We start from the raw sequence: 57,671 nt of genomic DNA on the forward strand, positions 1-57,671 counted from the left end.
GCCTCGCGGCTTACCAAACCTAACCAAACTCCGAATACCGTGGAGCACAGCCCGGCAGACAGACGGTGGGTGCTAAGGTCCATCGTCGAGAGGGAAACAGCCCAGACCGCCAGCTAAGGTCCCCAAATCACGGCTAAGTGGGAAAGGATGTGGGAAGGCCATGACAACCAGGAGGTTGGCTTAGAAGCAGCCATCCTTTAAAGAAAGCGTAATAGCTCACTGGTCTAGTTAAGCCGGCCTGCGCCGAAAATGTATCGGGGCTCAAGCCGTGTACCGAAGCTGCGGATGTGATCTTTAGATCACGTGGTAGCGGAGCGTTCCGTAAGCCTGCGAAGGGTCCCCGCGAGGGTGCCTGGAGGTATCGGAAGTGAGAATGCTGACATGAGTAGCGACAAACAGTGTGAGAAACACTGTCGCCGAAAGTCCAAGGGTTCCTGCGCAAGGTTAATCCACGCAGGGTGAGCCGGCCCCTAAGGCGAGGCCGAAAGGCGTAGTCGATGGGAACCACGTTAATATTCGTGGGCCAGCGGGTGTGTGACGAATGGGAAAGCGTGTCGGGCCTTATCGGATTGGCCCGGCTGGGGACCCGTTCCAGGAAACAGCCCCCGCATCAGACCGTACCCCAAACCGACACAGGTGGACTGGTAGAGTATACCCAGGCGCTTGAGAGAATGGTGTTGAAGGAACTCGGCAAATTGCCCTCGTAACTTCGGAAGAAGAGGGCCCCGTTGTGGCGCAAGCCATGGCGGGGGGCACAGACCAGGGGGTGGCGACTGTTTACTAAAAACACAGGGCTCTGCGAAGCCGTACAAGGCGACGTATAGGGTCTGACGCCTGCCCGGTGCCGGAAGGTTAAGAGGAGGGGTTCACGCTCCGAATTGAAGCCCCGGTAAACGGCGGCCGTAACTATAACGGTCCTAAGGTAGCGAAATTCCTTGTCGGGTAAGTTCCGACCTGCACGAATGGCGTAACGACTTCCCCGCTGTCTCCAACACCAACTCAGCGAAATTGAACTCTCCGTGAAGATGCGGAGTACCCGCGGTCAGACGGAAAGACCCCGTGCACCTTTACTACAGCTTTGCAGTGGTGCTAGGGATCTCATGTGTAGGATAGGTGGGAGGCTAGGAAGCCCGGGCGCCAGCTCGGGTGGAGCCATCCTTGAAATACCACCCTTGAGGTCTCTGGCATCTAACCGCGCTCCGTTCATCCGGAGCCGGGACCCTGCATGGCGGGTAGTTTGACTGGGGCGGTCGCCTCCCAAAGTGTAACGGAGGCGCGCGATGGTGGGCTCAGAGCGGTCGGAAATCGCTCGACGAGTGCAATGGCATAAGCCCGCCTGACTGCAAGACAGACAAGTCGAGCAGAGACGAAAGTCGGCCATAGTGATCCGGTGGTTCCATGTGGACGGGCCATCGCTCAACGGATAAAAGGTACGCCGGGGATAACAGGCTGATGACTCCCAAGAGTCCATATCGACGGAGTCGTTTGGCACCTCGATGTCGGCTCATCACATCCTGGGGCTGGAGCAGGTCCCAAGGGTTCGGCTGTTCGCCGATTAAAGTGGTACGTGAGCTGGGTTTAGAACGTCGTGAGACAGTTCGGTCCCTATCTGCCGTGGGTGTCGGAGTTTTGCGAGGATCTGTCCCTAGTACGAGAGGACCGGGATGGACATACCTCTGGTGCACCGGTTGTCACGCCAGTGGCATGGCCGGGTAGCTAAGTATGGACGGGATAACCGCTGAAAGCATCTAAGCGGGAAACCCACCTCTAAACCAGAACTCCCTTGAGAGCCGTGACAGACCATCACGTCGATAGGAGGCATGTGGACGGGCGGCAACGCCTGAAGCTGAGCCTTACTAATCGCTCGATCGGCTTGATCCTTCCCAGCAGGCGGCCCGCGCGCAGCGGCAAGCCCTGGGCGCACGAGCCAACACCGCAAAGAACAAGAGCAAACGTCCTCGCTCAACGAAACCTCTGCCGTCCCTGTCCGGATGGTTCGCGTGTGCCTTGGTGACCTGGTGGTCATGGCGGGGCTCCCAACACCCGATCCCATTCCGAACTCGGCCGTGAAACGCCTCAGCGCCGATGGTACTGCGTCTTAAGACGTGGGAGAGTAGGTCGCCGCCAGGTCACCACGGCACACGCCACGCTATCCAAGGACGTGGACGCAGAAGGCTTCCAGCACACTTGACAATCGTCGTCGCACTGCCGGTTCCCAGCAGCCCAACACCCGCGGGGTGGAGCAGCCCGGTAGCTCGTCAGGCTCATAACCTGAAGGTCGCAGGTTCAAATCCTGCCCCCGCAACCAAATCCAAGCCCCTGAAAGCATTCAGCTTTCAGGGGCTTTCTACTTTCTCAGGTAGCTCCTTTCTGAACGCCTCCGGAATCAAATCGGAATCATTTGGGCGGAAATTCCCGCGCGCTTTGGCGTAGGGCTCTGGCGTAGAGTGCCGCAGCGTGGACGGGGAAATCCGCTTCGGAGAGGGGAGAGCGGCGGGTCTGTTTCAGCGACTCGCCAGCCAGTCACGCAGCTTCGACTGGCGCCGGCCCTCGTTGGAGGTCCGCACCGCGAGCGCCAGCGCCCGCTTCTACCCGACCAGTACCACCGGTCTTCAGCAAGAACGGTGAGCCGCCTCCTTTCGGGCATTCCAAGACGGACATGGGGACTTACGCTTGGCGCGGCGCCTCTTCAATCGCCTTGATGGCGTGTACCGCTGAATGCCCGTGATCGGGATGGGTCGACCAGGCTCGAAGGAGCGGGATATCGCTCGCGTTGCCGAAGCGGCCCAGGTTCGCCAGCGCCTTCTCGATTACGTCATCGACGCGGAAGAACTCGAAATACCCCGTTTGACGTGTGGGACGTTCGAGCGCTGCACGGTAGATGGCAGCAATCTCGTCCGGAAAGTCCTGGCCGAATGATGTGACGATCGGCCCCGATCCCGGAAGGAATTTCGCGCTTTCGGAGAACATGAGGTCGGGGCGGAAGAATTCCCCAACCACCGCCGCTGCTACCCCAGTTTCATGCAGCAATAGCACTGCAAGCGAACCTGCACAGTTATGCCTCCGCTCCTCTCGGGAAAGATCTTCTCGGTTCAGCCAATAGAAAATCGCACCACAGGCCAAGAGCGCATGATCAGCGGAGGATGTGGCTTCAGCAGAATGATCCGGCAACGGACAGCGCAAGCGCGCCAGTGCCGCATATGCTATTTCGAAGCCATGAATGGCATCACCTGACATGACTTCCTTCTTTGGGGGCAGGGCTGTCCAGCGCGCCAAGATGGGACCGACTGCAGGGTCAGCATACGATGCCACCTCCGCGATCAGGGGAGGTGTGAACATTGAGTTGCCTTCAGCACCCTGCGCGGCCATGAGGAGTAACGACTTCCGGTCGTCGCTCGACAAATCGTTCCATGCCTCGCAATACGCACCATCATAAGGATGGTCGAATTGTGCGTTCCACAGTCCATCTGCAACATGCCACATTACGGGATTGTTTGGTTCCGCCAATGCCGAGCTGATCTGAGCCTTGACGTTGGCGATATGTTCAGCCTGATCGTCATCCAGCGCGCCGAGCAACTTCAGCGCATCAATCATACCCGTTGAATCGAACCCGCCATTGGTGGGCATCAAGTCTTCGATGACCGCGATCAACGCGCGACGCTCGTCTTCGTTGAGCGCGTGGGCGCTCATGCCCGCCGCATGCATCAGTCCTAGCCGCAAATGATGTGCCGCTCTTTGCCAGAGGCGGTTGAGGATGTTTGGCAATACGGTTCCGAGCGAGTGAACATCGCGGTCGGAATACTTGTTCAACTCGACCAGTAAACCGACTTGGCCCGGGCTCAGGGTTTCAGAACGCAAGCGCCCAAGCAGGTTCGCGCGCGCCGCTACCTTCGGCCCATTATAGAGGTGACCGCTATGAAGAGGGCTGCTGATCTGGCTGAGAGCGATCTGAGGTTCTCCGCACCATGTGTAACTCACTGCATAGAGGCCGCTGCGCAGGGCTACCTTCTTTTCTCTCGCTTCACCAAGCAATCTGTTATGTTCTTCGTCGAGCCGTTCATCCATTTTGCCGATCAGGCTCAACACGTCATCAAGGCGCCGTCCCGCCACAAGTTCGTGTGGGATCGCCGCAAGCACTGCCCGATCCTGTGCCGTCCAGTTCTGCAGGGTCTCCGGTTTTGCCTGGACGCCCCAATGGAACTCCTCCGAGAGCTCAAACCGGACCGTTTCAACCTCTTGATCGATCCGGGCCAGCACATCGTCGCAGCGCATATTCGCCCAGAGCTGCGCGTCAGGTCCGCACTGACCGGCAAGGCAGGCTCGAATGACCCGTGCATCCGAAAGATTGGAGAGCACCCTGCGCCGAAAGCTATCGTCGTCGATCGCTCCCAGGACGAATGGCTTAATCTCGAGATGCTGCGGCAGGCGCAACGCGGCGACCACTGCATCGGGATCGTCGCCCGCACGCCGGATGATGGCTTCGGCGGCAAATATGTTTAGGAACATCTCGTGACTGAAGCTCACCCGGTCAACGCGCGTGTCCAGGATGTTCGCGCTCTGAAGCGCTTTTAGCAGGACGCCCGATACGCCCTCGCGATCCAACAACCGGTCAAGCTCCCGAACCGACAGGCTGAAACTTATGCGCTCCGTCATCATCCTGGCGATCCGCGATAAGACTCGGATGCCGTCAGAGGCGGCTGTACCGAGCCGCTCGCGCACATATGCATCGAAAAGGCCGTACTTACTCATTCCGGCCGGCAGGTGCTGCCCGAGCTGCCCGATCATACGGGCTTCGAGGCCGCTCCCCACACTGCCGAGCAGTTCCGAGAACGCATCGACGGACGCGCGACCGGCGGCCTGCTGAGCAATTGCCCGCTTCGTTCTCATGTCCGGCACCTGCACGGCGTAGGTGCGCGCGGGCAAAAGGTCATTGCGTTCAAGCGCTATCCTGCTCGATATCACTGCGGTCGCGTCATAACGCCATACCGCCGCTGCGATGCTTCGTGTGAGGCGCTGCCGCTCTGATGGCGTACACTCGTTGTACCCATCTATCACGAGTACGAGAGCCCGACCCAACAGCCGCATAGCGGATATTACCGCCGCCGCCGATCGCGCGTTGAGCAGCGCCACCTGGCGATTGACCACATCGCGCAAGTTTCCCTCGAAGTCCTTTGCCGGGATGACGATCGGCACGTCCCCGTGGCCTAATGCAGCGAGGGCGATTGTATAGGATAGAAGACTCTTTCCGCAGCCTGACTCTCCCGTCAGCAAGGCATTGCCGTTCCGCGCCGCTTGTTCCCGCACAGTATCCGAGGAAAGCGTTTCGCCATCACATACGCACGACAGCTGGATCATCGCCGAAGCGGGCGGTCCATAAGTGCGCGCAAACGCCTCGGCGTAAGCCGTGAGCAGCCGCTCGGCATCAAGCAACTTAGGGCTCAAGGCTGCATCGATTGAAGGGACAGCAATAAAGCGATGATGAGTCGCAAAGGTACGCCACCGGTCTATGGACCAGCCGCGGCGTTTCACGGAAGCAATTCGATCCGGTAAATCATCAAGACCGCCCACAGAAACCTTGAAGTCGCCCGTCGGGATTTCTGAGGCAGCCGGAATAGCCGGGACAAATATCAGAGCGGAATCGGGATATGGAGTATCTATTCCGGCAAACGCCACCATTGCATCCCGAAGCGCCAGCTTTTCATCCAGGGCCTGGACATAGGCGTTGGGAATATCTTTCCACCGGCCAGACGTGAGACGGACCTGCCAGTCGCCGTTCTCGCTCCCGCGCACGGCCGACGAGAGTGCCTTCGATTCGACGACCAAGACGCCTTGGTTGAGACCGATCACGAGATCAATCTGCCGACCGCCGAGATTCACATTGGCCAGGACAACCGCCGGGATGTCTTGTGCTGAAAGGAACTCAACGGCGCGTGCCAGGGTAGCTCGTTCGGATGCGTGCTCTATGGGCGCACCAATGAATATATTGATGGAGGCCAATCTGGGCTCCGGAATGCCATGGGGGCTTAAGGTTTGGTCCGATTATGCACCAAGGGCCGGTGTGGCACCCACCAGAGATTTTAGGTTGCTCGTCCGTCCATTCCACGTCGCCGATGAGTGGAAATTATGGTGCGCTCGGGGCATGGTCTTGTCGTCTACTGTGACCGGCTGTTCGCCATGGGGGGCGAGGGCGGCATCCTGGCCGGCGGCGTGCCGCGTCAGGCCAAGGTGTTCGGGCAGATGGAGAGCTACGACCCGGTGACCGACACCTGGCAGCACCACGCGCCGATGCCGACCCCGCGCCATGCAGTGGCGGCCACCGCCATCGGCGACTGGATCTTCGTGGCCGGCGACGGCGCGGTGCTCGGTGGCGCGGTGCAGTCCGCCGTGCATGAGACCTTCACGCTCGCCTGACCGGCCACAACAGATCGGCTTACGCGAGTTGGCGTGGCGCTGGAGGCGACTGGAGTTGTATTCCCGGAGGCCATGGTGCAGTCTGCTGGACACGGTGAACATCCCGAACACGCGGTGATGTCCTGCATCGGCAAGCGTCCGCGCCGTATCCCGTTCACCGACAGTCATAGGGTCACCTTGGGTTCCGTTCCATGCCGTCCACGCCCGATCCGGTTGCTCTGCTGAATGCCTGGCTGGCGCTGGAGGCGTTGCAGCCACAGACATTCCCGGAGCAGGACGACCTGATCAGCGACGAGCCGCCGCGCCGGAAGCGTGGGGAGCCCCGCAAGACGCCGCCCCGCCTGCTGCTGCCGTTCGACGTCAGCTCCGGCCAGATGCCCTGGGACAGCCCGGTGGGTGACCGGGTGGGGTTGAAGCTCTCCGACGAGGAGACCATCCGCTGGTATCTGCCGGTGGCCTTTGCCAAGGTGAAGCCGGCGGTCGAGTTGCTGGTCAGGAACGTCGAGCCGGATGGTCCGGAGCGGGAGCAGGCGTCGGGGGTCGCCGTGCTGGCGTTGGCTTCCTTCGACGAACGGGGCTTCCCGTCGTCCAAGGTGCTGCTGTCCAGTTTCGGCTGGGCCTGCGGAGAGGTTCTGGCCGGCCGGATATCCGGCTTGCACCGCTATCTGGACGTCCAGGACGACCTGTGCCGGGAGATCGGTGACGCGCTGATCGAACGCGCCGAGGACGGCTGCCAGATTCCGACGACCAGGCGCGGGTTCGTCCTCGGTATGACCGCGCTGGAGCGGTGCCTGAACCTGCCGAAGGAGGTGCTCGAGCGGCCGCGGGTCGCCATCCGTGTCATCGGGGACGGCGAGAAGGAGCCGGTCGACATCATCAACAGCTTCTTACTCCGCGACCTGCACCGCATCCGCACCGTCGTGCAGGCCGGTGGAGGCGGGCCGATGCTGAAAACCTATCTCGGGAACCGGCCGCCGCCGCACCGCCGCGACGTGCTGGCCGACAAGGCGCTGCTGGAGGATCTGCTGGCGCCGCGCCGGCTGCCCTTGGCCCGCTGGCCGGCTCCCAAGCCCGCCAAGCTGGTGACGTTGCAGCAGGCGGCGGTGAACGCCGCCATGCGCGATCTGGCGGATGGCGGGATGCTCTCCATCAACGGGCCGCCCGGCACGGGCAAGACGACGCTGCTGCGCGACGTCGCCGCCGCCGTGATCCTCGACCGGGCCGACGCGCTGCTCGGGTTCGAAGACCCGGCATCCGCCTTTTCGCCTGCGGACCTGGTCGCCGAAGGTGGCCGCCGGCAAACGCTCTACAGGCTGGACGCCCGGTTGCGGGGGCGTGGCATCGTGGTCGCCTCCTCGAACAACGCCGCCGTGCGGAACGTCAGCGCCGAATTGCCTCTCGCCGGAACGGTGGCTCCGGATGTCGCCGTGCGCCATTTTCCTGGCACCGCCGATGCCGTTCACGGCAAGGCGGGAAGCTGCTGGGGGCTCATCGCCGCGGTGCTCGGCAACATGGCCAACCGCACGGAATTCGTCGAGGACGCCTGGTGGCATCCGGATTGGGGGTTGGAAAAGTATCTCGCCGCGGTGACCGGGCGGGTGAAGCGCGACCGTGCGGGCGATCCGCCCCCGACGATCGTCGAGGTCGAAGCGCCGCCGCGGAACAAGGCGGCGGCCATGGAGCGCTGGCGCCAGGCTTGCCTTGACTACCGGGAGAAGCGGGCGTCGGCCGCCGGTATGCAGGCGTTGCGCGAGCAGATCCGCACGGCGCTGTGGACGGCGGCCTCGGTCCAGCAGGCCATGGACGATGCCCATGCGGCGCACCGTGCCGCGGCCGAGGATGCGGACAAGGCACGGGAAACCCGCCGCGCTGCGGAACTGGCGCTGGCGCAGCTCGACGCCGCCGTCGCCGATGCGCGCCGTCTGCTCGACGGCAACACCGCCCTTCAGCCGGTTCCTGTTTTTCGCTGGCTGGGCCTGGATGCCCGCTGGCGGCAACGGCAGGAGGAGGCGATGGACCTCCTGCGGCGCATGCTGGCCGACCAGGAGGCGGCCCGAACCGAACTGTCTGCCGCTGGGACCCGGATGGAGACGGCGGACGCACGAGCAAGAACGGCCGAGGCCGTACTGACGGCCAGCCGGGAACGATGGGCGCAGTTGCGTGACCTGGAGGCCCGGTGTCCGGAGGTCTGCGCGGGCACCCAACTCGGGCCGTCGTTCTGGAGTGGTTCCCACAAAGCCATTCACACCGCTAGCGCCTGGGCGGACCCCGATTTCACCGCGGCGCGGGATGAGATGTTCGCCGCCGCGATGCGGCTGCACCGCGCGTTCATCGACGCCGCCGCCGGGCCGATGAAGTCGAACCTCGGGCTGATGATGGATCACCTCAAGGGCAAGCGCACGCCGTCCGGCGCCGATGCCCATCTTGGCGATCTGTGGGACAGCTTCTTCCTGATGGTCCCGCTCGTGTCGACGACCTTCGCCTCGTTCGACCGGCTGATGGACGGGGTGGGTGAGGGAGCGATTGGCTGGCTCATCGTCGACGAAGCCGGTCAGGCGACACCGCAGGCGGCGGTTGGCGCCGTGTGGCGGTCGCAACGCGCGCTCATCATCGGCGATCCGCTGCAGATCGAACCGGTGTCGAAGGTTCCCACGGGTCTCGTCCGGGCAATCTGCGCCAGCTACGGGGCGCACCCCGACCTATGGGCGCCGCCGCGGGCGTCGGCGCAGACCCTCGCCGACGCCGTCAGTCCGCTGATGGCCCGCATGGGCGCGGGCGCCGACGTCCGGGAGATCGGTTTTCCGCTTCTCGTGCACCGCCGCTGCCAGGACCCGATGTTCTCGATCTCGAACGAGATCGCCTATGGCGGATTGATGGTGCATGCGGCGGGGGATCCGGCGTCCCCCGTCGCCGACGCCCTGTCGCCGTGGCTTGCCGGCAGCGCCTGGATCGACGTCCGGTCCAACGCCGAGAAATGGAGCAAGGCGGAAGGCGAGGCGGTCGTCGATCTCCTGCGGAAGCTGGGCGTCCGGGGCATATGGAAGCCCAGCCTGTACATCATCTCCCCCTTCCGGGCTGTGGCGGACAAGCTCAGGAGCTTCGTGCTCAAGAGCGGCGTCCTCGACGAGCTGGGCATCGAGGGAAAGAAGCCGAAGGAGGATTGGGGAAGAGCGCACATCGGGACGGTCCACACCTTCCAGGGCAAGGAGGCGGAGGCCGTGCTGCTGGTCCTGGGAGCCTCGGCGGAGACCAGCCGCGGATCGCGGAACTGGGCAGGCGGGACGCCGAACATCCTGAATGTCGCCGCCACGCGAGCGAAAAAGGCGATGTATCTCGTCGGCTCTCACGCTGCCTGGGTCAACACCGGGGTGTTCGCCGTCGCGGCCGCAGCACTCCCCGTCGTGTCTTGGCCGTTCGACCTGCGTGAACCTCCCGGTGAAGGCGATGAGCTGCCCTTTGAATTGGAAGACGTTGTCGACGAGAAGGAAGGCACCTTGTCATTGGTGGAATGATGTGCTCGCCCGCGGCCGACGCAGAGGTGTGCCGGTGATGGGAATGCGGCATGGTGGCCGCACCTGCTGTCGGGAGGTGGAAATCACCCTTGCAGAGATTGGATCAGCATTCCCCAGAACAACTCCGCGGCACCTTTGGCGGTGAGCTTTGCATCGTGGTTGGCTCCCACGTACGAAGCCCGTCCCATCGGTCTGAAGTGGAGGCTCTGGCTGCTTGCGTCCACCGAGACGCTTTCGTTCCAGGAGTTGTCGCTACCGGTGTCGTTGTGGGCGAAGAGGATGTCGCCGCCGAACCTTCCGCCGATGCCGCCCAGCCAGATCCGGCAGGCGGACATGCGCTTACCGCTTCGAAAGATGGTCGCCAAGAAATGGTTGGCGTCGATGCGGCGGAACGACGTTTGTGAATCGGTGTGGGGTCCTGACGCCGATCGGCACAGAAACGCGTTGATAATAATGGAAACTGTGGGGTGCCAGCTGCGCGCTGTTTCACAAGCTATTTCCGTTTCGCGACCATCGCCACCTGCCAGAACGCTGCCGTTGCGCGAAAATAGCGTGCAAGGTCATCGTCTGAGATACGCATGGTATGCACTCGCAGCCCGGATCCAAAATACCGGTCTTTAAGACCGCAATCGACATGGCTCCAGAACTCAGGTCTGGTCTCGGAAAGCTTAATCGCCGAATTCCCATCGCCATGACGGGCAACATTCACCACGTTCCAAAGCTCTTGCAGGTCTGCCCCTTCAGGGAGCGCATTCAGGTCAAGAGATTTGATTTCACGCAGTAGAATAGTCAATTTCTCAAAATTGGACTTCTCAATAACATACCTTTGTTGTTTTGCTGTGGCTGCAAGCCAGAAGCGTAGTTGGCGCTCAAACGTCGCTCCCATGATGAGCGCAAATGATAGGCGAGCTTCATAGCAGAGCGCATTGTGTGAATTGTCCGTGGCGATCTGAGTAATGAACTTATGGGGGCCACCGACTTCTTCTCGTGGCATTGGTTTCAGCTCTGCAAGCGCTGGGGCGACCACCCGATCAAAAAAACACTTCCCCTCATGAAGGAAAATCAATGCCTGACTATCCCGCCTTGATCTCATTCGTATTCCATGTCCCGGTACCCGCCTCCGCCGTGAGCGGGGCGTCGTGCAGGCTCCGGTTTCGGCCCGACGTCCGCCGCTCATATCTGTGCCGTTACCCCTAGGACCGCTTCGCTGGCGAGAACCGCATCGCACCTTTAAGGGCGATGAACATTTCATCGGCCAACGACAGCGCCGCGTCGATCGTCAGATGATCGATCTGTCCGACGAATGCCGATCCCTCAAACATCGCCTTATTGGGAGCGGCCAAGCGCTGGAAGGTCTTGTACATCCCGTCCAGCAGCGCATTACTGGCTTCTGTTGCAACGACATCGTCGTGACGAGTGTCGGTCGAGATGCAATCCCAATCGATCCGCGCGTATTTTCGGCGGGGTGTGACGTAGACATATGGAATGTCTCGCCGCTGGCATTCGCGAAACCACAAATCCATGGCGGGGATATCGCCGTCGCGGAATATGCGCCACAACCCCTTGGGAAGCTTCGGCGATCGGACGATGGCCGGCAGGACGCCGCCATCGACCATATACCCAAGCCCTGCGAGTCGGGCGAGGAACCGGCTGTCATCGACCCGTGCGACCTCTGGCCAGCGCGGATCGCATTCCCGTATCGCGGCAACCAGGGCCATGTGGGTATGGTACCCGCATCCTGCGGCAAGCGCCTCCGACAGGTGGGAAGACCTCACCCCTTCACAGCGCTGCCGTAGGGACTGCTTCACGAACTCAAGATTCAGCTGGGTAAGAGCAAGAGCCGCCATCCGATCATTCCTTCATTCGGTCGATGTCCGCCGATTACGCATCGACCTTGGGGAAGGTCATGACGAGGGGGAAGCACATGCAGTCCTCTTTAACCCGGCGGCAGGTCAGGCGAGACGGCCACGGTCACGATAGCTGCCAGCAACTATGTATGCAATGGCCATTTGCTCAACTTTCCTAAGGCGCGTTTGTGGCGCGTAGCTGCATTGTCCGGATGTCGTTCCAATGGCGTCTGGAAACATTCGCTCAATTGTGTGCTGATCACTCGACAGTGAACCACGCCGGGTTTGCCAAAGGCCCCGACTTTTATGGACTGATCTGGAAAGGAAGGCGAGGCGCATGCAGTCTTCCCGTGGCAGACCATGCTGCGAGCCTGGGGATCTCGGTTTCGATCAACCGCAAGAATCGTTGGTTGCGCGCCCCGCAACCAGATCCAAATCCCTAAAAAACAGTTTTTATGGACTGTCCATATCCGGAATCGCTTACCGGGGTAGGGCGCGCAGCAGCGCCGCTATCAGCGGCACGTCGACCATTGAGGTCTCGTCCACCACCAGCAGGTCGCGCTCCAGCGGGGCCTCGGCGCCGCGCCGGAAACCGCCGTTGGCCGGGTCGGTCTCGAGCAGCCGGTGGACGGTCCTGGCCTCCAGGCCGGTGGTCTCCGATAGCCGCTTGGCCGCCGGTCCGGTCGGGGCGCACAGCGCCACGCGCACGCCCTTGGCGGTGAGGATCGTCATGATCGAGCGGATAAGCGTGGTCTTACCGACGCCGGGGCCGCCGGTCCCCACCAGAACCTTGGAGGCCAGCGCCCTGGTCACCGCCTCCTTTTGGCTGGCCGCCAGGACGATGCCGAGCTTCCCCTCCGCCCAGGGGATGGCCTTGCCGGCGTCTATCGCCCCCCAAGGAGGGTTCGCCGTCGGCCAGGGCTGTCAGCCGGTCGGCGATCTCGCGCTCGGCGTGCCACAGGTGCATCAGGAAGATGCAGCGCCGCTCCTTCACCGTGTCGGCGACCACGCTGCCCTCCGCGATCTCCAGCCGCACGGCCTCGGCCAGCGTCGGCTGCGGGATGTCCAGCAGATCTCCGGCCAGCGTCAGCAGCTCGTCCTCGGACAGGCCGCAGTGGCCGTTGGACACCGCCTCCAGCAGGGCATAGGAGACGCCGCCCGCGCCCGAATCATCGAGTCCTTGGGGATGCCCAGGCGCTCGGCGATGGCGTCGGCGGTGCGGAAGCTGATGCCGCGGATGTCGCGGGCCAGCCGGTAGGGATTCTCGGTCACCAGCGGGATGGCGTCGGCGCCGTAGGTCTTGAAGATGCGCACGGCGCGCGACGTGCCGACACCGTGGCTCTGCAGGAAGACCATGATCTCCCGCACGATCTTCTGCTCGGCCCAAGCGCGGGTGAACCGCGCCCCTGGGACGCAGGACATGGGCGTCATCACTGAACGCCAGGATGCCCTTGACCGGTTCCTTGACGACCTTGCGGCGTTCGCTGCGCTCTGCCAGTTCATGCTCACACAACGCGGTCAGGAAGCGCGCCGCTTCCCATCTCCCATGGTCGACCCGGTCGGCGAAGCCCGGCCAGAGCCGGCTGATCGTCGGTAGGCGCAGGGAGGACATCGTAGATGTGCACCTTCGCCCCTGTCGCGCCAGCAGCGAGAACTGCACGAGGTTTCAATCCACGCTTCCACACGGGAGGCGACATGTTTCGCGGTCGAGAGAGACCCATTTCGCGAGGATATCGAGCGCGGCTCCCCATAAAATCCGGCCTGATCCACTTGATCATTCGCATCAGATTAGAGCGTCGCCACCTACGTCGGTCCGACTTGCCCTGATCTTCTCGTCCAGTTTTTCCGGACGCAGCACATAAGTTAGGATTTCGAGGGAGCGCGGGCCAAATAGGTATTTTTGGGTGACGGGTTCTAGGGAGGACATTTGATCCACGATTACCGTCTGACCATTCAGATATGACACCAAGTCAGCTGTCTGGAACGTCGGTCCCTTCCAGAAGCTGATCTGCTCGTCTCCGATGCCGATGTAGCCGCGGAGAACAACATTGATGAACTCATGGGCGTGCCGCACTGGATGGCCGCTCATCTTGGCGCCGTGGAAAACACGGTTGGCGATGACGATGCCGGTATGGATCGCGGTGGTGGGTTGCACGTTCCAGCCAAGCTTTTTGAACAGGGCTTTCTGGTTGGCGATCGCCTGGAATGTCGTATTGCGGAGCGTCAGTTGGTGGTCCGCCTTCTCAATATGCTCGAAACTGTTCCGCATTTCGTGAGCGTTACAGGGGAGGTAGGCGTTCTTGCATTCGAACAGGAACAAGGTGTCATCCCGCCAAGCGACGATATCGGTCTCCACCTCTTTGCCGCTGATTCTGATTTTGGCCTCAACTTCGACCTTGAACCCCGCCTCCGCGAGAGCGTCGGCCACCGCTTTCTGCATCGGGTCGATGGTTCCCGCGACCAGATCGGTCCGCAGCTTGTTGGCGGTGACGATGTTACGGACTAGATTCGAAGCGGCCACGAGGTGCGGTGCAATGACGACATGATCGCCTATAACGATGATGGGTGTGTATTGCAGATCCACGAAGGTGCGGTTTTCGCCCAAGGTCAGATAGTCGACCAACTCCTTGGTCTTCTCATAATCGTGGAAGATCAAGTTGAGCTGGTTGACGATTTCATCGCGCGGCATGATGAACACCGTCGAACGATAGGTCAGCAATAATCTCTCGGGATCGGTAAAACCCTCAAGTCTCTTCTGATAGATGCAGCTAAGAAAGCGAAAATACCGCTGCATTTTGAAAATATCCTCGGAGGAGATCCGGTCGGATATTTTATAGGTTGGCGCCGTTTCCTTATTGTCGAAATTGTCGACATCCAGCGCTAGGAGGTTTTCGATCTCATCTCTGAAGCGCTGGTGGGTGGAGAACAGGTCGAAGATTTGGGGGGGCGGTCGGAAGGCGGAGTGTCAATCTCTTGATCGGCTTGTCGACAATTGTGACAACCTGTTCGAGTGTCCCCGTGCGACACCCTTGATTGACAAATTCTTTGATGGAAACCGGTGCATCAAGCTCCTCCAGCATTTTCAAGCGCTTGAGGAGCTGGAACTGGGACTGGATGTAGCCGAGGCGTACCGATTTCTCGATGTCCGGGTCAATGGATGACACAGTGACAGAAGTTCCACTCAAGACGGCATGGTACGGAAGATTGTCGATGGTGGCCTCGGCCTCCCGAAATTTGTTGATCTTGGCTGCCACGACCAGCAGTCGATAATAGGGGAGATCGGTCGTCTTGATTAATTTTTCGTCGACAAGATTGCAGGTCTCCGCTGTAAGCTTGAACATCTCCCGATACATTGACAACACCAGGGATGCCGCCTCGCTAAAATCCTCGGCGGAGTAGTGCTGCGGCTCCTCCGAGTCTATTTCGGGGTGATGAACCCAGCCGAAATAGAAGACGTTGTTCACCAGAACGAGGATCGTCTTGATCACCTCGTCCTTGCGGAGCTGCAGGAAATCAGCAAGGTCATCATGCAACTTGCGAACATTTGGCGCCAGCCGGGTCAGTGCCTGGACCGACTCGAGATAGGCGAAGCGATCCGGATGAAGGGTCAGCAGGGGCCGAATCTGAAGGATCGCCGTGGCGATGTGGCCGACGAGGGAGCCTTGGTACGCATAGCGCGAAGCGCGGAACAGCCCGACGCGGCGAATCTCCGCGATGGTGAACTCTGCGTCGGTGATAACGAGAGCCAGCGCGGTGGCCATGGCCTCGCGCCGCTGGTTCTTCACGAGATAGTTGCCGAGATCCTTGAGGTGCCGCTTCAGCTCTCTGTCGAATTCCTTCTGAGAGCCTTGGGGGCGTATCGGCCGCTTGCCCGCCGTCAGCGCCTGCGCAGCGGCCACAATCGCCGCCTTGGTCTTCTTTGCGAGTAACCACCCGATAAGTTTGTCAATGGTCATTGCGTTCCCTTATGAACCACCCACGAAGCTAACGCGCGAGAAACATTCTCGCTACTATAACGAGATTATCATCGAAATCTGGACGCAGGAGAGAGATTTTAATCTGCGCTGTATGTATGCTCTCGGCTGACATAATCTTTATCAATAATGCCGTATAAGGGTGCTTCACGGTCGGTCTGCATGTTTAAGGAGCGGTTCGGTCGGCTGCGGGCGCGGAAGGTCATACCGTACCTGTTGCTGACGGTAAGGTACTGACAATCAATGACGCTTTCGGCGAAGGGTTAGAAAATGCATGAAGTCGGGTTTGTGTACGTGCTGACGAACCCCTACTACGTGTCCGGCTTGGTGAAGATTGGCCAGACCGGGTTACTGGCCGAGGACCGCGCCAAGAAGCTGTTCACGACAGGCGTTCCTGCGCCCTTTACGGTGGAATATCGGACGGCGACATCCCGACCATTCGACGTCGAAGAAAGAGCGCATACGATTCTTGCAACCCAACGAGTGAACTCCAGCCGAGAGTTTTTCTTCGTCACTGTCGATGAGGCGGTCGAGACAATCCGCTTGTCTGCAGTCGAGGCGGGTGGGATCGCGAGCTGGAAATCGCCGTCCCCACACTACCTGCGAGCCGGAGACCGCCTTGCGCTCAGCCTAGAAGCAGGCCAAACGTTCTTTCACCTGACTTACCCCGATCCGATGAGTCTGCTGGCCGGAAAAATGGACGTTGCTAACGTCTATCAGGCCCATTCCAACGGTGACCTGCTTGAGATTCTGGTGACCGACTCCCCTGAGAGCGTTTCAGAGCGCCTAACAGAACCATCTTTGGACGAAGCGCCAGCAGATGAGGCTGGCGGCGATGTGGTGAAAGGCGGTGAAGATGTCGGCGCGCCGTTCGTATCGGACGGCGATGCGGCGGAAGCGGGCGAACCATGCGAGCGTCCGCTCGACCACCCATCGGTGTCGGCCAAGACGCTCGCTGCTCTCGACGCCACGCCGGGCGATCCGCGGAATGATCGCTCGTTGGCGCAGCGCCCGCCGGCAGTGTGCAAAGTCGTAGCCCTTGTCGGCGTGCAACTTGGCCGGGCGGCGCCGTGGCCGGCCCGCACACTGGCGGATCGCCGGCACGGCATCGACCAGCGTCTCCAGCAGCTTGCTATCGTGCCGGTTGGCCGGCGAAATCTTCAGGGCGAGTGGGATGCCATTGGCATCGACGAGGATGTGACGCTTGGAGCCCGGCTTGCCGCGATCCGTCGGGTTCGGGCCAGTCTCCTCGCCCCCCTTTTTGCTGGAACGCTGGCGCTGTCCACCGCCGCCCGATCCCAGTTGATGGCGTTGGCATAGCCGAGCCGGTCGAGCAGCACGCGATGCAGTCGCTCCCATACCCCGGCCCGATGCCACTCGTGCAGACGCCGCCAGCAGGTCATCCCCGAGCCGCAGCCCATCTCCACCGGCAGAAGCTCCCAAGGGATGCCCGTGCGCAGCACGAACAGGATGCCGGTCAGCGCCGCACGATCGTCCAACCGGGGCCGTCCGCCTTTTGGCTTGGGCGGCTCCGGCGGGATCAGCGGTTCGATGATCGCCCACAAGGCGTCGGAAACAAGAGGGGCTGCCATGCCCCTACCAACCGTTCCTGGCCGGTTTTGTTACGCACTCTAAGGCCCGAAACCGCAGAAGCCATGTTCGGGTAGGAGAGCCGGGATCATTCGACGGCGAACAGAGGACACCTTGTTGCTGCATTGGTCGGGGGATTGCCGTCACCGTTATCGCCCGAAGGCACAGACCGAATGTGCACAATCAGGATAACACGCAGAACGCAAAGAACATTTTTCATGCGCACCGCCAGTGCGTCAAAATGACCACCACTCTTTCGGGTGGCAGTAAAATTTATATTAACGGTTGCGGAAATATAATGATCGCCAATGATTTTGACATCTGGAGAAAAGATTAAGGTCGAAGAAATTTCCGCAGGAAAAAATAAATTTCCGATGAAATCTTCAGCGCCTACGATTATCTCTGTTTGTGTGAAAAATGTATGCCACCAATATTTTTAAGAAAGGAGAACGCCATCCGTTTTGATCGAAACGAATGGATGGGCAATGTGTCCATCTTAAGCGAAAGCCTACGCTTTCTGGCAAGTGCGGAAAAGGAGCCTTGTGCAGATGCGACGTCATTTTGAAGCAATCTCACCGATTCTGGAGCAAATCTTGTACGGAGGCTACAGCGTATCGCTGAATCTGCTGTCCATTACCCAAAGTCTGCCAGAGGAGGCTCATCTCTTCCGGGCGCATGCCCTGAATCAGGTCATCCTGTTCAAGTATCCGAATTTCGACGAAAGCCAGGGCGACGGGCACGATTTCCTGAATTGCGACGCTGGGAACGCGCTCAGCAAGCGTCCGGTCGAAACCGGCATCTACATCCCCCATGACGACCGTCAATGGGAGACCGGTGGGGTCGCCATCTATCTGAGATCCCGCAACAGCACTGTTCTATTGGAGGAGCACTTCGGTCCCGAAGCGGTGGAACAGGAAAGTGTCCATAATGACCTTAGCCTCCTATCCCTGATCGACAACATTCCATCTCTGGATGCCTTTCTGCTGAAGACTTACTTCGAAGCGAAGAAAATTCGGCTCGATCAACGTTATTGGCAGATTGCCGCAGAAGAGGAGGCCCAGTTGCGTCGGCTGATCAGCCGGCGAGTGGAGCCAATCGTGCGCAAGGCCGTCAACGATGGTATCGGCAGCGAGGCAATCGTAGGTCGGTTTCTCGACGCCATCTGGAATCCCGACATGGAAGAGGCCGGGCATTTCGTATCGGCCTTCGGCATCGATCACTCCGAAGCCGACGCAATCTTCAGCGCCTGGAAGGGGATCACTTTCTATGAATATCAGCTCCGCCGCATCGCTCCGCGGGTCCGCACCATTATCACGTGGTTGAGATCCCGGGAATGCGTGCCGGCTGACTTGAAAATGCACCGTCCCTACGATGAGCATTTGCTGATGCACATTGACCGGGTGGGGCATATGCTCAACGCCACTCTGCTGGATATCCGCCACATTCTGGGCGAGTACGAGAAGAGCTTCAAAGCGCTGATGAACGGGTCCCCGTCACTGTTCCGCGAGTTTTTGCGCACAATCCATGCGCATTACTGGCTTCTGGGCTATTGCGTGTCGGCGCTGATCAGCGTGGTGCATCTGGACAACCGGTGCATGAAGAACCTGCCGTCCCGTCACGTCGATTTCGAAACGTTGAGCCGCCTGCTGCGCCAGTTCGATGTCGCTCTGGACCGGCGTCGGGAGCAGAAGTCAGCGTTTTGATTGTTCAACACCATGACGACGTCGAGCGATCGCCGCCAACGCTTCTGGGGCAGGAGATGCCCGATGGGGCTGTGCAGTCCAAGCCGGAACCCGAGACGGAGATCCGACAAGCGGGCGTCGCCCTTTATGGTGCGTTCCGTAATCTCCGTCCGGTTCGACCGAGTCCCCGCGCCTTGGCAAGCGCGGAGCAGGACGCTGCGTGGTTTGGAGCGGTCATCGGGTAGTTGTCCGGCAGTTTCCAGCGCGCCCGGTACTCCTCCGGCGACAGGCCATAGACGGTTCGTAGATGGCGCTTTAGCATCTTCAGCCTCCGGCCGTCTTCGAGACAGACGATGTAGTCGGGAGTCACCGAGCGGCGGATCGGCACCGCCGGTTCCCGTACGAGGTTAGGCGGTTCCGCGGGCGTGCCAAGGGTCGTCAGGGCCCGGCGCACGGCCGCGATCAGCGGCGGCACCTGCTCGACACCGACACGGTGGTTTCGGACGTAGGCGGCCACAATCCTGGTGGCCTGCTCGAGAACATCGGTCATGGCACAGAGCACTCGGCGTTGATGTTGCATACTATTGTATGCAATCGTTGCTGGCCGGTCAAAATCCATATTCCTTAAATGGCTTTTTGACCCTTTCGTGACGTTGCTGGGCACAAGGGCCGCTTCCACCCACGCGCTTGAGCGCTGTCACGAAAAGCCAAGCACAGTCTGGATGGCCGCGATGACCGGCGGGGGACTCACCGGTTTGGCCAGGATGACAATGCCGGCTTCCGTTGCGTCGCGCAGTTCGTCGAGGGCAGTGTCGTCCGGGGCGCCGGTCATCATGACCACCGGCAGCGCGGGGCGCGTTGCCCGTAACCGCCGGATCAGTTCCCGTCCGTCGAGGCGGGGCATCTGGAAATCGGTCATCAGCACGTCGACGGGGCCCTGGGCCTGGAGTGCGAGCGCCTGCACGCCGTCGTGGGCGAGCGTGACGTGGTAGCCAGCTTCCTCCAGGATGGCGCGCAGCGCCCAGGCGACCAGCACGTCGTCCTCTGCGATGAGGACGTGGATGGGCGTGTCCTTGGTCATGGCTGATGTCCTCATTGCCCCTCGGGATGTGCCGGTTCGTACCGGCCGCGCGCCGACGATCACCGCTTCTCTTCGATCCAGGCCGGCCGTGTCCTCCATACCGTTGTCGGCTCCTTCCCAGGCGTTTGCCACCACGTGAGGATGGGCGATGCCGGTGGCGGGGTGGGGCGGGTATGCGGTCCCTCCATCACCACTCTGTGGCCGGGAAAAGGCGGTGGACCATTTCGGCTCGGGAGTGTATCCCCATCGGCATTGCAATGCGACTATAATAGTCGTCTTTGTGGCGCCGGACGCGCGCTTCGGGAATGTGATCATCGATGATCACACCCAGGCAAATACGGGCGGCGCGGGCGCTCCTCGGCTGGACGCAGGAAATGCTGGCGGACACGGCTCTGGTCGCCTTGACCGCCCTGAAGCGGCTTGAATCGGACCGACTTGACGTGCGCGACACGACGCGCGACGCCGTGCGCAAGGCGTTGGAGGAGCATGGCGTCATCTTTCTGTCGTCGGCCCGCGGCCTCGGCGTCATGCTGGTCGATCAGCCGGAAGACAAGCCCGCTGCGCCGCTGGAAACGTCCGGGCAGAAGCGCGGCTGACCGCCCGTCGCCCGGCCTTTCCATTTCCCGTCTCCTTTGACCCCTTAAGGTTTCGTCCGTACGGGAGCTTATGGCCGCCGCGTGGCGGATCAGGACGACGGCTCCAGGTGGGGCAGAAGGCTCCTTGGACCCCGCAGCCCGCGGCACTGGAGTGGGGGCGCTGGTTCAATCCCCGGCATCTGCTCAAACCGGTCGACAGCGTTCCGCTCGTCGAAGCCGAAAGCGCGCTGCCACGCTCAAGCAGAAGACGTTGGCTTGGTGGCCTGACCCAAGCCAAGTGAGGGTCATGTGTGGACGGCCCCTCTGGCGCAAGAGGGAAATTCGTGGTGACTGGCCGAGAAGGATACATCTATGTGTCTGGCCTGTTGTTGCAGCCGCTGGCTGCTGGCCTTGACCTTGTCATCGTTCGCCCGCCCTGACGGGTCCTGCCTTGGCCGCCCTCCGGAGGAGGACAAGGAGCCCGTCCCCGCCGCGCCGGCGGAACCCGGGAACGCTGACGTCCAGCCTTCCGAGCCGATGAACCCGGCCTGACCCAAAGCGGGGCTTCTTCGCAAGGGGTTGGAGGTGCGCCTCATGCCGTCCCGGCCGCATGGGCTTTTTGAACCAAGCCAAAGAATCCACGGACGGGTCCATGACCGATTTGGCGTCATCGGGTAAGCGGGACGAGCGTTTCATCCATTCGGTTGACCGGCACGCCAGCATCCACCGAGACGATCCCTGGCAGCATCCGTTTACACGGCAAGGTCGCCGGCCTCGGGCTCGACCATGAGCTGGAGGAATTGACCATGCTGTTTCGCGATGTCGGCAAAGATGTGATCGCCATCCCGCAGCCGAGCCATGCCTGGCTGTCAGGCCAGTTGCTCCGTGCCTGGGGCAACGGGATCTTCGCTCCGGTCGTACCCTACGAGGAGGTCTGCCTCGGGGCGGAGCTGCATGACATCGGCTGGCTGTCCTGGGAAGCCGCCCCGACGCTGAACCCCCAGACCGCCCGCCCACACAGCTTCCAGGAACTCGGCGCCGCCATCCATACGAGCCTTTGGACGGAGGGTGTGCGCTGCGCGCTCGCGTTCGGGCGTTATCCGGCCCTTCTCGTCTCGCTGCACGCCGACACCATCTACGGCAGCTTTTTCGACTTCGCCAAAGCGACGCCGGAGGATGCCGCGCTGGTTCGCCGCTTCCTGGACGACCAGCACCGCTTCCAACGCGCCTGCATCGAGGCGCTGTCGGGCAACCCGCGTTACGCCCCAGCTCTCTCCCCGCCAGCGATCGAGCGCAACCGATTGCTTGTCGCCGCTGTGGACCGCATGTCCTTGCAGATCGGATGGGGTCTTACCAGCGAAGCGTGCATTCCCAATGTCCCGACCATCGGCGAGGCCCGGACGGAAATCCGCCTCCGTTCTCCGTCTGGCGACCCGGCGGAACTGGTCGTCGATCCATGGCCTTTCGCTGCCGACCATGTCGAAGTCGTCTGCGAGGGACGGCTCCTGCGCGGTCGTTTCACCGACGAGCGAGCGATGCGTCAGGCGCTCGACCGTGCGGAGACCATCACCATCCCAACGGTGTTGAGGCACCCATAACGCCGATTCCCCGCTCGGGCTGGAGCCTTACGGAGTGTTCGGCGTGATGGGTGCGCCGACCCGCAACAGGTTGCCGTCCGGATCGATGTGGGCAAACTCGCGCAGGCCATAGGGCGTGGCGGTGATCGCGGTCAGGCGGCCATCGACTTCGGCAGCCTGCCATGAGGCATGCAACGCGTCAACGTTGTCGACGTAGAGATAGCAGGCCGCAACCGAGCGTGCTGGGTCCAGGTCGGGAACCCGCGCCAAGTGGAGGCTCACGCTGCCCCAGGCAAGAAACCCGTAAATGGGATCGGCGGCCGCTTCCTCGTAAGCGGTCGCCTCGAAACCAAGACGCCGGTAGTGGGCGAGCGCCGCACGGACATCCCGGACTGGCAAAATCGGTGCTACCCTCGCGAACTGAACAGCCATTGCCCTTTTCCCTCCAGTCTCCAACCACAGTCCATGATGCAAAAGCAGCGCGGCGGACCACAAGCTTGAGGAGGCTGATCGGTAGGGGCTCGAAAGCGGCATTGTGGCGAAAGGAGAACTTGGCGCTTCGCTTCCGTTCGTTCGTCGATTGGCGGGTGCCCGCACAGGGCGGTGCTGCAACATCACCCCAATGTGAAGGCTTCGTGCACGGCGGACTGGACGGAGCCGCCGAGGACCGCACCACCACCCGCTACATGGATCCAGTCGCCGATCGTCACGGCTCCAACCGCATGGCGCGGCGTCGGCATCGGCGCATGGTGTTGCCAGCTGTCGCTGCCCGGATCATAGCTTTCCATCTGCCCGAACACTTTTGCCTGCCGCGGTACCCCGCCGTTGAGAATTCCGCCTTCTCCCCCCATGGCGAAGAGGCGGTCACGGTAAACGACAAGCCCATGGCCCGACCGGGCCGTCGGCAACGGCGCCCGCATCTCCCATGTGTCCCGATCCGGGAGGTAAACGTGGTGCAGATCGGTGTTGTACTCGAACGTGTTGAAGCGGCCACCAACGACGTGGATCGCGCCGGCATGAACAACGCACCCGACATGATCGCGCGCCCCCGGGAGCGGTTTGCGGGCCGACCAGCGATCGGTCTTTGGGTCATAGACTTCGTGCCAACCGACGCTCGCCCGTTCGCTGGCCGGCTCCGATGCGCCACCGATCAGATGAATGGCGCCATCGAGTACCACAGCCGCCGCCGCACCGCGGGGGCGTGGCAGGGGCGCAATGGGGGTCCAGGCGTTGGTGGCCACATCGTAGGCGTAGGCGTTCGTATCGGACCGCCGGTTTTGCTCGATGAACCCGCCAAGCGCGTAGACGCGGCCGGCTTCTGCGGCGACCGCGACATGGTTGGCGCCACGCGGCAAGGCAGCGCCCTCATACCAGAGGTCGGCCACCGGGGTATAGATGTGGTGGTAGGCCCGATTGACGGCACCTTCGCCATAGCCGCCCACGACATGCATCCGTTCCGCACTGACGGTGGCCCAGGCCATTTCGCTGCGCGGGATTGGAAGCGCGGCACGGCTGACCCAACGACCTGGCGGGCCGGCGGGAGCTGGACTGTCGAAGACACGTTGCGCTTCCTGATCCGGCGTCAGATGGTGCGGCATGCCACCTTGGAGGCGAGCATAGGGGTCTGCGGCGGGCCGCAACTCCGGCAAGGGCGATTGCGCGTGTGACAATGGCACCCGGACAGCACCAAGCGCCAAAGCTCCAGCACTTGCGCCAAGGAATGTCCTGCGATCCATGTGACCTCGCTTTCTGCCTGTGTTGTCATGATGACCCCGGTTTCGCCATGGAGGCCCACCGCTTTGCACTGTTCGCAGATTTGCAGGATCATCGTTCCTGATTTCAGCCGTTTTAGCCATCGACCAGAACGCCCATCCATATAACGTGCGCGTCCGACACCTTGGAACGCGTGGTTGCAGGCGGATGCACACATGAACACCATCCCTCCCACTGCAGAAAGCCAGTTTCCCTTTCCAAACGGACGGGAAACCCGCTGCCTTGAGATGATTTTCCCCGAGCAGGCCAACCATTACGGCACGCTGTTCGGAGGCACGGCCCTCAGCCTCATGGGAAAGGCCGCCTTCATCACCGCCAGCCGCGCCGCCCGCCATGCGGTCGTGATGGCCTCCTCAGAGCGGATCACATTCCACACCCCCGTCATGGTCGGCCAACTGGTCGACTTGGTCGGACGGGTCGACACGGTCGGGAAACGGTCGATGACCGTCCATGTCTCCCTGGTCGCCGAGACTTTGGCATCCGGGGAGCGCCGGCTGGCCGCCGAGGGATGGTTCGTCCTGGTCGCCGTCGACGGTCATGGGCGGCCGGTTCCAGTCCCGGCCTTCCAAGACATCCAGCACGGCACGCAGCAGGGATGATCCGGAAAGCCCCCGGCGCGACGACTGGGAAAGACGAGGGTGGACACCGTGAAGCCTTGAGGCCTCCGACCGAAGCCAGCCGCAGGATGTCCGGATGCGCTTGATGCCGTTATCGTCGCAACAACGGTGTATAGAAACATAAAGATGTCTTTATGTTTCTCTTGACAGGATTGCGGCGTTGCGGTTGGATCGCGGCGTCATGGTTCTGCCGGTTCCGCTCGGGGCTGGGAGCTAAGAGGGAAGCCGGTGCCGCCAGATCCGATGGCCAGTCCGGCGCTGCCCCCGCAACTGTAAGCGGAGAGTCGTTTCGTCGCCTCAGCGCCACTGGTGCCTCGTTGGGCACCGGGAAGGCCGGACGGAATGGTGCCGACCCGCGAGCCAGGAGACCTGCCGTGACCGTTCGTTCGTCCTCGGGCGGGGTGTCCCGGTGGTCGCGTGGGCCGTGTCCGGCGTCTGTCGCTGGTCTCCTCTCGTGCGCCTGCTTGGGTTTCCTTTCCCGGACGTCCTTATTACGACACCGATCCGCTGGCCGAGCGCTTGGCCGGACAGGGGAGAACCATGTCGATCGTCTTCTGCAGGCTCGGTTACCCGTTCATGGGACCACGCCGCGACGTGAGCCGAGAGCGGCGTTGGACATCCGTCGGGCCGGGACGAACGACACCGCCAAGGCCGCCTGCCGGCCTTCGATTACCCTTCCGCTTGTGGAGAAACCGTCTTGGCCGGTTGCGGCACCTATGTGATCACCGTCCGGGGTTTTGTCGCCCCTTTCCAGATCGGGGTCTACGCCCACGAACGTGGCCGCCGTCAGCGCTTGCGCATCGATGTGCGGCTGGTCGTCGAACGCGGCCGACCGCGTTTCCTCGACGACGTGGCGACCGTCCTGTCCTACGAAGGGTTGGTCCTGGCGCTGGAGAAGCTGGCCGACGGGCCACACACCCAGCTCCTGGAATGCCTGGCGGACCGCATCGGCGACCTCTGCCTTGCCGACCAGCGCGTCGTCGAGGCCGAGGTGTCCATCGAGAAGCCCAACGTGCTCCCGCAGATCGATTCGGCCGGGGTGACCATCACCTACCGGCGGGACGACGCCGTTCAAGCCGCGCCGGGAGCGCTGTCATGACCGCCCCTCTGTCCGCACCGCCGTCGATCAGCTTCGAATTCTTTCCGCCGAAGACGGAGTCGATGGAGCAGGGCCTGTGGCAGTCGATCCGGCGGCTGGCCCCGTTGGCTCCAAGCTTCGTGTCGGTGACCCACGGGGCCGGCGGTTCGACCCGCGAACGCACCCACGCCACCGTCTGCCGAATCCAGGACGAGACCGGCCTTCCGGCGGCAGCGCATGTCACCTGCGTCGGCGCGACGCGGGACGAGATCGACACCATCGCCCACAGCTACTGGAATGCCGGCATCCGCCATCTGGTGGCACTGCGCGGTGACCCGTCGGACATGCCCGGCGGCAGCGGGCGTTGCGAACCGTCTCCCGGCGGCTACGCCTACGCCGCCGATCTGGTGGCGGGAATGAGGCGCATCGCCGATTTCGAGATCTCGGTCGCCGCCTATCCGGAGTCCCACCCGGAAGCGCCGAGCGTGCAGTTCGACCTGGACAACCTGAAGCGCAAGGTGGACGCCGGGGCGACCCGTGCCATCACCCAGTTCGTCTTCGACAACGACGTCTATTTCCGTTTTCTCGACCGCTGCGCCGCGGCGGGCATCCATGTGCCGGTGATTCCCGGCATCCTGCCGATCACCAACGTCGCCCGTGCCGTGGAATTTGCTGCCAAATGCGGCGCCTCGATGCCGGCCAGGCTGGTCGAAACCTTCGAAGGGTTGGACGACGACCCAGAGACCCGCAGGCTCGTCGCCGCGACGGTGGCGGCGGAGCAGTGTCAGGCCCTTCAGGCTCAGGGCGTCCGGGATTTCCACTTCCACACCCTGAACCGTTCCGATATCACCCTCGCCACCTGCCACATGCTGGGGATAAGGGCCGCGGTTCCGGCACCGTGATCGCCACACGCGCCACGGCTACGCCGCCTTCGGCGCGTAGCCGTGGCGCTCGTTGAGGATGCGCAGCAGGTCTACCGCCGCCTCGCTGATGACGGTGCCCGGCGGGAAGATCGCCGTGGCGCCGGCGGCGTAGAGCGCGTCGTAATCCTGCGGCGGCACCACGCCGCCGACCACGATCAGGATGTCGCCGGCCCCGTGACGCTCCAGCTCCGCCTTCAACTGCGGCACCAGCGTCAGATGGCCTGCCGCCAGCGAACTGACGCCGACGATGTGGCAGTCGTTCTCCACCGCCTGCCGCGCGGCCTCCTCCGGCGTCTGGAACAGCGGCCCGACGTCCACGTCGAAGCCCAAGTCGGCGAAGGCGGTGGCGATCACCTTCTGGCCGCGGTCGTGGCCGTCCTGGCCCATCTTCGCCACCATAATGCGCGGGCGGCGGCCATCCCGCTCGGCGAACTCCGCCACCAGCGCCCGCACCCTGGCGATGGCGTCGGACTGCCGCCCCACCTCGCCGGCGTAGATGCCGGTGATGGTGCGGATCTCGGCCTTGTGACGGCCATACACCTTTTCCAGCGCGTCGGAGATCTCGCCGACCGTGGCGCGGGCGCGGATGGCGTCCACCGACAGGGCCAGCAGGTTGCCGTCGCCGGCGGCCGCCGCGTTGGTCAAGGCCTCCAGCGTCTGGCGGCAGCGGATGGGATCGCGCTCGGCGCGCAGCCGTTCGAGCTGGGCGATCTGCTGGGCGCGGACGGCGGAGTTGTCCACCTTCAGCACCTCGATGGCCTCCTCCTGCTCCAGCCGGTACTTGTTGACGCCGACGACGGTCTGGCGGCCGGAATCGATGCGGGCCTGGGTGCGGGCGGCGGCCTCCTCGACGCGCATCTTGGGGATGCCGGTCTCGATCGCCTTGGCCATGCCGCCGGTCTCCTCGACCTCGCGGATGTGGCCCCAGGCGCGGGCGGCCAGTTCGCGGGTCAGCCGCTCGACGTAATAGCTGCCGCCCCAGGGGTCGATCACCCGGCAGGTACCGCTCTCCTGCTGGAGGAAGAGCTGGGTGTTGCGGGCGATGCGCGCGGAGAAGTCGGTCGGCAGCGCCAGGGCCTCGTCGAGCGCGTTGGTGTGAAGCGACTGGGTGTGGCCCTGCGTGGAGGCCATCGCCTCGATGCAGGTGCGCGTCACGTTGTTGAAGACGTCCTGCGCCGTCAGGCTCCAGCCCGAGGTCTGGGAGTGGGTGCGCAGCGACAGAGACTTGTCGCTCTTCGGGGCGAACTCCTTGATCAGCTTGGCCCACAGCATGCGGCCGGCGCGCATCTTGGCGACTTCCATGAAGAAATTCATGCCGATCGCCCAGAAGAAGGACAGGCGCGGCGCGAACTGGTCGATGGTCAGCCCGGCGGCCAGCCCGGCGCGCGCGTACTCCACCCCGTCGGCCAACGTGTAGGCCAGTTCCAGGTCGGCGGTCGCCCCGGCCTCCTGCAGGTGATAGCCGGAGATCGAGATCGAGTTGAACTTCGGCATGTGCTGCGAGGTGAAGGCGAAGATGTCGGAGATGATCCGCATCGACGGCTTGGGCGGGTAGATGTAGGTGTTGCGGACCATGAACTCCTTGAGGATGTCGTTCTGGATGGTGCCGCTCAGCTTGTCGGCGGACACCCCCTGCTCCTCGGCGGCGACGATGTAGCCGGCCAGCACCGGCAGCACCGCGCCGTTCATCGTCATCGACACCGACATCTGGTCGAGCGGGATGCCGTCGAACAGCGTCTTCATGTCGAGGATGGAGTCGATGGCGACCCCCGCCATACCGACGTCGCCGGTGACGCGCGGGTGGTCGCTGTCGTAGCCGCGGTGGGTGGCGAGGTCGAAGGCGACCGACAAGCCCTTCTGCCCGGCCGCGAGGTTGCGCCGGTAGAAGGCGTTGGATTCCTGCGCGGTGGAGAAACCGGCGTACTGCCGCACCGTCCAGGGCTTGTCGACATACATCGTCGGGTAGGGGCCGCGCAGGAAGGGCGCCATCCCCGGCATGGCCGCCAGATGGTCGAGCCCGTCGAGGTCGGCCGCCGTGTAGAGCGGCTTGACGTCCAGCATCTCCGGCGTGCGCCACAGCGCCGTGGCCGGGTCGGTCCCGGTCTCCGCCGCGAAACGTCGGCTCCACTCGGCGGGAGAGGCGTTGGAAACGGCGGCGTCCAGGGGCAGCGTGGAGAAGTCCGGCAGACTGGTCATCGCGCTTTTCATCACGCTTTCCATCACAAGGGCACTCCCAAACGGGCCAGGGTCGCGCGCAGGACCGAGAGAACGTCGCAGCCGACCGACACGAATTCGTCGATGCCGGCGGCCGTGAGATCGGCGCGGCGGTCGCCGGGGTTTCCGGCCAGGAACAGGTGCTCGACACCCGCCGCCTTCAATGCCTGGGCGAAGGGTGCGGCGTGGGCCTCGTAGAGCGCGTCGGAGCCGCACAGCACGGCAATGCGCGTTCCGGAGGCACGGAAGGCCGCGGCCACAGATTCGGCGTCGGGGAAGCCGTTGTTGCCAAGCGTCTGGATGCCGCCGGCCTCGAAGAGGTTCTTGGCGTAGGTGGCGCGCGCCGTGTGCTGGGCGACCGGCCCGATGTTGGCGAGGAAGACCGTCGGCCAGGACCCATGGGCGAGCTTGTGGCGGTCGGCGGCGTCGCGCAGGGCCTCGAAGGATTCGTGCAGGCGGTGGCGTGGCAGCGGCTCGACGCGGGCCGGGGTTCCCCGCGCCAGGGCCGCCGTCAGGCCGGCCCGCGTCGCCCCGCCGGTGGCGGCCTCCACGAGATCGTCCAGCGACCCGGAGCCGACCGCCGCCGGTGCCACGGCAGCGTCGTCATGGTGGCGCGGTACGGGGGATGGGCGGACGACCGGCTGCTCAAGGAGGTTGGGAAACTCGCTGACGCCGGTCAGCGGGTCCTTGCGGCGGGCGATGTTGGCTTCCCGTTGCGCCCAGGACCCGGCGATGGTGCGGGCGAGGCTGCCATCGGCCAGCACGGCGGCGATGCCGCCCCGCCGCTCGATGTCCTGGAATTCGGCCCAGGCGGCCTGGCCCAATTGCTCGGTCAGCGTTTCGACGTACCAGGAGCCGCCGGCCGGATCGGCGACGCGGGCCAGCGAGGATTCCTCCTTCAGCAGGATCTGGCTGTTGCGGGCGATGCGGCGGGCGAAGTCGTCGGATTCGCCCAGCGCCGCGTCGAAGGGCAGCACCGCCAACGCGTCGGCGCCGCCGACCCCGGCGGCGAAGCCGGCCACCGTGGTGCGCAGCATGTTCACCCAAGGATCGCGCCGCGCCATGATGCGTCGCGCCGTGCGGGCGGTCAGGTGCATGGCACGGGCTCGCTCCGAGGCGCCCGACGCCTCGGCGATGCGCCCCCACAGGCGCCGCGCGGCGCGCAGCTTGGCGATGGAGAGGAATTGGTCGCAGCCGACGGATAGGGTGAAGGCGATCTGCCGGCAGGCGGTGTCGATGTCCAGCCCGGCAGCGGTCAGGGCGCGCAGATAGGCGACCCCGGTCGCCATGGCGGCGGCGAGGTCCTGGCTTTCGGTCGCCCCGGCGTCGTGCCAGGGGGAACTGTCCACCCCGACGGCGGTGACGTGAGGGAAATTGCGGGCGGTCCAGGCGGCCAAGGCCGCCGTGTCGGCGAGTGCCGCCTCCAGACTGCCCGGCAGGGCGCCGGCCGCGGCCAGAGTCCCGATGGGATCGGCGTTGAAGGCGCCCCGCGCCTTGTCCGGCATCACCGAGCGGCGGCGCCACAGGGCGGCGAGCAGCGCCGCGCCGGCCACTGCGTCGCCTCCCGCCTCCAGCGACAGTGGCACCATCTCCGGATAGACGTTGGCCAGCGTGCGGTCGAGATCGTCCAGCCGGTCGATGGCGATGCCGGGGATATCCGGCCTGTCGAGGCGCAGCCGGATGGCGGTGGCGCCGCGCAGCAGATCGGTCAGGATGGCGGCGTTGGCCGCCTTGGGATCGGCGGCGTCGTGTTCGGTCAGGATGTCCCAGCCGTCCGGTCCGGGGCCGGCGGCATGGCCACCGCGGGTGAACGGGGCGAAGCCCGGCAAACCGGACGGATCGCCCGCAGCCGGCCAGTCTTCCGCCGTGTAGAGCGGCTGCACGGCGATGCCTTCGTACAGCCGGGTGACCAGCCGCTTCTCGAAGGGGGCGCCCTTCAGCCCCTTGTCGACGAGAACCCGCCATTGCTCGCGCGTGGCCGGAGGGAATTCGGTGGCGAAGATCGTCTCGGCATCGTCCCGGCGGTCGTCCATGCTGGCGAGATCCCTTCCCATCCGTGTTCCGAACATTTGCAAGATACGCCGAAGGACCCGTGGGAATCAGGCGGAAATTGGCGAAATTTGGCGAAGGGCCGCGGGCAATCTTGCGAAGTTTGCAAAAGGGACTTGGCGTGGCGCTCACGCTTGACGCCGCCGGGTGCACCCTCTTACCGTATCCCGCCGGATACGGTCCCCGTTCGCCCCAGGGCGTCCGGGGCTAAAAGGGAAGCCGGTGAACCGTTCGCCTCGCCACGAGGATGACGGCGAAGCCGGCGCTGCCCCCGCAACTGTGAGCGGAGAGCGGGTCCGCCGTTTCAGCGCCACTGGTGCCCATCCCGGTTCGGGACGATGGCTCCGGGAAGGCCGGACGGTCCCGCGACGACCCGTGAGCCAGGAGACCTGCCGGATCCGTCGAACGCGAGTCGGGCGGGGTGTCCCGGCGGGTGCGGCGTCGCCGGAGGTCTCCCGTGCCGCGTCGGTGTCCGTCCCATCCTTGCCCTTTGGGAGCGAGGGGTGCCACTGCCGATGTCCGTCCAACCAACGCCTGTTCCACCCAATCTCATCCGTCTGGCGTTCCGACGCCGTCCGGTGCCGCCGACCCCCGCCGACCGGTCGGCACCCTTTGTCCTGACGGCGACGGAAGGACGCTGGTCCCTGCGGGGAACCAGGGAGCCGCTGGACGCCGCCGGGCTGGTCGCGGCGGCCGACACCCTGCGGGAGATCGCCCGCGCCCTGGTCGAGCAGGCGCATGCGGAAGCCGGCCAACCGGCGAACCGCTGTGTCGCCGAATTCGTGCTGCACCAGGACGGCGGCATCGACCATTGGCTGGCGCCGGGCGGAGATGTGGACGAGCGCCGCACCATTGCGCTTGGCCTGCGCAACGCCATCGGCAGCTTGCGGATGGGTGGCTGACAGGCGCGGCTTCACCGCCGGCAGGCGACGGCGGCGATGGCTACAGCGAGGCGGTTCCACTGTTGCGATGGGCAAGCGCCAGATCGATGAACCCCCGCAGATAGCCGATGTCGGCGTCCGCCTCGCGGAAGCCCAGGAAAATCTGCTTGGCGACACCGTCCCGGCCCAGGCGCACCGGGCTCACGTTGAACTTGGCGCCATACTCCTCGACCAGCCAGCGCGGCAGGGCGGCGACGCCGCGGCCGTGGGCTACCATCAGCAACATGATGTCGGTCGTCTCGATCGGCTTGTGCTGCCTCGGGCTGATCCCGGCCGGCATCAGGAACTGGGTGTAGATGTCGAGGCGGTCGGGCGCCACCGGGTAGGTGATCAGGACTTCGTCCGCCACCTGCTGGGGTTCGACGAAAGCGGCATGGCGCAGACGGTGCCCCGGCCCGACCACAAGAACCTGTTCGTAGTCGAACACCGGCTCGAAGCACAGTCCGGGTTTGAACAGCGGATCCGGTGTCACCAGCATGTCGATGTCGTGGCCGAACAGGGCGCCGATGCCGCCGAACTGGAACTTCTGCCGGACGTCCACGTCGACCTTCGGCCAGGCATCGACATAGGGAGCGACGATCTTCAGGAGCCACTGATAGCAGGGATGGCATTCCATCCCGATGCGCAGGGTCCCGCGCTCGCCCTGGGCGAATTGCTGGAGGCGTTCTTCAGCGTGGGCCAGTTGCGGCAACAGGCGGTTGGCGACCGCCAGCAGCCATTCCCCGGCTTGGGTCGGCCGCAGGCTGCGGCCTTCGCGGTGCCACACATCCACGCCGAGCTGCTCTTCCAGCTTGCGGATGGCGTGGCTCAGCGCCGGTTGGGTCAGGTTCAAATGGCTGGCCGCCGCCGTCAGCGAGCCGTGACGATCAACCTCGCGGATGATCGAGAGATGGATGCGCTCCAGGATGGCCATGCCGCCCGCCTCGTCCATGAATGAAATTTATCGAACGATAAAATCATACCATTTTTCATTCATGGACTGAACTTCGTATGGTCCGCGCCGATCCCTCTTTTCAAGGCGACCCCCATGGCAACGACCCACACCCTCGGATTCCCCCGCATCGGCGCCAAGCGCGAGTTGAAGTTCGCCTTGGAGGCCTATTGGAAGGGGGCGTCCTCCCGCGACGAGCTGGTCCGCGTCGGCGCGGACCTCCGCAAGCGCCACTGGCGGGATCAGGGCGCGCTCGACCTCGTTCCCGTGGGCGATTTCGCCTTCTACGATCAGGTGCTCGACATGAGCTTCACGCTCGGCAACCTGCCGGAGCGCGTGAAGGGCTTCCATGGCGACGCCCTGGACAATTACTTCCGCGTGGCGCGCGGCCGTTCGGCGGAGACCGCCGCCCATAGTGCTGAAGAGCACGGCGGGTGCTGCGGCGGGGTTGCCGCCGGCGAGATGACCAAGTGGTTCGACACCAACTACCACTACATCGTCCCCGAGTTCGACGCCGGGACGACATTCACGCTCGACGCCTCCCGCCTGCTGGAGCAACTCGCCGAAGCGAAGGCGCAGGGCGTGAAGGCCAAGCCGGTGATCGTCGGTCCGGTCACCTATCTCGCGCTGGGCAAGGCCAAGGACGGTTCGGACAAGCTGGCTCTGCTGCCCCGCCTGCTGCCCGTCTACGCCGGGCTGCTGCAGGCCCTGACCGACCAGGGCGTCGAGTGGGTGCAGATCGACGAACCGATCCTGGTGACCGAGCTGGAAGCGGCGTGGCGGGACGCCTTCACCCAGGCCTATCGGGCTCTCGGCACCGGCGCGGTCAAGCTGCTGCTGGCGACCTATTTCGGTCAACTCCAGGACAACCTGCCGCTCGCCTGCTCGCTGCCGGTGCAGGGCCTCCATCTCGACGCCATCACCGCCCGCGACGAGGTCGATGCCCTGATCCAGGCCCTCCCGACCGACCGCGTCGTGTCGCTGGGCGTCGTCAACGGCCGGAACATCTGGAAGACCGACCTCGGCGCGACGCTCGATTGGCTGGAGCCGGTGGCCGAGAGGCTCGGTGAGCGGCTGTGGATCGCACCGTCCTGCTCGCTGCTGCACGTGCCGGTCGACCTCGCCGGCGAGCGCAAGCTGGATGAGGAGGCCCGTTCCTGGCTGGCCTTCGCGGTGCAGAAGCTGGAGGAGATCCGGGTTCTGGCGATCGCGCTGACCCCAGGACGGGATGGGGGCCGTGCCGCCGTCGCGGCCGAGTTGGACGCCAACCGCGCTGCCGTCGAGGCGCGCCGCCATTCGCCGCGGGTCAACAACCCGGCGGTGAAGGCGGCGGTCGCGGCCATCGACGCCCGGCTCGGGCGGCGCAAAAGCGCCTTCATCGAGCGCGCCGCCAAGCAGGCCACCCGCCTGAACCTGCCGAAGTTCCCGACCACCACCATCGGCTCCTTCCCGCAGACCAAGGAGATCCGTCAGGCGCGCAGCCAGTTCAAGGCCGGGACGATCGACGCGGTGGCCTACACCGAGGCGATGCGCGGCGAGATCGCGCGCAGCGTGCGCGAGCAGGAGGCGCTGGGCCTCGACGTGTTGGTTCACGGCGAGGCCGAGCGCAACGACATGGTCGAGTATTTCGGCGAGCAGCTCGACGGCTACGTCTTCAGCCAGGGCGGCTGGGTGCAGTCCTACGGCTCGCGTTGCGTGAAGCCGCCGATCCTGTTCGGCGACATCAGCCGCCCCAGGGCGATGACGGTGGACTGGATCGCCTACGCCGCCTCGCTGACGGACAAGCCGATGAAGGGCATGCTCACCGGCCCGGTGACCATCCTCAACTGGTCCTTCGTGCGCGACGACCAGCCGCGCTCCGAATCCTGCCGCCAGCTGGCGCTCGCCATCCGGGAGGAGGTGCTGGACCTGGAGACGGCCGGCGTCGGCGTGATCCAGATCGACGAGGCCGCCCTTCGTGAAGGTCTGCCGCTGCGCAAGTCCCAGTGGCAGGCGTATCTGGACTGGGCGGTGGAGTCGTTCCGCATCACCGCCAACGGGGTGGCGGACGAGACGCAGATCCACACCCACATGTGCTATTCGGAGTTCAACGACATCATCGCGTCGATCGCGGCGATGGACGCCGACGTCATCACCATCGAGACCTCGCGGTCGGACATGGAACTGCTCGACGCCTTCGACGACTTCAAGTACCCGAACGAGATCGGCCCCGGCGTCTACGACATCCACTCGCCGAACATTCCGACCGAAGGGCACATCGTCGATCTGATGAAGAAGGCGGCCGAGCGCATTCCCGCCGACCGGCTGTGGGTCAATCCGGACTGCGGTCTCAAGACCCGCCAGTGGGCCGAGGTGCTGCCGGCCCTGACCAACATGGTCAGCGCGGCCAAGACCCTGCGCGCCACCGTCGCCTGAGCTGGTCTGCAAGGGGCAAGCGGCCGAACACCGCTTGCCCGCGCGCCTTTGCACCCTGAAGCCGCCGATGGCGGATCTTGCCCGGCAGCCGCGTCCTTTGCAATATACGCAGAACGTTTCTTTGGATGACCGCTGGAATTGCCAAGATTTGCAAGGTGTCTTCAGCGAGTCGGCGAATTTTGCAAATGGGGTTCCTGGTATGGCGAAGGCGTTCATGGGGGTGCGGCTGCAGCGGCTGCGCGAGGAGCGGGGGCTGACCCAGACAGCCCTGGCCCGCATCCTGGAGATTTCGCCGAGCTATCTGAACCAGCTCGAACGCAACCAGCGGCCTCTGACGGTGCCGCTGCTGCTGCGGATCAACGCCGCCTTCGGCATCGACGTCCAGATCTTCTCGGAGGACGAGGAAGCCCGGCTGGTCGCCGATCTGCGCGAGGCCCTGTCGGAGGCCGGAACCGGCGAAACCATCGCCATGGCCGAGATCAAGGCGCTCGCCACCAACATGCCGGCGGTCGGCCGGGCGCTGGTGGCGCTGCACCGGCGCGGGCGCGGGCTCGCGGAACGGCTGGACGCGCTGGCCTCGGGCGTCGTCCCGGCCGGGCCGGACAGCGGGCTGCCGCCGCCGATGCCCTACGAAGAGGTGCGCGACTTCTTCTACCGCCATCACAACCACATCGCCGCGCTGGACGACGCGGCGGAACGGCTGTTCGGCGAGGCCGGGCTGGAGGTCGGGGCGGTGGATCGCGGGTTGGAACGGCTGCTGGCGGACCGTCACGGCATCCGCACGCTGGTGACCGACGACACGGCCATGCCGGAGGGCGCGCTGCGCCAGTATGACGGCGACGCCCGGACGTTGCGGATCGCCCGGTCGCTGGAGCCCGGCCGCCGCGCCTTCCAGATGGCAACCCAGCTCGCCTTCCACCAGGAACCGGCTCTCCTGCTTCGGCTGGTCGAGGAGGGGCGTTTTTCCGGCCCGCAGGCCCGCTCGCTCGCCCGCATCGGGCTTGCCAACTATTACGCCGGCGCCGTGGTCATGCCCTACCGCGCCTTTCGGGAGACGGCGGAGGCCGTGGCCTACGACATCGATCTGCTGGGGCAGCGCTTCTGCACTGGATTCGAGACCGTCTGCCACCGGCTGAGCACCCTCCAGCGGCCGGGGATGCCGGGCGTTCCCTTCTTCTTCGTCCGGGTCGATCGCGCCGGCAACATGTCGAAGCGCCAGTCCGCCACCAGCTTCCACTTTTCCCGTGTCGGCGGAACCTGCCCGCTGTGGAACGTCTACGAGGCCTTCTCGACGCCCGGTCGTCTGCTGACCCAGTTGGCGCGGATGCCGGACGGGCGGGCCTATCTGTGGATCGCCCGCACGGTGGTCCATGGCCGCAGCGGTTACGGCGCGCCGTCGAAGAGCTTCGCGGTCGGACTCGGTTGCGACATCCAGCACGCCGGCCGGCTGATCTATTCCCGTGGGCTGGCGCTGGGCGATCCTGACGCCGCCACGCCGATCGGGGCCGGTTGCAAGGTCTGTGAGCGTCCATACTGCCCGCAACGCGCCTTTCCGCCGATCGGGCGCACCGTGACGGTTGACGAAAGCCTCAGCCGGTTCGAACCTTATCCGGTGGCCCAGCCTCCGGTTTGATCGAGGACCCGCAGCATGGTTGCCGATGGCGCCGGCGTTTGGAAAAGTCGTTTTCTGGACATCCATCTTTGCGGGCGGACGGTGGCGGTGTCTCATCAGCGTTGCCTGGAGGAATGCTTCGGCCTGAGGGCGCGTGAACGGGAGTTGCGCCGGCGCATCCGTTCGGCGCTGAAGCGGCTTGGACCGCTCGAAGGACCGGCGCACGCCCACGTCCTGACGCTTGCGCCAAAGCCCGGGGCCGTGGCGACCGTTCCGGCAGCCCTGGCCGGCCTTGACGGTGCGATCGAGCGGATCGCGAAACGCCCTTTCTCTCCCCGTCAGATCGAGGAGGCGTTGGGCATCACCGCCCGGGAACGGTTGCGTTGGACAAAGGACGGGCGGCTGCCGCAATCGGGGTCGGCAACCATCATGAGGGGGCAGCGGATTACCCTCAGCACTTACGCGGTGGACACGGTCGCCAAGCTGGCGGGTGACGCCTCCATCATCGACGATTGGCGGCGAACCGACCGGGTCGGCTGCCTCGGCTGAGGCTGCGCCGGAGCGGGCGGTGACCCATGGCGGTGGCTTGCCCAACCTCCGCGCCGGCCCTGAGGAGTCAGCCCCCGCCATCCGTATGGCTTGACAGGCTGCGGGCTTCCCGCTACTTCATCTTGCGTTACGGTTCTCTGGATATCCAATATCTAGGGCTAAGAGGGAAGCCGGTGCGTCGCCACCCCGAACGGGGGATCGGGACAAAGCCGGCGCTGCCCCCGCAACTGTGAGCGGAGAGCGGCTTCGTCGTTTCAGCGTCACTGGTGCCCATCCCGGTTCGGGACGACGGCACCGGGAAGGCCGGACGGAGCCGCCGTGACCCGTGAGCCAGGAGACCTGCCGTAACCGAATGAACGTCCACGGGCGGGGTGTCCCGGTGGTGCGCTTGCCCCCGCGCGGCGTTCCCGTCCGCGTTTGCGCAAGTCGTGCTCCCGTGCCTTCCCGCCGCACAAGAACAAGGGATCACGGATGCCGGCGCTCGCTCAAGACCTTGCCCAGGACTTCGCCAACGGCTTCGACCGTCACGGAAACCTGCTGACGCTGCCCCGGCGGACGCCCGAGCGGTCCGGCGGCCGTGCCCCGGCGGAGCGCTGGACGTCGCCCGATCCCTCCGTCATCCGCATCGACCGCAGCCGGGACGCCCTGCTGACCGCCTTTGGCAAGGCGACGCTGGACGACCGTTACCTGTTGCCGGGGGAAAGCTACCAGGACCTGTTCGCCCGCGTCGCCGCAGCCTATGCCGACGACGCGGCGCACGCCCAGCGCCTGTACGACGCGATTTCCCGCCTGTGGTTCATGCCGGCCACACCGGTTCTCAGCAACGGCGGCACCACGCGCGGTCTGCCGATCTCCTGCTTCCTCAACGCGGTGCCCGATTCGCTCGACGGGATCGTCGACATCTGGAACGAGAACGTCCGGCTGGCCTCCAACGGCGGCGGCATCGGCACCTATTGGGGCGGGGTGCGCTCCATCGGTGAGCCGGTGAAGGGCTGCGGCAGTACGTCGGGCATCATTCCCTTCATCCGCGTGATGGACAGCCTGACGCTGGCGATCAGCCAGGGCTCGCTGCGGCGCGGCTCGGCCGCCGTCTACCTCGACATCCACCACCCGGAGATCGAGGAGTTCCTGGAGATCCGCAAGTCGTCGGGCGACTTCAACCGCAAGAGCCTGAACCTGCACCACGCCGTCATCGTCACCGACGCCTTCATGCAGGCGGTGCGCGACGACAGGCCCTTCTCGCTGATCAGCCCCAAGACCGGCGCCGTCCTGAAGCACATCAACGCCCGTCAGGTCTGGCAGAAGATCCTGGAAGCCCGCATGCAGACCGGCGAGCCGTACCTGCTGTTCGGCGACACGGTGAACCGCGCCCTGCCCAAGCACCAGCGCGACCTCGGCCTGCGCGTCTCCACCTCCAACCTGTGCAGCGAAATCACCCTGCCGACCGGCAAGGACCATCTGGGTAAGGAGCGCACGGCGGTGTGCTGCCTCGCCTCGATGAACCTGGAGACCTGGGACGAGTGGAACGGCGAGGCGGGGCTGGTCGAGGACGTGCTGCGCTTCCTCGACAACGTGCTGACCCGCTTCATCGAGGAAGCGCCGGAGGGGATGGAGAACGCCGTCTATTCGGCGATGCGCGAACGCTCGGTCGGGCTGGGGGTGATGGGCTTCCACTCCTTCCTTCAGGCGCGGGGCATTCCCTTCGAAAGCGCCATGGCCAAGGTGTGGAACCTGCGCTTCTTCCGCAAGATCCGCCGCGACGCCGACGCCGCCTCGGTCCTGCTGGCGGAGGAGCGCGGTGCCTGCCCGGACGCCGCGGAACGCGGGATCAAGGCGCGCTTCAGCCACAAGCTGGCGATCGCGCCGACCGCCTCCATCAGCATCATCTGCGGCGGCACCAGCGCCTGCATCGAGCCGATCCCGGCCAACGTCTACACCCACAAGACGCTGTCCGGCTCGATCAGCGTGCGCAACCCGCATCTGGAAAAGCTGCTGGCCGCCAAGGGTGCCGACCGGCCGGAGGTCTGGCAATCGATCATCGAGCACGAGGGCTCGGTCCAGCATCTCGACACCCTGACCCACGACGAAAAGGCGGTCTTCCGCACCGCCTTCGAGATCGACCAGCGCTGGATCATCGAGTTCGCCGCCGACCGCACCCCCTTCATCTGCCAGAGCCAGTCGATCAACCTCTACCTGCCGGGCGACATCGACAAGTGGGACCTGCACATGCTGCACTGGACCGCTTGGGAGAAGGGCCTGAAGAGCCTCTACTATTGCCGCTCCAAGTCGGTGCAGCGCGCCGCCTTCGCCGGCAAGGACCGGGTGACGGGCATGACGGAGATGCAGGCAACGTCGCGCACCGATTACGAGGAATGCCTCGCCTGCCAGTGATCGTCGGCCCTCCCGTCCGCCGCTCGTTCCCTTGCCATCACGGACCCCTTCGCATGAGCTCGCTTCTCCACATCAACCCGCTCAGCCTGATCGGCACCGGCCGCGTCGGCCTGTTGCAGGGCTCGGCCGCCTACAACGTCTCGCGCTACCCCTGGGCCTACGCCTACTGGAAGAAGCAGCAGCAGGTCCACTGGATGGGCGAGGAGGTGCCGCTGGGCGAGGACATCAAGGACTGGACCTCCGACCGCGTCACCGACGGCGAGCGCAACCTGCTGACCCAGATCTTCCGCTTCTTCACCCAGAGCGACGTGGAGGTCAGCGACAATTACCTGAAGCGCTACATGCCGATCTTCCAGCCGCTGGAAGTGCAGATGATGATGGCCGCCTTCACCAACATGGAGACGGTGCACATCGACGCCTACGCCCTGCTGCTGACCACCATCGGGATGCCGGAGACCGAGTTCGCCGCCTTCCGCGACTATGCGGAGATGCGCGACAAGGCCGACTACATGCACAGCTTCGGCGTCGGCACGGTGGCCGACGTGTCGCGCACCCTGGCGATGTTCGGCGCCTTCACCGAAGGGATGGCCCTGTTCGCCAGCTTCGCCATGCTGCTGAACTTCCCGCGCCACAACAAGATGAAGGGGATGGGCCAGATCGTCACTTGGTCGGTGCGCGACGAGAGCCTGCACTGCGAGGGCATCATCCGGCTGTTCCACGAATGGAACCGCGAGACTGGCGCCATGACACCCGCGGTGCGCGACGACATCCTGGACGTCTGCCGCACCATGGTCGGGCTGGAGGAGCGTTTCATTGATCTGGCCTTCGGCCTGGGTGCGGTGGAGGGCATGACGCCGGAGGACATCCGCGCCTATGTCCATTACATCGCCGACTGGCGGCTGACGCAGTTGCGGCTGCCGACCCTCTACGGCTATTTCAAGCCGGTGGACGGCGGCTACGAGCCGGTGAAGCCGCACCCGCTGCCCTGGCTGGTGGAGATCCTGAACGGGGTCGAGCACGCCAACTTCTTCGAGCAGCGCGCCACCGAATACTCCAAAGGCGCGACCAGCGGCCAATGGGACGGGACGGATGGCGTCTGGGCCGCCTTCGACCGGCTGCAAGCGCCCGGCACGGCGACGTCCTGAAGACGGTGGAGTGCGTGGGCGTCCGGACGCGATCTTCGCAAATTTTGCCAATTTGCAAGTTCCCCTCGGCAAATCTCCACCTTTTCAGCCATTCCCGGCGCGGCGTTCCGTTCCGATGATGCGCGTGTCGGCAGACGACGGGTCGTACAGGCCCGCCGTCCGCCGACAGGCAGCTCTCGAACAGGGAACCACCCGATGTCCATGTCCGCGCCCGAGACGGCAGCGCCCACCCCCTTCAAGCCCAAGAAATCCGTGGCCCTGTCGGGTGTCACCGCCGGCAACACCGCGCTCTGCACCGTCGGCAAGTCCGGCAACGATCTGCATTACCGGGGTTACGACATCCTCGACATCGCCGAGCGCTGCGAGTTCGAGGAGGTGGCGTATCTGCTGGTGCATGGCAAGCTGCCGACCTTTGCCGAACTGAAGGCGTACAAGGCCAAGCTGCAATCCCTGCGCGGCCTGCCGACCAACGTCCGCCAAGCGCTGGAATGCCTGCCGGCTTCGGCCCACCCGATGGACGTGATGCGCACCGGCGTGTCGGCGCTGGGCTGCGCGCTGCCGGAAAAGGACGACCACAACATCCCCGGCGCCCGCGACATCGCCGACCGCCTGATGGCCTCGCTGGGCTCCATGCTGCTCTACTGGTACCACTGGTCGAGCAACGGCCGGCGCATCGAGGTCGAAACCGACGACGAGTCCATCGGAGCCCACTTCCTGCACCTGCTGCACGGCCGCAAGCCGTCGGCGCTGTGGGAGCGGGCCATGCACACCTCGCTGATCCTCTACGCCGAGCACGAGTTCAACGCCTCGACCTTCACCGGGCGGGTCATCGCCGGTACGGGCTCCGACCTGTACTCGGCGATCACCGGCGCCATCGGCGCCTTGCGCGGGCCGAAGCATGGCGGCGCCAACGAGGTCGCCTTCGAGATCCAGAAGCGCTACGACACCCCCGACGAGGCGGAGGCCGACATCCGCCGCCGCGTCGAGAACAAGGAGGTGGTGATCGGCTTCGGCCACCCGGTCTACACCGTTTCCGATCCGCGCAACGACGTCATCAGAGGTGTCGCCCACAAGCTGTCGGTGGACGCCGGATCGGCCCGGATGTTCGACATCGCCGCCCGGCTCGAAGCGGTGATGTGGGAGGTCAAGCGGATGTTCCCCAACCTCGATTGGTTCAGCGCCGTCAGCTATCACATGATGGGTGTGCCGACGGCCATGTTCACGCCGCTGTTCGTGATCGCCCGCACGTCGGGCTGGGCCGCCCACATCATCGAACAGCGCATCGACAACAAGATCATCCGCCCCAGCGCCAACTATGTCGGGCCGGACGATCGCGTTTTCGTGGCCATCGACCAGCGCCAGTGAGGACGCGCCATGAACACCGCCCACCGCAAGCCGCTGCCGGGAACGCCGCTCGACCACTTCGACGCCCGTGCCGCCGTGAACGCCCTCCGTCCGGGGGCCTGGGACGGGTTGCCCTACGTGTCGCGCGTCTTGGCCGAGCAGCTGGTGCGCCGCTGCGACCCGGCGCTGCTCGACGACGCCCTGCGGCAGCTCGTCGAACGCCGGCGTGACCGCGATTTCCCCTGGTACCCGGCCCGCGTCGTCTGCCACGACATCCTCGGCCAGACCGCCCTGGTCGATCTGGCCGGCCTGCGCGACGCCATTGCCGAGCAGGGCGGCGATCCGGCCAAGGTCAACCCGGTGGTGCCGACGCAGCTCATCGTCGATCATTCGCTGGCCGTCGAGTATGGCGGCGATGACCCGCAGGCGTTCGAGAAGAACCGCGCCGTCGAGGACCGCCGCAACGAGGACCGTTTCCATTTCATCGACTGGACCAAACGCGCCTTCGAGAACGTCGATGTGATCCCGGCCGGCAACGGCATCATGCACCAGATCAACCTGGAGACGATGTCGCCGGTGATCCAGTTCCGTGACGGGGTGGCTTTCCCCGACACCTGCGTCGGCACCGACAGCCACACCCCGCACGTCGACGCCCTGGGCGTCATCGGCATCGGCGTCGGCGGGCTCGAGGCCGAAACGGTGATGCTCGGCCGCGCCTCGATGATGCGGCTGCCGGACATTGTCGGCGTCCGCCTGACCGGCGCGCGCCAGCCCGGCATCACCGCGACCGACATCGTGCTGGCCCTCACCGCGTTCCTGCGTGAACAGCGCGTGGTCGGCGCCTGGATCGAGTTCTTCGGCGAGGGGGCTGCTGGCCTGTCCATCGGGGACCGGGCGACGATCTCCAACATGTGCCCGGAATATGGGGCCACCGCGGCGCTGTTCCACATCGACCAGCAGACCATCGACTATCTGAGGCTGACCGGCCGCGCGCCGGAGCAGGTGGCGCTGGTAGAGACCTACGCCAAGACCCTTGGCCTGTGGGCCGACGCGCTGCGGACCGCTGAGTACGAGCGCGTGCTGGCATTCGATCTGGCCAGCGTCGAACGGAGCATGGCCGGCCCGTCCAACCCGCACCGGCGTCTGCCGACCGCGGCGCTGAAGGAGCTCGGCATTGCCGTCGGTCTCGACACGGCGCAGGCGGAGGAGCGCGCCGGCCTGCTGCCGGACGGTGCGGTGGTCATCGCGGCCATCACCAGCTGCACCAACACCTCAAACCCGCGCAACGTGGTGGCCGCCGGCCTCCTGGCGAAGAAGGCCAACGCGCTGGGGCTGGTCCGCAAGCCCTGGGTCAAGACCTCCTTCGCGCCGGGGTCCAAGGTCGCCCGGCTGTACCTGGAGGAGGCCGGCCTGCTGGCCGAGCTGGAGACGCTCGGCTTCGGCATCGTTGCCTACGCCTGCACCACCTGCAACGGCATGTCCGGCGCGCTCGACCCGGCGATCCAGCGGGAGATCGTCGACCGCGACCTGTACGCGACCGCCGTCCTGTCCGGAAACCGCAACTTCGACGGCCGCATCCACCCCCACGCCAAGCAGGCGTTCCTCGCCTCGCCGCCGCTGGTCGTCGCCTACGCCATCGCCGGCACCGTGCGTTTGGACATCGAGCGGGATGCCCTGGGCGTGGACCGGGACGGCAAGCCGATCACGTTGAAGGACCTGTGGCCGTCCGACGCGGAGATCGATGCCATCGTCGCCTCCTGTGTCCGGCCCGAGCAGTTCCGCGCGGTGTACGATCCGATGTTCGCGGCGAACCGCGACGGTGTTGAAAAGACCAGCCCGCTCTACGACTGGCGCCCGGCGTCCACCTACATCCGCCGGCCGCCCTATTGGGACACTGAAGGGGTGGGCGCTTTGGCCGCCACCCCGCGCACCCTCACCGGCATGCGCCCGCTGGCGGTGCTGCCGGACAACATCACCACCGACCACCTGTCGCCGTCGAACGCCATCCTCGCCAATTCGGCGGCGGGTGAATATCTGGCGCGGATGGGGCTGCCGGAAGAGGATTTCAACTCCTACGCCACCCACCGCGGCGACCATCTGACCGCCCTGCGCGCCACCTTCGCCAACCCGCAGCTGGTCAATGAAATGGCCGTGGTGGAGGGGGCGGTGAGGAAGGGCTCGCTGACCCGTTTGGAACCCGACGGCACGGTCATGCGCATGTGGGAGGCCATCGAGACCTACCTGGAGCGCCGGCAGCCGCTGATCGTCGTCGCCGGAGCCGACTACGGCCAGGGGTCGAGCCGCGACTGGGCCGCCAAGGGTGTGCGTCTGGCCGGCGTCGAGGCCATCGTCGCCGAGGGCTTCGAGCGCATCCACCGCACCAACCTGATCGGCATGGGGGTGCTGCCGCTGGAGTTCAAGCCGGGCACGACGCGGCTGACGCTGGGCCTGGACGGCAGCGAGACCTACGATGTGACCGGCGAACGCCGGCCGCGCACCGACCTGACCCTGGTCGTCCATCGCCGCGACGGTGAAACCTTGCGGGTTCCGGTGACATGCCGCCTCGACACCGCCGAGGAGGTGTCGATCCATGAGGCCGGAGGCGTGCTGCAACGGTTCGCGCAGGATTTCCTGGCCTCGGAAAGCGCGCAGAAAGGAGCCCCCTGATGGCCTTCGCACCGCAAATCCGCATTCCCGCCACCTATATGCGCGGCGGCACCAGCAAGGGGGTGTTCTTCCGCCTCGACGATCTGCCGGAGCGCTGCCGCGTGCCGGGCGAGGCGCGCGACCGGCTGTTCCTGCGGGTGATCGGCAGCCCCGACCCCTACGCCAAGCACATCGACGGCATGGGCGGCGCCAGCTCCAGCACCAGCAAGTGCGTCATCCTGTCGAAGAGCGCGCGCCCTGGCCACGACGTCGATTACCTGTACGGGCAGGTCGCCATCGACGCCGCCTTCGTTGACTGGTCGGGCAATTGCGGCAACCTGTCCACCGCGGCGGGCGCCTTCGCCATCCACGCCGGGCTGGTCGATCCGGCGCGCGTTCCGGAGAACGGCGTCTGCACGGTGCGCATCTGGCAGGCCAACATCGGCAAGACCATCATCGCCCATGTGCCGGTCACTGCCGGGCAGGTCCAGGAAACCGGCAGTTTCGCGCTGGATGGCGTGACCTTCCCGGCGGCCGAGATCGTGCTGGAGTTCATCGACCCCGCCGACGAGGGAGAGAGCGAGGGCGGCGGGTCGATGCTCCCGACCGGCAATCCGATCGACGACCTCGACGTCCCGGACTCCCTCGTCCCCGGTGGCCGGCTGAAGGCGACGCTGATCAATGCCGGCATCCCGACGATCTTCATCGATGCCGCCGACCTCGGCTATCGCGGCACCGAATCGCAGGCCGCGATCAACGGCGATGCCACGGCTCTCGCCCGCTTCGAGGCGCTGCGCACCATTGGCGCGCTCCGCATGGGACTGATCCGGGAACCGGGTGAGGCCGCAAGGCGCCAGCACACGCCGAAGATCGCCTTCGTCGCCCCGCCCGACGCCTACACCGCGTCCAGCGGAAAGCGGGTGGAGGCCGGCGACATCGACCTGCTGGTGCGGGCCTTGTCCATGGGCAAGCTGCACCACGCGATGATGGGAACGGCGTCGGTCGCCATCGCCGCCGCCGCCGCGGTGCCCGGCACGCTGGTCAACCGGGCGGCCGGTGGCGGCACGCGCAACGCGGTCCGCTTCGGCCACCCGTCCGGCACGCTGCGCGTCGGTGCCGAGGCGGCGCTGGTGGACGGCCGATGGACCGTCACCAAGGCGATCATGAGCCGCAGCGCCCGTGTGCTGATGGAAGGCTGGGTGTGTGTGCCCGCCGATTCGTTTTGAACCCCAACGTTCGAAATTCCAAGGAAACGCCATGTCCACCCGCAAGTCGCTCAAGACCCTCGTCGAAGCCCGCCGCGGCGCCATCGTTCCCGGCGCCTTCAACGCCCTGTCCGCCAAGGTGGTGGAGGATCTGGGATTCGAGGCCATCTACATCACCGGCGCCGGCGTGACCAACATGTGGTTCGGCATGCCCGACCAGGGCTTCATGGGGCTGGCCGAGATCGCCGACCACACGGCGCGCATCCGCGACGCGGTGAGCGTTCCTCTGATCGTCGACGCCGACACCGGCTTCGGCAACGCGCTCAACGTCTACCACACCGTCCGCACGCTGGAGCGCGCGGGCGCCGACTGCATCCAGCTCGAAGATCAGGTGGCGCCCAAGCGCTGCGGCCATTTCTCCGGCAAGGACGTGATCTCCACCGAGGAGGCGGTGAGCAAGATCAAGGCCGCGGCCGATGCCCGCCGCGACGCGGATCTCCTGATCATGGCGCGCACCGACGCCGCCGCCGTGCACGGTTTCGAGGCCGCCGTCGAGCGCGCCCAGCGCTTCGCCGAGGCCGGCGCCGACATCCTCTTTGTCGAGGCCGTGACGACGGCCGACGACATCCGCGCTCTGCCGCGTCGTTTGGAAAAGCCGCAATTGATGAACATGGTGATCGGCGGCCGGACGCCGATCGTCAATGCGACCGAACTGGCGGAACTTGGCTATGGCATCGTCCTCTATGCCAACGCCGCCTTGCAGGGTGCCGTGGCAGGCATGCAGAAGGCGCTGACCGTGCTGCGCGACGACAAGGAGGTTAAGGAGTCGAGTGGCCTCGTCACGCCGTTCGCCGAGCGCCAGCGTCTGGTTGGCAAGCCCGAGTGGGATGCTCTCGAAAAGATCTACAGCTGATCCGTCGCCGGTGCGATGGATGAGGTGGAGTTGGTGCTAAATCTGCCGCACCAACTGGGATGGTCCTGCTGTGTGAGCGGCCGTACATTCAGCCTCAGGAACGCATGGCCAACTCCGTGCAACAGGTGGGCCGATGCAACGTGCATGCTTTAACTCCCATTATGGACGGACTCGGCCAGGACATTCCAGAGGTCTGGGAGCAGCACCATCCTTCGCTGATGAGGGCTTGCCGTGCCACTTGTGCTTTCCTTCATTAACCCTTGCCGACAAACGTTTCTGGAAAGGCCCCCCTGCACGGTGCGCCGCTCCGAACCGTGCAGGCTGACAGAAAGCACCTCTGATCGATCGGACCGTCAGAAGGTCATGGAGAAGGCCAGTTCGGCCGAGCGCGGCCGGCCCAACTTCCAGCTCGTCGTTCCACTGGCCACCGCGTAGACCTCGTCGAACAGGTTGAAGGCGCGCAGGCTGAGCTTGGTGTTGTCGGTGGGCCGGTAATCCAGGCCGGCGTTGACCACTGTATAGGCGGGCCGCGTGACGGTGTTGGCGACGTCGGCGTAGGTCTTGCCGATATACTGCACGCCGGCCCGCGCCTCCCAGCCCGGCAGGAAGGCCCAGCTTGCCCAGGCATTGGCGGTGCGTTCCGGCACGCCCCGACACCGTCTGGATGAAGTCGTCGTACTTCGTCCGCAGCAGCGCGCCGTTCACGTCCCCCCGCACCCCCTCCCACAGGCCAAGCGACAGGGACGCCTCCAGTCCACGTGACGACTGCTGGCCGACCTGCACGGTGATCCCCGGCCGGTTCGGATCGGTGGTCAGCAGTTTGTCCTTGACGATGTGGTAGGCGGCGAGCGTCCATTCGCCGCGTCCCTCCAGGAAGGACTGCTTGACGCCCACTTCGATCTGGCGGCCGGTGGACAGGTCGAAATCCCTCTGGGCAGGGGACAGCGAGATCAGATTGCCGACCGGATCGACCGCCGTGGCGTAGTCCGCCGACCAGCGCGAGGCGGTCGGTCACCGACAGCCGATCCTCCAGGAACAGCGCGTACTGATCGGTCTTCGACCGGAGCCGCGCCGTGGTGCCGGCGAGGTTGACGAACAGGCCGGGCGAGGGGTCGAAGGGATCGACGCTGCTGGTTCCTCTATAGGGCGAATTCCTGCTGTTCTGGAAGTGATCCGGTTGACGTCGAAGCCGCCGACCAACTCGTTCCTCATGCCAAACAGCTGGCTGCGCCACGTCGCGTCGAAGCGGTCGCCGACCTGTCGCTGGTCGTGATAGATCTCGATGTAGCTGCTGCGGTTGACCCGCCGCGTGGCGGCGTTCCAGGCGTAGCTCTCCACATTCTTCCAGTGCCGATGGCTCGTCAGGTGATATGCAGTGATGCGCAGGGTGAGGGCGTCCGACACTGCCCATTCTGTCTCGAGTTGGGTCCAGTTGTCGCGGTAGCGGATCGCGCTGTCGACCACGTTGAAATTTCGGTGCCGCAGCGCGCGGTCGAGGCTGCCGTTAATGAGCGGCTTCCCGAAGTACTTAGTGTGTGTGGTAGTGTGGGTCTGGGATATTATTTGCCATCATTGGCAACGGTTGCTGTTCAGATCAACATCGAGATCCCACGTCTGTTCACAGCGTGGACCGCCTAACGGTCTACGCTGCTTCGATGCCATAAGGGTGTTACTGCTTAACCTCCAAATTCTTTTGCATCTTCTCGATGATCTGGTCGACCGTAAAGCTCGCTGCACGCTGCCGCGGTGGGAATTCCCGGAATGTCTCCAGGAACTTACCCACCTCCGTCTGCGCGGCGAAGATGATGTATGGTTGGGATACGAACCAGTCGTAGTAGGTGTTGGAGGTGACATCCGCCCGCTCATACGGGTCGGCGCGCAGGTCGAACAGCTTGGGCAGACGCAACGTCGTGAACGGCTCGGCCCAGATGCGCATGGTTCCCGGCGCCCGCTGCTCGGAGAACACGATCTTCCAGTTCTCGAACCTCATGGCAACCAGATCGCCGTCATCGTCGAAATAGAAGAACTCCCTTCTGGCGCCACGGTCCTGCTGGCCAAGCAGGTGTGGGAGCTGGTTGTAGCCATCGAGATGGACTTTGAAGGTTTTGCCGCCGGCACCGTGTCCTTTCAGCAGCTTGTCCTTGACGTCCGTATCCCCGGCGGCGGCCATGAGGGTTGGAACCCAGTCCAGGCCACTGACGATCTCGTTCGATACGGTCCCCGCTCGGATTTTCCCAGGCCAACGGATCATGCAGGGCACACGGAAGGCCCCCTCCCAATTCGTGTCCTTCTCGCTGCGAAAGGGGGTCATGGCACTGTCGGGCCAAGCGTTCATGTGCGGCCCGTTGTCCGTCGTGTAGAGCACGATGGTGTTGTCGGTGATTCCGAGGTCGTCGAGTTTCTTGAGCAGCAACCCGATGTGACCGTCGTGCTCGACCATGCCGTCCGCGTATTCGGTCCGGGCGGTCAAGCCGGGTGGGCTGCGGTGCTCCTCACGCACATGCGTTCGGAAATGCATGCGGGTGCTGTTGAACCAGCAGAAGAAGGGCTTGCTCGCCTTGACCTGCCGGTCGATGAAATCCATCGCGGCGGCCGAGGTCTCGTCGTCGATCGTCTCCATCCGCTTCTTTGTGAGCGGGCCGGTGTCCTCGATCTTGCCGTCGGCGGATGCCTTGAGCACGCCGCGCGGACCAAACCGCTTGCGGAATTCGGGGTCCCGCGGGTAGGTGCGCTGTTCCGGTTCCTCTTCCGCGTTCAGGTGGTAGAGATTGCCGAAGAACTCATCGAAGCCGTGGTTGGTCGGCAGAAATTCGTCGCGGTCCCCCAGATGGTTCTTCCCGAATTGGCCGGTCGCGTAGCCGAGGGGCTTGAGCAGTTCGGCGAGGGTGGCGTCCTCCTTCTGCAGGCCCACCGTGGCTCCTGGCACGCCGACCTTGGACAGGCCGGTGCGCAGCGTCGATTGCCCGGTGATGAAGGACGACCGCCCCGCGGTGCAGCTCTGCTCCGCATAGTAGTCGGTGAACATCATGCCTTCGCGGGCGATGCGGTCGATGTTCGGAGTCCGGTAGCCCATCAGGCCGAAGGTGTAGGCGCTGATGTTCGATTGCCCGACATCGTCGCCGAAGATCACCAGGATGTTGGGATGGGCGCCGGACGGCTGGGCTTGCGGCTGCCCCGGCTGTGGTTGGGGCTGGGCTTTGGCGGAACCGATCAGGGCCGCGGGGTCGAGGGCGGATGCCGCGGCGAGGGTCGTCCCCGTCAGCAGCATGTTGCGGCGGCTGAGGACCCTTGGTTTTGGCTGCTCATCATCGTGGTTTGCGGAACCGCTCACATTTCCCTCCCTTTTCGGATGATGCACCGGAACCCGATGTGGGACATGGCGCTGTCGATCATCTGCGGCTGACGGGCCGCGGGCCGGTACCGCTCGCAATAGCTAGGGGCGCACAGGAACGAGCCCCCTTTCACCACCTTGCGCGGAATGCGGATGTTGGGCTGGGCCGGGTCGAGGCTGCTCTCCCGCGGGGCGCCGCGTGGGTTGCTCGGAATGCAGCAGGGCTTGCCCGCGTCGGCCGGATGCCGGGCGCTGTACCAGTCGCAGGTCCACTCCCACACATTGCCCGCCATGTCGAACAGGCCGTAGCCGTTGGCGGGGTAGGAACCGACCGGAGCGGTGCGCTCGAACCCGTCGGACTCCTGATTTTGCCAAGGAAACTGCCCTTGCCACGTGTTGGCCATGTGGCGGCCGTCCGGCATGAACTCGTCGCCCCAGCAATAAATCGTGCCGTCCAGGCCGCCACGCGCGGCGAACTCCCATTCGGCCTCCGTGGGCAGCGTCTTCCCGGCCCAGCGGGCATAGGCCTCGGCATCCTCGTACGCGACGTGGACGACCGGATGGTCCGGGCGGTCGTCGATTCCGCTGCCCGGCCCTTCCGGGTTGCGCCAGTTCGCCCCTGGCACATACGACCACCAGTTGGCGAGGTTCCGAAGGTCAACGGGGCGGCTTGCCTTGTGGAACACCAGGGCTCCGGGTTGCAACATACCGGGCAAGGCGCCCGGATAATCCACCGGGTCGAGCGGCCGCTCGGCGACTGTGACATAACCCGTGGCCGCGACGAAGCGCCGGAACTGTTCGTTGGTCACGGCGACGGCGTCCATCCAGAAGCCATCGACGGCGACGCGGTGGGTGGGGCTTTCCTCCCGGTAATGCCGATCGGACCCCATCCGAAAGGTGCCTCCGGGAATCCAGACCATTCCCTGGTCCTGAAGGTGATCCTGGCCCTGGTCCAGGGGAGCGGCTGGCTTCGGGCAGCACGCTGGCGCATCGGTGCTCATGGCTGACGTGTCATCCTCGTTCAAGGAATGGCGTTCGCAGGTCGACGCAACGGAAGCTGCAAAGCACCGGTCTCGCTGGCCCCCGACAACCGCGCCGATCGAGGCGTGGGCGACTTCGCCAGAAGCGTGGTGCGGTGGTTGTGTTGCGGCAATCCTCGGCGGGGTAACTTACACGTAACGTTGAAGGGCATTGCGAGCCCCGCTCACCCCCGCAACCTGGTCGGCTCTCGCGTGTGCGGCTGCGGCTTGCTGCATTCCAGCATCGGTGGAGCGTCATCGAGGAGTGACCGGCATCCATCCATCGGATGGATCGTAGGCCCAGATGGACTGCGCAACCGCCACCGTGTCATTCCCCAGATCCTTTTGCAGAACATGGCCGTCCGGGCCGACCTGGAAACTCATGATGCCGTTTTCTCCGTAGTCGGATGGCCAAGCCAGGATGGCGAACCCCTTCTCAAGACGGTCGTCGACCAGATAGCTCATCGCCCCGCCCGGAGCGCCCGGCCCCTGCGCCGTCAGAATGCGGAACCAGTACCCACGGTACGGATCGCCGGGCCGCCGGCCCTCCAGAAAGGCATGCTGCCTTTCGACAAAGGCCGACAACGGGCTCGCGTGCGTGGCCTCGGTTCCGTTTCCAGCGGCTTTGCTATGGCCGGCTTGCGCGGGCCACCACAGCCCATCGGTGCTGCCCGGCGTGCTCTGGATGTAGCGTGCATAGGCGGCTGGGCGGCCTCCCGCTTTCGACCGTTCCATGTAATCCCGCTGAGCCTGGACGAAGGCGTGCAAAGCCGCGATGGCGTCCAGTTCGTCGGCGCCGATCCGGCGCACGAATATCTCTTCTTCGCCGGCGGGCGTGTCGAAGAACCACCGCTGGCCGATGCGCACGAGCGGTATCGGGAAGGGCCAGTTCTGATGCCCAAGAAGAATGCCGGCGACATCGCCTTCTTCCTGCAGGCGCATCCCCTCCTTCGCGCCGCGCGCCGCGCGTTGCCGATCCACGCGGGCACTTGCCGGGTCGGGGCCTTCCACAAGGTCGGCATTGCCTGGGCCGAACATCGCCAACAGGCTTCGCGTGTCGTCCGCGGCAAGGGCGGCCACAAAGGCGTCCGCGGCTTCCCGAGCCGTTGCGAAGCTGCGCTGATCGGCGGACGGTGCAGGTGCTCCCATGGCGGGCGGCGTGGTCTGCGACTGGGCGAAGGCCGCCGCTATGGTGAACATAGCCACGATTGGCGCCAGGATGCCGGCCAGAATTGTTCGTCTCAGGCGGTGCGCTCCAGTCATCGTGATCCTCCGGATGCCGTCGTCGCGAACCGTTCAGCGTCTGTGGAAGCCGCCGTGAAAGCCGCCGCCATGGAAACCGCCGCCATGGAATCCCCCAAATCCTCCCGCCCCCTGGAACCCACCCGCTCCCCCAAGGCTCTGAAGGCCGCGCAGACTCTGATGCTCCGCAAGCGATCCATGTTCGATGTTGGAGAAGGCGTTGTGTCCGCCGGGATTGAAATGCTCCCCAGCCCCGGCAATGCCGCGGTTGGCCAGCGAGGCGGGCGCCCGGTCCAGACCCGCCGCCCCCTGTGGGCGCTGAGAGAATGCCCGCCGTTCAGGCGTTGCGTTGGCCAGTCCGCGGCGAACCTGCTCGGCGTTCAATGGCGCGGCCGCGCGTCCTGCACCGCCCATCCGGTTCACATGGGCCTGCCGTCCCAGCTCGGTGTTGGCGGAATGCCAACGATTTTCGCGATTTTGCGAAATGCCGTCGATCCGTGCGCGGACATTCTGCGTGTTGATGTTGACGTTGCGGTTGATGTTCACATCGCCATGGTAGATGTCGTGATTGTCCCATGACAGGGCGAAGCCCAAGGCCGTACCGAACACCGCCCCGGTGAAGAAAGCCGCCGCAGGGTCGTAATAATACGGATAAGGTGGCGACCAGTAGTAAGGAGGTGGCGCGGTGGGCGGCGTTACATAGACGACCGTCGCGGGGTTGTAGGTCGGCACGTAAATCACCGTGGGGTCAGCCGAGTGCACCACGATGCTTTCCTTCTGCTTGGTCACCGTCTGCTTGTCGTTGGACACCAAATTGCCAGCGGCGTAGGCCTTCTGACGAAAGCCTTGGATCGCATCCATGACCTCGCTCTGCTGCCGCACCACGGCTTCGCCCAGTTGCTGGGTCCAATCGAGGTCGTCGTTCATCACCTTGAGAACATCCGGGTAATTGAGAAGCGCGACGACGCTCGGGTCCCAACTCTTGGGAGGGCCGACCTTCGGATTGCTGCGGCGCTGCTCAAGGAGCCGTTGTGCTTCGACGACTTGAAGGGGTTGGGTGGAGGCGGGAAGCACGATCGCCAGAAGGTCATCCGGGTATAGGGCCACCCGGCTCACCAGCGTCTGAAGCTGTACGCTGCTCAGTTTGGCTGGCTCATTCGGCGGCGATTGTGCCTTGGTGGAAAAAGCGAAGAGAAGCGTAAGCATCAGCGATACGGCGACCATAATCAGTTGGCCGCCGATTGTCAGCCGGCACAGCCAGGTCCAGGCATTCAATGATGCCCCTCCGTACGCATCGGATGAGCGCACGGCGGATAAAGGTACGGGAACCATGGCGCTCTCCTTTTCCGGTCCCAGCCCGCTACAGCGGGCACATGGCGACGCGACGCGCGAGCGCTCACCTGGGAGAGCGGACCTGCGTGGCAGCGGAGCGAAGTAGGCAACCTTTGATGAGTAAGCCGTAACAGAGATGGACCAAACCGTCTTCCCCGAAACAGGTTAGTTACCGTTTCAATTGGGTGGGTGCTGTTTCAGCGTACGGCAAACACGTACAGCAACGGCAATGGAACTTTGCTCGTCATCAGGGCTGCCCCCAGACCACGCATCGCAATGCGCAAACCTACCGAGCCTGCCGGCTCCCACAAACGTTCGCCCCCTCCTGTGCCGACGGGGCCTCTCATAGGTAATAAACGCTCGGCGTTACGGTAAAATGCTTTCTCGTTCAAAAAATTATGCCAGACACCAACCTGAGATGGCGATGCATCAAATTCTCAGTCGGATATCTATTCCAGAAATCAAAAAATTTTCAGAGAAAATGTAGATTGTTCTAGCGGTGTACATTGACCAAGCTGTGTCTCCGTCAATGGGCTATGTTTAAATTAATGGTATGAATTATTGCCCTGAGTTAGCCAAGCTTTTTAGTGAGGTGTGGGCAAAAGGTGAACGGGCCTTAAAGGGCCGTTGCGTGATGCCAATCGGTCAATGCAAGGGGTGGCTCCCTTGTCAGGAGAAGTCAATGGATGACACATCTCGCGGTTCGCTCGGAAGAGTGAGCAGCGTCTTTGTGGTCTTTGCTGCGTATGCCGCTCTCGCATCGACCTCGACGGCACAGGAGGCTGGAAAGCAGCCCAATGCGCCGAACAGCGGACAGAATGAGGCCAACAACCCATTGACTCCCAAGATCACTTTCAATCTTCAGGATTATTACATTCCCTCTTTCATCAGGGGGCCGGATCAGGACGCCAACCAGCTTCTGTTTCGTGGGTTGGTACCGTCCGACCTGTTCGGCGCTCCACAACTTTTCCGGTTCACGTTGCCCATCGCGACCGCTCCGACGCTTCCCGATGGCTCGGAAACGGGCTTGGGTGACTTGACGCTGATGGATCTTTTCATGTTTCCGGGAAAGGACGTTTCATTCGGCCTCGGTCCGATGCTGGTCGCGCCGACCGCCAGCAGCCGGGTGCTTGGCGCTGGAAAATGGCAAGCGGGGGCGGCAGGCGTTGCGGTCGCACCACAGTCGTGGGGGCTGGTCGGCGGTCTGTTGACCTATCAACAATCCTTTGCAGGCGACGACGATCGGGAAGCGGTCAAGTTGCTGACCGTCCAGCCCATACTCTTCTACAATTTGCCGGACGGGTATTATTTGCGGTCCTCCGCCATCTGGAGCTTCGATATCGAGAACGACACACGCTATGCCCCCTTGGGGTTTGGCGTGGGCAAGGTCTGGCAAGTCAGCCGGACCGCATCGGTGAACGCCTATATCGAGCCCCAATACACAGTCCTACACCATGGGGCGGGCATTCCCCGCTGGCAGGTCTTCGCGGGCCTCAATCTTCAGTTCAGCCTGGGACAATGAAGGAGCCACCGGGGTAGGCCATCACCGGATAGGCCATCGGAACAGCGTGACAAGTGGGACCGGCGGATAAGATCTCGAACCTGAACAGGATGGTGCCATGCCTTTCGACGTTGGCGCAGTCGGGCCCGATCCGTGTGGCGACGGGCTGACAAGCCGCCGAAGGACCTCCCTTGGGGTTTCCTTGGGAACGTGGCTGTGCGGAGTCTGGGCCGCTGCGATCGGATGCGGCCTTCCGGTGCAGGAGGCACGCGCGGCCGAGAATGGGACCGGATTCTATCTGCTCGGATCACGCGGGCCGTTGGCCGCGGCCGTTCCGCCGCAAGGCGTCTTTTTCCAGAACGACTTCTACGTCTTCCACGCGGACCGAAGCAGTTCGCGGACGCTTCCGGTGCACGGCAATCTCGCCACGGATTTCCGCTCACGCGCTTACATCGACCTGCCGACGTTCGTATGGTCGACGCCCTGGACGTTGGGCGGTGCCCGGCTCGCCTTTTCCGCGACCATCCCGTTCGGAGGGCCGGACGTATCGGCGAGCGCGGTGGTCGGCCCCTACAGCAGTTCCACCAGCGACAGCGCCTTCACCATCGGCGATCCGGTGTTTTCCGGCATGCTCGGCTGGGAGTCCGGGCGGCTCCGCGCCACGGGCATCGTGTCGGTCAACACGCCCGTCGGCGACTACCGCAAGGGCGCGCTCGCCAACATCTCCTTCAATCGCTGGGCGGCCGACGTCAGCGGCGCGGTCACCTGGCTCGACACGGATCGGGGGCTCGACCTGTCCGGGGTCATCGGCGTGACGTTCAACGGCGAAAACCCGGCGACCGACTACCGGACCGGTACGGAATTGCATCTGGAGTGGGCGGCGTCCCAGTATCTGTCGAAGGACTTCTCGATCGGGATCGTCGGCTACCATTACCAGCAGATCAGCGGCGACAGCGGCTCCGGTGCCGTGCTGGGGGACTTCAAAGGGCGCGTGACTGCGCTCGGCGGCACCGCCGGGTACAATTTCCAGATCGGTAAGGCGCCGGTCTCCACCCGCATCAAGGTCTACCGCGAGTTCGCCGTGGAAAACCGCGTCCCCGGCGGGACGACCGGATTTCTCACCGTCTCCTTGCCGCTGTGGGTGCCGCAACCATCCTCGACACCGCACTGAGCGGCCATGCCGTTTCGGTTGAACAACAGGGGTGCGACCATGCCGTTGTCGAGTTGCCGGATGTCCTGGGTCCGATTGGCCGCTGCCCGATGGGTTGCCATGGCCTGCATCCTGGCGTTGGCCTCCGGCATCCTCGCCGGACCGGGCGGAGCGGCGGAGCGCGATCCGCTGCCTTCGTGGAACGACGGCGCGGCCAAGGCCGCGATCATCGCGTTCGTCGCGCGGGTGACAACCGAGGGCGGTGCGGACTTCGTTCCAACCGACCAGCGCATCGCCACCTTCGACAACGACGGCACGCTGTGGGCGGAGCAACCCGGCTACGTCCAGGCCGCCTTTCTGATGGACCGCCTGAAGGACATGGCGCCGCAGCATCCGGAATGGCGCACCGAACAGCCCTACAAGGCAGCACTGGAAGGCGACCAGAAAGCCGTCGCCGCGGGTGGCATGCGGGCCATCGACAGCTTGGTCATGGCCACGCACGCGGGCATGACCTCGGAGGAGTTCGCGGAGGCCGTCCGGTCCTGGATCACGACGGCCCGGCACCCGCGCTTCGACCGTCCCTACACTGACTTGGCCTACCAGCCGATGATCGAGCTGGTGACCTACCTGAAGGACCAGCGTTTCAAGGTCTACATCGTGTCCGGCGGCGGGGTCGAATTCATGCGCCCGTGGACGGAGGCCATCTACGGCATTCCGCCGGAGCAGGTCGTCGGCTCCAGCATCAAGCTCCGCTACGAGCTGACCGGCGACAGCCCGGCGCTGCGCCGGTTGCCGGAGATCGACTTCATCGACGACGGCCCCGGCAAGCCGGTCGGAATCGCCAAGGCCATCGGGCGCCGGCCGATCTTCGCGGCGGGCAACTCGGACGGCGACCTGCAGATGCTGCAATGGACCACCCTGGCACCGGGACCTCGCTTCGCCCTGCTCGTCCACCACACGGACGCCGAGCGGGAATGGGCCTACGACCGCAACTCGGCGGTCGGAAAGCTGGACAAGGCGCTGGACGAGGCGCCGGGGCGCGGCTGGCTCGTCGTCAACATGAAGGCGGATTGGAAGACCGTCTTTCCCTTTCAGCGGTGA

The 57,671-nt window shown here is 64.5% G+C and carries 40 protein-coding genes, 1 tRNA gene, 2 rRNA genes, 5 pseudogenes and 3 riboswitches (1 of these 51 running past the window's edge); of the genes and pseudogenes, 26 read left to right on the forward strand and 22 right to left on the reverse strand.

The features are described from left to right. From Sp245p_RS27660 to Sp245p_RS27670, 3 genes are all read left to right on the forward strand, one after another. Nucleotides 1–1,881: ribosomal RNA gene (locus Sp245p_RS27660) — 23S ribosomal RNA — on the forward strand (it extends 867 nt beyond the left edge of the window). A 133-nt stretch (nt 1,882–2,014) separates the two neighbouring features. Beyond that, nucleotides 2,015–2,130, forward strand: a 5S ribosomal RNA gene (rrf, locus tag Sp245p_RS27665). A gap of 101 nt (nt 2,131–2,231) precedes the next feature. Beyond that, nucleotides 2,232–2,308, forward strand: a tRNA-Met gene (locus tag Sp245p_RS27670). Nucleotides 2,309–2,667: 359 nt separating this feature from the next. Here Sp245p_RS27670 and Sp245p_RS27675 read toward each other — a convergent pair. Next, nucleotides 2,668–5,997, reverse strand: a complete 3,330-nt coding sequence (locus tag Sp245p_RS27675; RefSeq protein ID WP_082188268.1) for a nuclease-related domain-containing protein — start codon at nt 5,995–5,997, stop codon at nt 2,668–2,670. Nucleotides 5,998–6,129: 132 nt separating this feature from the next. On the opposite strand from Sp245p_RS27675, the pseudogene Sp245p_RS27680 reads away from it, so the two are divergent. Both Sp245p_RS27680 and Sp245p_RS27685 read left to right on the forward strand, forming a co-directional pair. Continuing rightward, nucleotides 6,130–6,411: pseudogene (locus Sp245p_RS27680) on the forward strand (hypothetical protein); the annotation flags it as partial. A 191-nt stretch (nt 6,412–6,602) separates the two neighbouring features. Next, the gene (locus Sp245p_RS27685) at nt 6,603–9,923 is read left to right on the forward strand and encodes a DEAD/DEAH box helicase (RefSeq protein WP_014242121.1); all 3,321 of its coding nucleotides are present in this window, start codon (nt 6,603–6,605) and stop codon (nt 9,921–9,923) included. 83 nt (nt 9,924–10,006) lie between these two features. Here the strand turns inward: Sp245p_RS27685 and Sp245p_RS27690 are convergent, their stop codons facing one another. The 4 genes and pseudogenes from Sp245p_RS27690 to Sp245p_RS27705 form a co-directional block, all read right to left on the reverse strand. After that, the gene (locus tag Sp245p_RS27690) at nt 10,007–10,288 is read right to left on the reverse strand and encodes a hypothetical protein (RefSeq protein WP_144019290.1); all 282 of its coding nucleotides are present in this window, start codon (nt 10,286–10,288) and stop codon (nt 10,007–10,009) included. 128 nt (nt 10,289–10,416) lie between these two features. Next, nucleotides 10,417–10,989 (reverse strand): hypothetical protein, encoded by a 573-nt coding sequence (locus Sp245p_RS27695; RefSeq protein ID WP_129557245.1) that lies wholly within the window; start codon nt 10,987–10,989, stop codon nt 10,417–10,419. Nucleotides 10,990–11,116: 127 nt separating this feature from the next. Then, nucleotides 11,117–11,770: a hypothetical protein gene (locus Sp245p_RS27700; RefSeq protein WP_014242124.1), complete on the reverse strand. Its 654-nt coding sequence runs from the start codon at nt 11,768–11,770 to the stop codon at nt 11,117–11,119. A gap of 486 nt (nt 11,771–12,256) precedes the next feature. Then, nucleotides 12,257–13,171: pseudogene (locus Sp245p_RS27705) on the reverse strand (AAA family ATPase); the annotation flags it as partial. 19 nt (nt 13,172–13,190) lie between these two features. Here Sp245p_RS27705 and Sp245p_RS35510 point away from each other — a divergent pair. Next, a complete protein-coding gene (locus Sp245p_RS35510) occupies nt 13,191–13,367 on the forward strand; it encodes a hypothetical protein (protein WP_186466865.1) in 177 nt (58 codons plus the stop codon). A 186-nt stretch (nt 13,368–13,553) separates the two neighbouring features. Here Sp245p_RS35510 and Sp245p_RS27710 read toward each other — a convergent pair whose 3' ends face one another. Both Sp245p_RS27710 and Sp245p_RS27715 read right to left on the reverse strand, forming a co-directional pair. Beyond that, nucleotides 13,554–14,564 carry a hypothetical protein gene (locus tag Sp245p_RS27710; protein ID WP_041813149.1) on the reverse strand — a complete coding sequence of 337 codons (1,011 nt, stop codon included), beginning with the start codon at nt 14,562–14,564 and terminating at the stop codon, nt 13,554–13,556. A gap of 103 nt (nt 14,565–14,667) precedes the next feature. Beyond that, the gene (locus Sp245p_RS27715; RefSeq protein WP_014242129.1) at nt 14,668–15,726 is read right to left on the reverse strand and encodes a hypothetical protein; all 1,059 of its coding nucleotides are present in this window, start codon (nt 15,724–15,726) and stop codon (nt 14,668–14,670) included. Nucleotides 15,727–16,014: 288 nt separating this feature from the next. On the opposite strand from Sp245p_RS27715, the pseudogene Sp245p_RS27720 reads away from it, so the two are divergent. Beyond that, nucleotides 16,015–16,275: pseudogene (locus Sp245p_RS27720) on the forward strand (GIY-YIG nuclease family protein); the annotation flags it as partial. Between the two features lie 342 nt (nt 16,276–16,617). On the opposite strand, the pseudogene Sp245p_RS27725 reads toward Sp245p_RS27720, so the two are convergent. Then, nucleotides 16,618–17,336 (reverse strand): annotated as a pseudogene (locus Sp245p_RS27725) (IS5 family transposase); the annotation flags it as partial. A 546-nt stretch (nt 17,337–17,882) separates the two neighbouring features. Here Sp245p_RS27725 and Sp245p_RS27730 point away from each other — a divergent pair. After that, nucleotides 17,883–19,037: a hypothetical protein gene (locus Sp245p_RS27730; protein ID WP_246119824.1), complete on the forward strand. Its 1,155-nt coding sequence runs from the start codon at nt 17,883–17,885 to the stop codon at nt 19,035–19,037. Between the two features lie 124 nt (nt 19,038–19,161). On the opposite strand, the gene Sp245p_RS27735 is transcribed toward Sp245p_RS27730, so the two are convergent. Next, nucleotides 19,162–19,566 (reverse strand): Ros/MucR family transcriptional regulator, encoded by a 405-nt coding sequence (locus tag Sp245p_RS27735; RefSeq protein WP_014242146.1) that lies wholly within the window; start codon nt 19,564–19,566, stop codon nt 19,162–19,164. 147 nt (nt 19,567–19,713) lie between these two features. After that, nucleotides 19,714–20,097 carry a response regulator gene (locus tag Sp245p_RS35205; RefSeq protein WP_014242147.1) on the reverse strand — a complete coding sequence of 128 codons (384 nt, stop codon included), beginning with the start codon at nt 20,095–20,097 and terminating at the stop codon, nt 19,714–19,716. A gap of 317 nt (nt 20,098–20,414) precedes the next feature. On the opposite strand from Sp245p_RS35205, the gene Sp245p_RS27745 reads away from it, so the two are divergent. Both Sp245p_RS27745 and Sp245p_RS27755 read left to right on the forward strand, forming a co-directional pair. Further along, the gene (locus tag Sp245p_RS27745; protein WP_041813153.1) at nt 20,415–20,693 is read left to right on the forward strand and encodes a helix-turn-helix domain-containing protein; all 279 of its coding nucleotides are present in this window, start codon (nt 20,415–20,417) and stop codon (nt 20,691–20,693) included. Nucleotides 20,694–21,376: 683 nt separating this feature from the next. Beyond that, on the forward strand, nt 21,377–22,270 hold the full coding sequence (locus tag Sp245p_RS27755) for a DUF3891 family protein (protein ID WP_014242152.1): 894 nt from the start codon (nt 21,377–21,379) through the stop codon (nt 22,268–22,270). Nucleotides 22,271–22,297: 27 nt separating this feature from the next. Here Sp245p_RS27755 and Sp245p_RS27760 read toward each other — a convergent pair whose 3' ends face one another. Further along, complete coding sequence (locus Sp245p_RS27760) at nt 22,298–22,681, reverse strand: bleomycin resistance protein (RefSeq protein WP_014242153.1); 384 nt, start codon at nt 22,679–22,681, stop codon at nt 22,298–22,300. A 182-nt stretch (nt 22,682–22,863) separates the two neighbouring features. Further along, on the reverse strand, nt 22,864–23,985 hold the full coding sequence (locus Sp245p_RS27765) for a Kelch repeat-containing protein (protein ID WP_041813154.1): 1,122 nt from the start codon (nt 23,983–23,985) through the stop codon (nt 22,864–22,866). Between the two features lie 264 nt (nt 23,986–24,249). On the opposite strand from Sp245p_RS27765, the gene Sp245p_RS27770 reads away from it, so the two are divergent. The 3 genes from Sp245p_RS27770 (at nt 24,250) to metF (ending at nt 26,619) form a co-directional block, all read left to right on the forward strand. Then, nucleotides 24,250–24,621 carry an acyl-CoA thioesterase gene (locus tag Sp245p_RS27770; RefSeq protein ID WP_014242156.1) on the forward strand — a complete coding sequence of 124 codons (372 nt, stop codon included), beginning with the start codon at nt 24,250–24,252 and terminating at the stop codon, nt 24,619–24,621. 184 nt (nt 24,622–24,805) lie between these two features. Continuing rightward, nucleotides 24,806–25,030, forward strand: a riboswitch (cobalamin riboswitch). Nucleotides 25,031–25,336: 306 nt separating this feature from the next. Next, nucleotides 25,337–25,738 carry a dihydroneopterin aldolase gene (locus Sp245p_RS27775; RefSeq protein WP_014242158.1) on the forward strand — a complete coding sequence of 134 codons (402 nt, stop codon included), beginning with the start codon at nt 25,337–25,339 and terminating at the stop codon, nt 25,736–25,738. Continuing rightward, the gene (metF, locus tag Sp245p_RS27780) at nt 25,735–26,619 is read left to right on the forward strand and encodes a methylenetetrahydrofolate reductase [NAD(P)H] (protein ID WP_014242159.1); all 885 of its coding nucleotides are present in this window, start codon (nt 25,735–25,737) and stop codon (nt 26,617–26,619) included. The genes Sp245p_RS27775 and metF overlap by 4 nt, the downstream gene beginning before the upstream one ends. An 18-nt stretch (nt 26,620–26,637) precedes the next feature. Here the strand turns inward: metF and scpA are convergent, their stop codons facing one another. After that, nucleotides 26,638–28,836 (reverse strand): methylmalonyl-CoA mutase, encoded by a 2,199-nt coding sequence (gene scpA, locus Sp245p_RS27785; RefSeq protein WP_014242160.1) that lies wholly within the window; start codon nt 28,834–28,836, stop codon nt 26,638–26,640. A 23-nt stretch (nt 28,837–28,859) separates the two neighbouring features. Then, nucleotides 28,860–30,887: a methylmalonyl-CoA mutase family protein gene (locus tag Sp245p_RS27790; RefSeq protein ID WP_109139097.1), complete on the reverse strand. Its 2,028-nt coding sequence runs from the start codon at nt 30,885–30,887 to the stop codon at nt 28,860–28,862. Nucleotides 30,888–31,063: 176 nt separating this feature from the next. Then, a riboswitch (cobalamin riboswitch) is annotated at nt 31,064–31,314 on the forward strand. A 167-nt stretch (nt 31,315–31,481) separates the two neighbouring features. On the opposite strand from Sp245p_RS27790, the gene Sp245p_RS27795 reads away from it, so the two are divergent. After that, nucleotides 31,482–31,805, forward strand: a complete 324-nt coding sequence (locus Sp245p_RS27795; RefSeq protein WP_041813155.1) for a hypothetical protein — start codon at nt 31,482–31,484, stop codon at nt 31,803–31,805. A gap of 40 nt (nt 31,806–31,845) precedes the next feature. Here Sp245p_RS27795 and Sp245p_RS27800 read toward each other — a convergent pair whose 3' ends face one another. Further along, complete coding sequence (locus tag Sp245p_RS27800) at nt 31,846–32,775, reverse strand: LysR family transcriptional regulator (RefSeq protein ID WP_014242164.1); 930 nt, start codon at nt 32,773–32,775, stop codon at nt 31,846–31,848. 96 nt (nt 32,776–32,871) lie between these two features. Here Sp245p_RS27800 and metE point away from each other — a divergent pair, with 96 nt between their 5' ends. From metE to Sp245p_RS27845, 9 genes are all read left to right on the forward strand, one after another. After that, complete coding sequence (metE, locus tag Sp245p_RS27805; RefSeq protein WP_014242165.1) at nt 32,872–35,190, forward strand: 5-methyltetrahydropteroyltriglutamate--homocysteine S-methyltransferase; 2,319 nt, start codon at nt 32,872–32,874, stop codon at nt 35,188–35,190. Nucleotides 35,191–35,389: 199 nt separating this feature from the next. Further along, a complete protein-coding gene (locus tag Sp245p_RS27810) occupies nt 35,390–36,823 on the forward strand; it encodes a short-chain fatty acyl-CoA regulator family protein (protein WP_014242166.1) in 1,434 nt (477 codons plus the stop codon). Nucleotides 36,824–36,838: 15 nt separating this feature from the next. Further along, the gene (locus Sp245p_RS27815; protein ID WP_052584462.1) at nt 36,839–37,351 is read left to right on the forward strand and encodes a hypothetical protein; all 513 of its coding nucleotides are present in this window, start codon (nt 36,839–36,841) and stop codon (nt 37,349–37,351) included. Nucleotides 37,352–37,464: 113 nt separating this feature from the next. Beyond that, a riboswitch (cobalamin riboswitch) is annotated at nt 37,465–37,712 on the forward strand. A gap of 110 nt (nt 37,713–37,822) precedes the next feature. Beyond that, nucleotides 37,823–39,742, forward strand: a complete 1,920-nt coding sequence (locus Sp245p_RS27820; RefSeq protein WP_014242168.1) for a ribonucleoside-diphosphate reductase subunit alpha — start codon at nt 37,823–37,825, stop codon at nt 39,740–39,742. Nucleotides 39,743–39,795: 53 nt separating this feature from the next. Then, a complete protein-coding gene (locus Sp245p_RS27825; protein ID WP_014242169.1) occupies nt 39,796–40,887 on the forward strand; it encodes a ribonucleotide-diphosphate reductase subunit beta in 1,092 nt (363 codons plus the stop codon). A 195-nt stretch (nt 40,888–41,082) separates the two neighbouring features. Beyond that, a complete protein-coding gene (prpC, locus tag Sp245p_RS27830; protein WP_014242171.1) occupies nt 41,083–42,252 on the forward strand; it encodes a bifunctional 2-methylcitrate synthase/citrate synthase in 1,170 nt (389 codons plus the stop codon). A 9-nt stretch (nt 42,253–42,261) separates the two neighbouring features. Beyond that, the gene (gene acnD / locus Sp245p_RS27835) at nt 42,262–44,898 is read left to right on the forward strand and encodes a Fe/S-dependent 2-methylisocitrate dehydratase AcnD (RefSeq protein ID WP_109139098.1); all 2,637 of its coding nucleotides are present in this window, start codon (nt 42,262–42,264) and stop codon (nt 44,896–44,898) included. Continuing rightward, nucleotides 44,898–46,103, forward strand: coding sequence for a 2-methylaconitate cis-trans isomerase PrpF (gene prpF / locus Sp245p_RS27840; RefSeq protein ID WP_014242174.1), 1,206 nt, complete (start codon nt 44,898–44,900; stop codon nt 46,101–46,103). The genes acnD and prpF overlap by 1 nt, the downstream gene beginning before the upstream one ends. A gap of 31 nt (nt 46,104–46,134) precedes the next feature. Then, nucleotides 46,135–46,995 carry an isocitrate lyase/PEP mutase family protein gene (locus Sp245p_RS27845; RefSeq protein WP_014242175.1) on the forward strand — a complete coding sequence of 287 codons (861 nt, stop codon included), beginning with the start codon at nt 46,135–46,137 and terminating at the stop codon, nt 46,993–46,995. Nucleotides 46,996–47,348: 353 nt separating this feature from the next. Here the strand turns inward: Sp245p_RS27845 and Sp245p_RS36355 are convergent, their stop codons facing one another. The 7 genes and pseudogenes from Sp245p_RS36355 to Sp245p_RS27870 form a co-directional block, all read right to left on the reverse strand. Then, the gene (locus Sp245p_RS36355) at nt 47,349–47,642 is read right to left on the reverse strand and encodes a TonB-dependent receptor domain-containing protein (protein ID WP_247887865.1); all 294 of its coding nucleotides are present in this window, start codon (nt 47,640–47,642) and stop codon (nt 47,349–47,351) included. 121 nt (nt 47,643–47,763) lie between these two features. Then, nucleotides 47,764–47,889 (reverse strand): annotated as a pseudogene (locus Sp245p_RS36360) (TonB-dependent receptor domain-containing protein); the annotation flags it as partial. Between the two features lie 117 nt (nt 47,890–48,006). Further along, nucleotides 48,007–48,459, reverse strand: coding sequence for a hypothetical protein (locus tag Sp245p_RS36010; RefSeq protein WP_307832844.1), 453 nt, complete (start codon nt 48,457–48,459; stop codon nt 48,007–48,009). Nucleotides 48,460–48,664: 205 nt separating this feature from the next. After that, nucleotides 48,665–50,263, reverse strand: coding sequence for an arylsulfatase (locus Sp245p_RS27855; protein ID WP_014242179.1), 1,599 nt, complete (start codon nt 50,261–50,263; stop codon nt 48,665–48,667). Nucleotides 50,264–50,322: 59 nt separating this feature from the next. Beyond that, nucleotides 50,323–51,327, reverse strand: a complete 1,005-nt coding sequence (locus tag Sp245p_RS27860) for a formylglycine-generating enzyme family protein (protein WP_109139099.1) — start codon at nt 51,325–51,327, stop codon at nt 50,323–50,325. Nucleotides 51,328–51,600: 273 nt separating this feature from the next. Beyond that, nucleotides 51,601–52,608: a DUF2950 domain-containing protein gene (locus Sp245p_RS27865; protein ID WP_014242183.1), complete on the reverse strand. Its 1,008-nt coding sequence runs from the start codon at nt 52,606–52,608 to the stop codon at nt 51,601–51,603. A gap of 33 nt (nt 52,609–52,641) precedes the next feature. Next, on the reverse strand, nt 52,642–53,919 hold the full coding sequence (locus Sp245p_RS27870; RefSeq protein ID WP_109139100.1) for a DUF3300 domain-containing protein: 1,278 nt from the start codon (nt 53,917–53,919) through the stop codon (nt 52,642–52,644). A gap of 682 nt (nt 53,920–54,601) precedes the next feature. On the opposite strand from Sp245p_RS27870, the gene Sp245p_RS27875 reads away from it, so the two are divergent. From Sp245p_RS27875 to Sp245p_RS27885, 3 genes are all read left to right on the forward strand, one after another. Continuing rightward, nucleotides 54,602–55,441, forward strand: coding sequence for a hypothetical protein (locus Sp245p_RS27875; protein WP_014242186.1), 840 nt, complete (start codon nt 54,602–54,604; stop codon nt 55,439–55,441). Nucleotides 55,442–55,538: 97 nt separating this feature from the next. Beyond that, nucleotides 55,539–56,591: a SphA family protein gene (locus tag Sp245p_RS27880; RefSeq protein WP_014242187.1), complete on the forward strand. Its 1,053-nt coding sequence runs from the start codon at nt 55,539–55,541 to the stop codon at nt 56,589–56,591. A gap of 99 nt (nt 56,592–56,690) precedes the next feature. After that, on the forward strand, nt 56,691–57,671 hold the full coding sequence (locus Sp245p_RS27885) for an HAD family hydrolase (RefSeq protein ID WP_211101821.1): 981 nt from the start codon (nt 56,691–56,693) through the stop codon (nt 57,669–57,671).

The organism is Azospirillum baldaniorum, from assembly GCF_003119195.2.
In the GTDB taxonomy this organism is placed as follows: domain Bacteria; phylum Pseudomonadota; class Alphaproteobacteria; order Azospirillales; family Azospirillaceae; genus Azospirillum; species Azospirillum baldaniorum.

Bases quoted from the DNA above. Each gene is read 5' to 3' on its own strand.
- Sp245p_RS27845 (WP_014242175.1), top strand. From the start codon at position 46,135: ATGTCCACCCGCAAGTCGCTCAAGACCCTCGTCGAAGCCCGCCGCGGC.
- Sp245p_RS27860 (WP_109139099.1), bottom strand. From the start codon at position 51,327: ATGAGCACCGATGCGCCAGCGTGCTGCCCGAAGCCAGCCGCTCCCCTG.
- Sp245p_RS27870 (WP_109139100.1), bottom strand. From the start codon at position 53,919: ATGGTTCCCGTACCTTTATCCGCCGTGCGCTCATCCGATGCGTACGGA.
- Sp245p_RS27715 (WP_014242129.1), bottom strand. From the start codon at position 15,726: ATGACCATTGACAAACTTATCGGGTGGTTACTCGCAAAGAAGACCAAG.
- prpF (WP_014242174.1), top strand. From the start codon at position 44,898: ATGGCCTTCGCACCGCAAATCCGCATTCCCGCCACCTATATGCGCGGC.
- Sp245p_RS35205 (WP_014242147.1), bottom strand. From the start codon at position 20,097: ATGACCAAGGACACGCCCATCCACGTCCTCATCGCAGAGGACGACGTG.
- Sp245p_RS27700 (WP_014242124.1), bottom strand. From the start codon at position 11,770: ATGGCGGCTCTTGCTCTTACCCAGCTGAATCTTGAGTTCGTGAAGCAG.
- Sp245p_RS27760 (WP_014242153.1), bottom strand. From the start codon at position 22,681: ATGGCTGTTCAGTTCGCGAGGGTAGCACCGATTTTGCCAGTCCGGGAT.
- metF (WP_014242159.1), top strand. From the start codon at position 25,735: ATGACCGCCCCTCTGTCCGCACCGCCGTCGATCAGCTTCGAATTCTTT.
- Sp245p_RS35510 (WP_186466865.1), top strand. From the start codon at position 13,191: ATGGGCGTCATCACTGAACGCCAGGATGCCCTTGACCGGTTCCTTGAC.
- Sp245p_RS27765 (WP_041813154.1), bottom strand. From the start codon at position 23,985: ATGGATCGCAGGACATTCCTTGGCGCAAGTGCTGGAGCTTTGGCGCTT.
- scpA (WP_014242160.1), bottom strand. From the start codon at position 28,836: ATGACCAGTCTGCCGGACTTCTCCACGCTGCCCCTGGACGCCGCCGTT.
- Sp245p_RS27855 (WP_014242179.1), bottom strand. From the start codon at position 50,263: ATGCTGCTGACGGGGACGACCCTCGCCGCGGCATCCGCCCTCGACCCC.
- Sp245p_RS27790 (WP_109139097.1), bottom strand. From the start codon at position 30,887: ATGGACGACCGCCGGGACGATGCCGAGACGATCTTCGCCACCGAATTC.
- Sp245p_RS27745 (WP_041813153.1), top strand. From the start codon at position 20,415: ATGATCACACCCAGGCAAATACGGGCGGCGCGGGCGCTCCTCGGCTGG.
- Sp245p_RS27875 (WP_014242186.1), top strand. From the start codon at position 54,602: ATGGATGACACATCTCGCGGTTCGCTCGGAAGAGTGAGCAGCGTCTTT.
- Sp245p_RS27710 (WP_041813149.1), bottom strand. From the start codon at position 14,564: ATGCAGCGGTATTTTCGCTTTCTTAGCTGCATCTATCAGAAGAGACTT.
- Sp245p_RS27880 (WP_014242187.1), top strand. From the start codon at position 55,539: ATGCCTTTCGACGTTGGCGCAGTCGGGCCCGATCCGTGTGGCGACGGG.
- prpC (WP_014242171.1), top strand. From the start codon at position 41,083: ATGTCCATGTCCGCGCCCGAGACGGCAGCGCCCACCCCCTTCAAGCCC.
- Sp245p_RS27825 (WP_014242169.1), top strand. From the start codon at position 39,796: ATGAGCTCGCTTCTCCACATCAACCCGCTCAGCCTGATCGGCACCGGC.
- Sp245p_RS27685 (WP_014242121.1), top strand. From the start codon at position 6,603: ATGCCGTCCACGCCCGATCCGGTTGCTCTGCTGAATGCCTGGCTGGCG.
- acnD (WP_109139098.1), top strand. From the start codon at position 42,262: ATGAACACCGCCCACCGCAAGCCGCTGCCGGGAACGCCGCTCGACCAC.
- Sp245p_RS27730 (WP_246119824.1), top strand. From the start codon at position 17,883: ATGCGACGTCATTTTGAAGCAATCTCACCGATTCTGGAGCAAATCTTG.
- Sp245p_RS27800 (WP_014242164.1), bottom strand. From the start codon at position 32,775: ATGGACGAGGCGGGCGGCATGGCCATCCTGGAGCGCATCCATCTCTCG.
- Sp245p_RS27770 (WP_014242156.1), top strand. From the start codon at position 24,250: ATGATTTTCCCCGAGCAGGCCAACCATTACGGCACGCTGTTCGGAGGC.
- Sp245p_RS27865 (WP_014242183.1), bottom strand. From the start codon at position 52,608: ATGACTGGAGCGCACCGCCTGAGACGAACAATTCTGGCCGGCATCCTG.
- Sp245p_RS27810 (WP_014242166.1), top strand. From the start codon at position 35,390: ATGGCGAAGGCGTTCATGGGGGTGCGGCTGCAGCGGCTGCGCGAGGAG.
- Sp245p_RS27815 (WP_052584462.1), top strand. From the start codon at position 36,839: ATGGTTGCCGATGGCGCCGGCGTTTGGAAAAGTCGTTTTCTGGACATC.
- Sp245p_RS27820 (WP_014242168.1), top strand. From the start codon at position 37,823: ATGCCGGCGCTCGCTCAAGACCTTGCCCAGGACTTCGCCAACGGCTTC.
- Sp245p_RS27735 (WP_014242146.1), bottom strand. From the start codon at position 19,566: ATGACCGATGTTCTCGAGCAGGCCACCAGGATTGTGGCCGCCTACGTC.
- Sp245p_RS27885 (WP_211101821.1), top strand. From the start codon at position 56,691: ATGGCCTGCATCCTGGCGTTGGCCTCCGGCATCCTCGCCGGACCGGGC.
- metE (WP_014242165.1), top strand. From the start codon at position 32,872: ATGGCAACGACCCACACCCTCGGATTCCCCCGCATCGGCGCCAAGCGC.